The organism is Desulfosarcina ovata subsp. ovata, assembly GCF_009689005.1.
Taxonomy (GTDB): Bacteria; Desulfobacterota; Desulfobacteria; order Desulfobacterales; family Desulfosarcinaceae; genus Desulfosarcina; species Desulfosarcina ovata.
The window spans coordinates 4958065-5015735 of sequence record NZ_AP021879.1 but is presented as its reverse complement, the minus strand read 5'-3'; the positions used below and the strand labels follow the sequence as shown (position 1 = coordinate 5015735).

Below are 57671 nucleotides of genomic sequence, written 5' to 3'. Positions count from 1 at the left end.
CCTCATCGACAAGGCCACCGGAAAAAACGCCTTCAACGATCCCGATGGTGAATACGGCCTGTCGGACCTGGCCAGGCGGTTTCTATCCGGCCTGCTCAAGCACGCCCGCGCCAATACGATCTTCACCGCACCGACGATCAACTGTTACAAACGCTACCGGGTCAACTCCTTTGCCCCCCACAGTGCCACCTGGGGCATGGAAAACCGTACGGTGGGTATCCGCTTAAAGGGGTGCCGCGGAGAAAGCACCCACCTTGAAAACCGGCTGGCCTGCGGTGCCGCCAACCCGTATCTCCTGGCGCTGAGCAGTCTGGCGGCCGGTCTCGAAGGGATCCGTTGCGACCCGACGCTGCCGGCACCGGTAACGGACATCGCCTACGAACGCACGGATATCCCCATGCTCCCCACCAGCCTGGAGCAGGCCATCGCCGAATTCGAAGATGACCATGAATTGCATGCCATGCTCGACCCCGAATTCGTCAAGCTCGTCCTGGCGGTCAAGAAATTCGAAGTCGAAACCGCCAAGAAGCAGTTCGCCAACTACGGCACGCCCGAGTTCAACGACAGCGTCGATCCCTGGGAATGGGATTACTACATGGAACTGTTGTAGGGCCGCGCACACAGCCGGCAAAAACTGGAAACATTTTTTATCGCCCTTACCAACGGAAAATCGATCATGTCTGATGCCATCCCCCTGCTGCACCTTTCGGGAACCCCTTATGAAATCGGCCTGGCCCACGGCACGGCCATGCGCGATTCGATCCGGGCGTTCATCGATTCCGTGACCGCCGTACACCAGGCCAACAACACCTTTCTCGGGGTCGGGCAGCACACCCTGATGGATTACTGCATGCGCAACATCGGTTTTCTGGGGACGTTTTCCGGTGATCTCGTGCAGGAGTTGCGCGGCATTGCCGACGGGGCAGGCGTCGACCTGGAGGCGATTGTTTACCTTAACACATTTCTGGAACTGGAGGATCTTCGCGCGCCCAACCTGGGAGCCAGGGTTCTGCCTGATGCCCTGTGGGGCTGTACCACCGTCAATGTCGGCACCGATGCCAGTGCCGATGGACGGGCATATATTGGCCAGACCTTCGACATGGAGAAGTACTACCAGAAATTTCTGGTTCTCCTTCACATCACCCCGGCCACCGGACCGGCCATGTTGGTGGTAAGCCTGGCCGGCATTCTCGGCCTCGTGGGCCTTAACGCCGTCGGCATCGGCGGGGTAATCAACAAGATCGTGGCCATGGATGCGCGTCCCGGTGTGATCTATCCGTTTCTCATACGCAAGGCGATAGCCGCCGAACGCATCGGCGACGCTTTAGGGACAATCATATTCTCCCCCCGGGCATCGGGAATGAACTACCAACTGACCGGGTCCGGTGTCGCCTTCTGTGCCGAAACATCGGCCAGCCACTACCATCTGCTGCCCGTGGATGGGGCCACGGCGCACACCAATCATTACGTCGGCGAGCCCATGCGCCGTTTCGAAACGCCCAACTGGCTGAGCCACGGCGGGAGCATGGTCCGTAAACAGGTCGCCGACCGCTTCCTTAGGCGTCACCAAGGAAAACTCACCGTCGAACGGCTCATGGAACTGACCTGCGATCACACGAACCATCCCCGCTGCATCTGTGCCCACGGGTTCCCTGGCGAGGCGGAGACCACCGCCTTTCATACCATCTTCGGGGTGGTCATGGTGCCGGCCGACGGCACCATGGACCTGTGCGTGGGCAACCCCTGCCAGAACCGGTATACCCGTTATGCGCTGTAATCCGCACGGATTTTAACGTCATGATCAATCTATTCGTCACCTACCGTTGCAACCTCGCCTGCGGGTACTGCTTTGCCAGGGAACTGGCCGACCTCTACCCGGATGACATGCGAACGGAGACTTTCAACCGCCTGCTGGCCTGGATGCGGCGGGCCAACGTTCCGGCGGCAGCCTTTATCGGCGGAGAACCCACCCTGCACGGCGGACTTGCCGCGATGATCGAGGCGGCCAGCGCCACGGGGATCGCCCCGATTCTTTTCACCAACGGCCTGTTCGGCCCGGACCTGGCCGACCGCCTGACCGGATCGGTGGTCAATTTCGTGGTCAACTACAACAACCCCGCCGGATATGCCCCAGCACAGCGGCGGAAGCTGCAGGCCGCCCTTTCCCGCCTGGCCGCACAGGGCGCGCGGATCACCTTTTCCAAAAACTTCGCACCGGGTGGCCTCGATCACGATTATCTTATCGAGGCCGCCCGGCACTATGGTGTCCGGTCGGTGCGCTATGATATTTCGCGTCCCGGCCGCAACGGCACCAATGCATTTTTCACCTCGGACCAGGTCCGCGATACCCTGGCCCACGTGGTCACCTTTGTCGAGAAATGCGAAGCCCACGGGATACGCACCGGCCTGGACTGCTGCCTGCGACTGTGCGACCTGACGCCGGCGCAGCGCCGCTTTCTTGAACGGGTCTCCATGAAGTTTACCGGCATCTGTCATCCGTCCATCGACATTCATCCGGACCTGTCGGCATCCTATTGCCTGCCGCTGCATGACGTGCGGGTCCCCGATGTCACCGCCTTTGCCGACACCTTCGCGCTGATGCAGCATTTTGCCAATCGGGTGCGCGACAGACGATTTGCCGGTACCGATCCCGGATGTCTGACCTGCGCCGAATTCATGCGGACCTGCCAGGGCGGCTGCATGGCCCTGCGCCCGGAGGCACCGGTAACGAACCTGTGCGCCCCCCAACCCAAACCCGAAACGAGCCCATTTGCCCATGAAAACCTCTGAATGCATATACACCACCTGTACCCGGGACTGCCCCAACACCTGCGGCCTGACAGCCGTGGTCGAAGGGGGCCGGCTGGTCAAACTCAGAGGCGCGACCAAGCACCCGCTGACCCGGGGCCACACCTGTGTCAAGGCCGCCCGTTACATCGACCGGGTCTACAGTCCGGAACGCGTGCGGCACCCGATGATGCGCACCACCCGCAAAAGCGGTGCCTGGCAGCGGGCCACCTGGGACCAGGTTTTCGATCGCATCGCCGAAACCATCACCACCATCGTGGACGCGGACGGACCCGAAGCGATCCTCTACTATCAGGGGTACGGTGAACGGACCGCCCTTAAATTGCTCAACCGTTATTTTTTCAATCTGTTGGGCGGTGTCACCACCCTGCGCGGATCCCTGTGCGGCGGCACCGGGCAGGCGTCCCAGAACCTTGACCTGGGCGACCGGATCTCCCACGACCCCCTGGATCATTACAACAGCAACGCCATGATCCTGTGGGGCCGCAACCCGGTCTCCACCAACATCAGCCTGGTGCCGATCATCCGGGCGATTAAAAAACGGGGCGGCACGATCATCCTCGTGGATCCGTACAAAAACCGCTCCGCGGCCCTGGCTGACCGTCACATTGCGCCGGTGCCGGGCCGGGACGTCTACCTGGCCATGGCCGCGGCCAAACAGGTCTACGCCCAGGGAGCTGAAGCCAGGCCGTTTCTCGAAAACCACTGCCTGGGCGCCGAGCGGTTCAAAGCGCTCCTCGACCGTTTCAGCGTTGAGGAACTCTGCCGCCTGGCCGGCGTCAGCCGGGCGGATGCGCGTTTCTTGGCCGATGTGCTCATCGTCCGCAAACCCGCATCCATTCTTCTGGGCTGGGGCCTGCACCGTCACGAGTACGCCCACTATTCCATCCGCGCCATCGACGCCCTGGCGGCCATCTGCGGCAACATCGGGGTTCCCGGAGGCGGCGTCAGCCAGGGATTCGAAGAGTACGGTCCCTATGATCCGCAGTACTGGGGAGACCATCTCAATCCCCCCCGGCGCACCCTTTTGATGCCGGCCATCGGCGATGAAATCCAAAATGCCGTCAATCCTGAAATCCGCATGATTTTCGTCACCGCGGCCAATCCGGTGTGCATGGCCCCCCGCTCGGACAAGGTGGCCAGAGCGTTCGCCCATACCGAATTCGTGGTCTATTCGGGACACTTTCTCGATGATACCGCCGATCAGGCCCATGTTTTCCTGCCGGCAACTACGTTTCTTGAAGAGCAGGACGTCATGGCCACTTACGGCCACAACTATGTGGGACCGGTCAACCGGGCCATCGCGCCGGTGGGCGAATGCCGGTCGGAATTCGAGATGTTCTGCGGCTTGGCCGACCGGTTTGCCTTTGCCAGGCAGTTCCGACGTAGCGTGGACGACTGGCTGCACGACATCTGCACACCGATCCGTCGGCAGGGCTGCAGCATGGCGCAATTGAAAATCGGCCCCTTTCGTCTGGAGGCCCCCATGGCCCCGTACATGGACGGAATCTTTCCTACCGCCTCGGGCAAGTTCGAGTTCATGACCGAATTTGATCCTGAAGCCCTCAAACCGTCGGTCCCGGACTACCCCCTGACGCTGTTAACCGTCGCTCCCCACCATTTCCTCTGTTCGGAACGAACCCTTGCCGAGCATTCACCTCTGCCCGTGATCCGGATTCACCCGCAGACGGCGGCCGGATGCAGGCTGCGGGACAATGGGTTGGCCATCGTTTCCAGCCCGGCAGGCCAGTTGAAAGCGCGCTTGAAAATCGATCCAGACGTCCGTCCGGACTGTCTGGTGGCCGAGCGCGGCGGCTGGATCAAAGCCGGCCACGGCCTGAACCGTCTGACCCCGGACCGGGTCAGCCGGGTGGGCGACGGAACCCCGTATTACGACACCCGGGTGTCTGTCCACGCATGCATGGAGGAAACCGGTGAGCCTGTTTAGCACATCCCGCAGCCGGGCACGCATCCTGGTGGTCCAGCACAGTGATCAGGCGCCTGGGGGTAATTTCTGCGACAGTCTGCAGCGGCACGGCGCAATGCTGACTACGATCCGTCCGCTGGAAAACGCGGCCCTGCCCGTCGCGCCGGACGCTTTCGATGGGTTGGTCGTTCTCGGCGGACCGCAACACGCTTTCGATGATGCCGCCGGTCCTCACTTCATGGCCCTGATGACGTTGATGCGGCAATTCGACCGGCAGGAAAAACCCGTGGCCGGGATCTGCCTCGGCGCCCAGTTGCTGGCTCGGGCCTATGGGGGACGCACCGAGCCACTCGGCGTTCTGGAGTTTGGTTTCATCCAGCATTGCCTGACCCGCGAGGGGCAACGCGACCCCCTGCTAAGGGGCATCGACCTGCCCCCCTTGATGGCCTTTCACGAGGATACCTTCACGCTCCCCGAAACGGCGGTCCTCTTGATTCAGGGGGATCAATGCCCCCATCAGTGTTTCCGGATCGGCCACCGTGCCTATGGTTTTCAGCCCCACCCGGAAGTCGACGAAAAAACCGTCCGGCAGTGGATCACCATGTTCAGGGATGATGAAATCGGGACTTACGTGGCTTACCGCCGGCAGTTTGACGATGCCTGGATCGACCGGCTTCTGGACGAACTGCCCGAACACATCGCCGCATCCGAGGCGTATTGCCGCGCCATTGCGGAAAACTGGCTGGCACTGGCCTGCCGGCCCCCCATTTTCAGAAACCGGGAGAGATAAGGTTATGGATATCAACCCCACATCACTTGAGGAGGAGGCACCCATGGAACTGAAAAAGCAGAAAATCGAAAACCTGTGCAGTCAATACGATGCCGGGGGTATGAACCGCCGTAACTTTCTGAAAAAAATGACCTTCTTGGGCGTTTCGGCACTGGTGGCCAACGCGGTCAGCCTTTCACCGCTGGGAGCGAGCAAGGCGTTCAGCGCCATTGCCGGACCGGAAGAACGGGCCTGGGCACTGGCCAAGACGGCTGCGGCCAAAGCCACCAAAAAAACCCTGACCCTTTTGATTCCCACCGGTTCCATCGGCAACATGAAACCCTATACCGAAAAATGGAAAAACGAGCTGGGCATTACCCTGGAGTTCATCGAAGAGCCCGATGAGGTGGTCCACACCAAAGGGATGCAGGAGGCTGTCGCCAAGACCGGACGCTACGATGTAATGATGCCCACGGCCATGTCCTACCCGGACTGGATCGATTCGGGGGTCATCTTCGATCTGACCGACTGGGTGGATCAATACGATCCGGAAATTTTCAACAAGGAGTGGGGGGTCGTCTTCCCGGCCAGCCACCATGCTCAGCTTTACAACGGCCGCGTGGCCGGTCTGCTCAACGACGGTGATCAGATCACGCTCCTGTGCCGCGACGACCACCTGAAGAATGCGGACAAGCAGAAGGCGTTCGAGGATAAGTACGGCTATCCCCTTGCCGTCCCCAACACCTGGAAAGAGTACTTCAACCTCGCCCAGTTCATGCACGATCCGGCCAACGGGTTCTATGGTAGCCTGGAGTACCGCTCACCGTATTACGTCAAATGGATGTTCATGCAGCGCCTGGTGTCCAAGGGGCGCCTCTACTTCGACAACGAAATGAACCCCACCTTCAACACCGAGGAAGGCGTGGCTGCCCTGGAAGACATGCTGGCCATGAATCCCTACCTGCATCCCGACGCCTTCAGTTTCACCTGGTCCTCCAACTACAACGCCTTCGGCCGGGGCGAGGGATTCATGAACATCGTCTGGCCCTCGGGTTTCAAGTACTCCAAGGCGCCCTCCACCGGTCCGGCGACCACCGGCAAAATCGCGGCCACGGTCATGCCGGCCGACACCCTCAAGGACGGCCAGCAGCTCTATGCGGGCCTCTTCTGCTGGGGATACGGCTATGCCGTTTCCAAGTACTCGGCCAACCCCGAGCTCTCTTACGCCTACGCCCAGTGGATGACCTCGCCGACCATCTCGGCGGATGCCATCCCCTATCTTGGCGGATACTCCGATCCGTACCGTGTCAACCACATGAAGGCGCCCACCCAGCGGCTGATCGACACCTACTCGCCGGAATACCTGGAAACGCTGTACGACAACATGGTCAACACGGTCCCCGACTTCTGTCTGCCGGGCGGGTTCGAGTACCAGGACGCCCTGGACAAGGAGGTCCACGCCTGCATGACCGGTGCGAAAAAGCCCAAAAAGGCCCTGGACGATGCGGCCCGCAAATTCGACCGCATCACCCGCCGCATCGGCCGCGAGAAGGTGCAAAAATCGTGGCTGGCCCTGGCCCGGAATCTCGCCGAGCCGATCAAAAAGGCCAGCGGCGCCGACAAGTGGTAGCCCCGGTCCCTCTTCCCGCTGGTATACGGCGGCCCCTGCTGTATCTCGACGCCCGCAGGGGCCGCCAAATGGCCGACCGGGTGAACACCGAACCGATCTCAGCGTCTGAAAAATGAGGTGATCGATTGACTGCCTTTTTTACTTCCTGCCCACGGGCACAAACCGCCTCGGCCGCCCAGCCGGCGCCGGCGCCGGCCAGCGCACCGACGGGCCTGGGCCTCAAGGGACTCGTACGGGTGCTGGTCCTGCCCGGACAGATCGTCTCGCTCCTGGTACTCGTCGTTCCGCTCCTGGTGGCGCTGTACATGAGCTTCACCGACTGGTCGCCCACCCGCGGTTCCCTGTTTGATGCCACCTTCGTAGGGTTCGAAAACTACAGCGAATTGCTGATCTACGACACCCGTTTTGTCTATTCGATCCTGCGCACGGCGTTGATTTCAATGGTCTGCCTCAGCCTGGAATTCGTCTTCGGGCTGGGCCTGGCCGTGCTCTTCCTTCGAGAGTTCCGCGGCAAGTCGTTGCTCTTCTCCGCCTTCCTGACCCCCATGATGATTCTTCCGGTAGTCGTGGGCTACACGTTCTGGATGCTCTTCCAGACCAACGGGCCGGTCAACCAGATCATCGAATTTCTCTTCGGTGCCCAAGCCACCATGGAGTGGTTCCGCAATGCCCCCTGCGCGGTGACGGCGGTGATCCTCACCGAGGTCTGGCACTGGACACCGCTCTTCTTCCTGATCCTGCTCTCCGGACTCAACGCCATTCCGGAAAACCCGGTCCGCGCGGCCGTAATTCTGGGTGCCAGCCCCCGGCAGGTGTTCTGGTGCATCATTCTGCCCATGCTCAAACCGGTCATCATCGTCGCCTTCGTGATCCGTTCCATGGAGATCATCAAACTCTTTGACGAGGTATTCATGCTCACCCGCGGCGGCCCCGGATCGGCCACCGAGACCATCAGCCTCTATATCTACAAACTGGCCTTTAACGACTTTCAGCTCGCTTACGGCGCCGCCGCCGCATTCATCGTGCTGCTCGGCTCATTGCTGCTGATCCATCTTCTGCTGGTCCCGGTCCGGGAGCAGATCATGAAAGCAGGTCGCTGATGAACAACCGCAAACTCTCCCTGCCCCTGGCCCTGTTGATGGGGGCGGCCCTGATTGTGGTGCTCTTCCCGGTTTTCTGGATCGTGATGACGGCCATCAAGCCGCCGACCGACTGGAATGCATCACCGGCCATCTGGGTGCCATCGGAGCCCACCCTGATCAATTTTCGCACCCTCTTCGATCCCGAGGCCCTCGGCGCCTACGGTGTCGGCGGCGTCAGCCAGGCGGCCACCAAGGCGGTCTACGGATCCGTGCTGGCCACCGTCAGCGCCACGCTCGCATCGGTGATCATCGGCCTGTTCGCCGCCATCGGCATCTCGCGCTACGGCAACAACAGCAAGGCGACTCCGCTGGTCATCCTCTCCGGCCGCATGTTCCCGCCGGCGGCCATCGCGGTCCCCTTTGTGATCATCTTCTCCAACGTCGGTCTGATCGACAGCTATCTCGGGCTGTTTGCCATTTATGTGGCGGTGACCCTGCCCTTCTCCACCTGGATGCTGAAGAGTTTCGTGGACGACCTGCCCCGTGAAATCGAGGAGGCCGCCATGATCGACGGCAGATCCCGTCTGGCCGCCCACCTGACGGTGACCATCCCATTGATCAAGGGCGGCCTGTTCGCCACCACCATGTTTATTTTCATTCTCAACTGGTCCGAATTCATGTTCGCCCTGGTGCTCTCCTATTCAAATGTCTGCACCATCCCCGTCCAACTGGCCAAATACGTGACCGCGACGGCCGGGACCCTTTATGGCGTGCAGGCGGCCCTGGCAGTTTTCGCCATGGTTCCGCTGGTCTTCGTGGGATATCATATTCAGTCCCATCTGGCTCGGGCCATGACATTTGGAGCGATCAAACAATGACCCGACCCCGACTCGAACTCGTCGCCCTGAAAAAAGAGTACGCCGACGGCAGCGTGGTGGCCGTGGACGGCATCGATCTTTACGTGGCTGCCGGTGAAACCCTTGCTCTGCTGGGCCCCTCGGGCTGCGGGAAATCGACGACCCTGAACATGATTGTCGGCCTGGAGGACCCCTCTTCCGGCGACATCCAGATCAACGGCCAGTCGGTGCTTGGCCTGCCGCCGGGTCGGCGCGACGTGGGACTGGTGTTTCAGGATTATGCGGTCTTCACCGCCATGACGGTACGCCAGAACCTGGCCTTCGGACTCGCCGTACGCAAGGTCCCCCGTCCAGAAATCGACCGGGCCGTGGCCGAGGTGGCCGAACTGCTCGGCATGCGCGACCGGCTGAATGCCCGCGTCAAGGAGCTTGGCGGTTCCGAACTGCAGCGGGTGGCCATCGGGCGAACCCTGGTCACCCGGCCGTCGATCCTTTTGCTCGACGAACCCCTGTCCAATCTCGAGGCCGCCGCCCGGCTGGCCATGCGCCGGGAACTACGGCGCCTGCAGAGCGATATCGGGATCACGATCATCTACGTCACCCATGATCAGATCGAGGCCCTCTCCCTGGCTGACCGGATCGCCGTGATGCGAGCGGGTAAGATCCTGCAGGTCGAGGAGACCGCGTCCATTTACGACCGGCCCGAGCATGTCTTCGTGGCCAGTTTCCTGGGGTCGCCGCCAATGAACCTGATCACCGGGGCGCTGGAGGCCGATGCGGCCGCCATGCGATTCCGTCGCGCTGAATTCAGCCTTCCGGTTTTCCAAACCGGTGTGCCTGAAGGCCGATGCACCCTGGGCATTCGTCCTGAATCACTGCGCGTCGCAGCAGCGCAAACGGCGAACTGGACCGGCCGGGTCGGCCTTGTGGAACCCCGCGGGCCGGAGGCTGTCCTGACCGTGGAAGTCGGCACGATGGCACTGAAAATCGTGGTCGCTTCCACCGACTGTCCCGGGGAAGGCGAAACCATCGGTATCGACGTCGATCCCGACGCCCTGGTCCTGTTCGACGGGGAGACCAATCGACGCATGGACGGCGGTTCAAAAGCAGAGGTGCAATGATGGAAAAACAGCAGCCCGCCCTAAAAAAGAATCAAGCCATCCTGGAAGTCCAGGCTTTGAGCAAATCCTTTCATGGCACAACCGCCCTGGACCGGGCCAGTTTCACGGTACCGGAAGCCTCCCTGACCGTGATTCTCGGTCCGGCCGGTGCCGGGAAAACCACCACTCTGCGCCTGATCGCCGGGCTCGACCGACCGGACAACGGCCGCGTCCTGCTGGCCGGCCGGGACGTGGGAAAATGGGAGCCCAAGGACCGTAATATCGCCATGATCTTCGACACCCTGGCCCTCTACCCCAATAAAACCGGTTATGAAAACATCGCCAGTCCGCTCAAGATCCGTCGTCTACCGAAAGATGAAATCGAAGTCCGGGTCATTGAAATGGCCCGGACCCTCAAGGTGAGCCGTCTTTTGGACCGGCTGCCCAAAACCATGAGCGGTGGGGAACGCCAGCGCATCGCCCTGGGCCGGGCACTGATCCGCACCCCCACCCTTTTTCTGCTCGACGAGCCTCTGTCAAGTCTCGATGCCATGCTGCGAATCGAATTGCGCGCCGAGTTGAAACGGCTGCAACGCGAGCTGGGGTACACATTTTTAATGGCCACCCCGGATTTCAACGAGGCGCTGGCCGTTGCCGACACGGTCATCATGCTGCACAGCGGCCGCGTGGTTCAAATCTCCCGGCCCCAAGAGCTTTACGACCAGCCCCTGGACCGCGACATCGCCAGCTTCGTGGGCGCACCGCAGATCAACCTGATCGATGCCCGTTATGAGCCCAACGCCAGTGGGGGGGTAATGCATGCCGCAGCAGCCGGGTTGCCCGTGCCTGCCCATCTGAAACAGGCCCTGGGCGACGCGCCATGTGATTTTGTGCTCGGCATCCGCCCGGAAAACCTGAAGTTGACCGCCTTGGAGGATGCCCCCATCTCGGCATCGCTGGTCGATATCGAACCGCTGGGGCTCAAATCCGTGCTCACCGTTCAAAATAATGCAGCGCAACTGCGCCTGCATGTGGAAAGCGCCATGGTCCGGAGGTTTGACGCCGGCCGGCCACTCGGCATCGAACCGGTCAACCCGACCCGCCTGCTGGCCTTCGACCGCCAGAGCGGCCAGCTTTTGAACGCCTAAGGATCTGAATCGGCACCTCCCATAGGCACCCTCCGGGCGCAACCGTTTTTTCTTGAGGTTTTTCCTGGCTGCCCTATACTGGCCTGAATGGATGGTTGACAGGTTTACCAGGATTGGACGGGAAGGGCTGCATGCCGACCAGAAAAGAAAAACGCCTGCCGGATCACCGCCCCCGGGTGATGATTCTCGCCACCGGCGGAACCATCGCCGGATCGGCCGCCTCGGCGGCCCAGTCCAGCTACGCTCCGGGGCAAGTGGGCGTGGATGCGATGATCGAGGCACTGCCCGGCATGCGCAGCCTGGCCCGGGTTCGCGGCGAGCAGGTGGCCAGCGTGGGTTCCCAGGATATGACCTTTGCCATCATGCGCCGGCTGGCTGGCCGCATCAACACACTGCTGGCGTCTGACGAGATCAACGGCGTGGTGGTCACACACGGCACCGACACCATGGAGGAGACAGCCTATTTTCTCAATCTGACCGTCCACAGCAAAGCGCCCGTGGTCCTGACCGGGGCCATGCGCCCCTTTACCGCCATCAGTGCCGACGGCCCCCTGAACCTTTACAACGCCGTGGCCGTGGCCGCCGATCCCGAGGCGGCCGGACGCGGCACCCTGGCGGTAATGAACGATCGCATCCACAGCGCCCATTCGCTGACCAAAAGCAATACCACCGCCGTGGAGACCTTCATCTCGCCCATCAACGGCCTGATCGGAACAGTCAACTACGGCCGGAACGAGTACTTCCGCCACCCCTTCCGCCGCCACACCCATCAAAGCGAGTTCTCCATCGATGGCGTCACCGACCTGCCCCGGGTAGATATCCTCTATGCCTGCGCCGACATGCCGGCCGACCTGATCGACTGCTCCGTGGAACGGGGCGCCAAAGGAATCGTGGTGGCTGGCGACGGCAACGGCAACATGAATGCCGCCACCATCGAGCGGGCAGCCCAGGCCGCAAAAAAAGGCGTAGTGATCGTGCGCGGTTCGCGCGTGGCCACCGGCACGGTGGGCCGTAACGTGGAGATCGACGACGACCACCTGGGCTTCATCGCCGCCGACGAACTCAACCCGCCCAAGGCCAGGATCCTGTTGATGCTGGCCCTGTTAAAAAACCGCACCCGCCGGCAGATCCAGAAACTATTTTATACCTATTAGGCCGCTATCCGCTTTAATCAATTTATCTCGCCAAATTTGTCAGTTTGCCGTCCTTTCATCGAAAATTGTCTCACTACATTTTAACCAATTGACATTATTTATATTTTAAGCTAACCGTCATTCTATTCGGCGTTATCCCCATTCTTTTCCGCCATGGTAATTAAAAAAACGCGTTTGAGACCAGTTCAGTAACCAGCCCCAAAGGAAGCCAAACATGAAGAATTATCGCAAAGAACTATGGTTCGAGGTCCCCACCCGCCGGGCATTCATCAACATCACTACTGAGGTGCAGCAGTGCATCAATGAGAGTGGGGTCAAGGAGGGCCTTGTGCTGGTCAACGCCATGCACATCACCGCCAGTGTTTTCATCAATGACGATGAAATCGGCCTGCACCACGACTACGATGTCTGGCTGGAGAAACTGGCGCCCCACGAACCGGTATCCCAGTACCGTCACAATGTCGGCGAGGACAATGCCGACGCCCACATGAAACGCCAGATCATGGGCCGGGAGGTGGTGGTGGCCATCACCGGCGGACGGCTGGATTTCGGCACCTGGGAACGGATTTTTTACGGCGAGTTCGACGGGCGCAGGAAAAAACGGGTGCTGGTCAAGATCGTCGGAGAGTGATCGTTGACGGCCATCCAGTCAATTCAATGCCTTTTGAAGGCCGGAGCAACTTCGGCAGGATCATATTGAGACGGATTACCCGTTCACCCAACCAGGTTCTAATTGAAAGAGAAAAAAACCGGGGCATGCGACGTGCACGCCGCATGCCCCGGTTTTGAATCAGAAGCGTTTATCAGGTAGTCTTTTTTACATTTTTGGCTTCAGGTCCGCGATCGCTCTCCTCCACTTCAAAAATGACCATGTCGCCTTCGGCCAGGGTCTTGAATCCCGGCATATCGATGGCAGAGAAGTGGACAAAAATATCCCGCCCTTGTTCTTCATTAATAAAGCCATACCCCTTCTTGTCATTGAACCATTTTACTGTCCCGTTCGCCAAAACACTGACCTCCTCTTCTCGGTAGTTCCTCCAAAAATTGATCCTTTGCCTTAGCGGACGATAGTCCGGCACGTGGAAGTTTACCGCTCAGGAGATGTCAGAACTAGGAAGGCACTGGCCAAGATATCATCCAGTGATGGATTTAGCGAATCGGATACTCTCTGTCAAGGGAAATCCTATAATGGAAATCGTTTAATATCCGCAGCTTTCCTGAGTTTTTCGATGTAGTTATCAATCTTCTCTTCTTTTTGTTCCTGACGTAATCTTTCCGATATGGTCTCCCTTGCCTCATCGAAGGCGACGGTCGTTTCCGGTTTGCGTTCGGTAACCCGGATCAGGTGGTAGCCGAACCGGGTGGTCACCACATCACTGACCTGCCCCGGCTGAAGGGCAAAGGCGGCTTCTGAAAACGGCTGGACCATCTGCTCACGGCTGAAAAACCCAAGGTCCCCGCCCCTGGCCTTGCTGGGACAATCGGAGTATTCCCGAGCCAAGTCAGCAAAGGGTTCGCCATCGTTGATGCGCTGTTTGAGCCCCTGGATGGAGGCCAGGGCCTCGGCCTTTTTGGCCTCGTCCGCGGTGGTGGGCACCTGCACAAGGATATGGGACGCCTTGACCTGTTCCGGCCGACGGAACAGGTCCGGATGCGCGTCATAAAACCCGCGCACCGTTTCGTCGGCCAGAGAAATGTCCTGGATCACCGTTTGATCGATGAGCGTCTTGATGGTCAGTCCGGTTTTTATCTGCGCTCTGAACTGCCCCTCGTCCACCCCCATTTCACCGAGCGCTTGCCGATAACCCGCCTCATCCGGAAACCGGCCCTTAAAGTCTTCCAGGGCTTTGGCCACCTGGTCGTCCGGAGTGGTGATCTTCATGCCCTTGGCCGCTTGCTCCAGAAGGGTGCGGTTGATCAGGGTATCGCGCACCTTCTCCTCGTACTGTTTCAACTGGGCCTCGTCCAGGCTGCGCCCCTGACGTTTCAGGTTCATGGTGATCAGTTTCATCTCGCGGTCCAGATCCTGGCGCGACAGGATCGTATCATTGACCCGGGCGACCTCCTGTTCCGCGGCCTGCGCGGTCGTGCAGACTGCCGGAAACAGCAGGATACCCACCAGCAGGGCAAGGGCGAGCCGGAAAGGCAGGGGGTATTGGTGAATGGACATCGTTTTCTCCTTATTTGAGTGGTATCAAAAAGTTAGAACCCCAGGGATTGGCCGATCAGAAAAACACTGATGTCGGTCAGCGATGGTTTGCGGTGCAAGATGGTGGTCACGCGGCAGATCCGCTGGGGGGAACGGCAGTCCGAACAGACGCCGCTTTCGGCACAGGGCGTTTTCATATTCAGGCTCCGGGCACGCATCGGTGCCGCCACCTGGCGAATCCGTTTCAAGGCACTTTCCAGGTCCACGGTAACCTTGTTCATTCCGGCCACGATGATCACCTTGCGGGTTCCGAAGGTCATGGCGTTGGTTCGGTTACCGATACCATCCACATTAACGATTTCACCGGTTGCCGAAATGGCATTGGCACTGCAGAAAAAACAGTCGCAACGGCCCTGTGCCAATCGGATCTCCAGATCCTCCGCCTTGGTCAGCCCGGCCTGCCAGTGATCATGAATGGTTTTTCCTTCGTCGCGCAAGGCTTCCAGGACGCCCAGGCGACGCGTGGTGCTGGACCCTCCGAAACCAAAGGAGGCATACGGTTTCACCATCTCAAGAATCCGGTTGGCCGCCGTCTCCACATCCAGGAAATAGTGGGCATCGAAATCATTTTTATTGAGGTTGCTTATACAGCGCTGGGCCGTCTTCTCCCAAAGCCACTGTTCATAGGCCAGATCGTCCATGGCATTCCCCCTCCCGTGTCATTGGGCAGCGGTTGCGGGGGCGGCAGCACCGGTCATACTGACCAGTTCACCGGAAAAACTGCCCACAACCACCTTGCTTTTCAATTTAACCGGCAGCCGTCGGTGGTCTGACGTTACCCACAATTGGATTTTGGCATCGCGGCTCTTCTCAAAAACCCCGCCCACATGGGTCAGGTCGGGTTCGATGAGAAAGGTGTCGAAGGTACCCGCCGGTACGGTGATGCGCGCCCGGTCCACCACATGGGCAAACCCGACGACATGTTTTTTGCCATCCGTTACCGGCCGCTGAATAGGGCTGCCCACCGACAGATCGACCGCCCGGGACCAGTAAAAAATGGCCAGCGGATCGAACGTGCCGGCGGTAATGGGAATGGGGTCGCGTGCATCCCCATGGTTGACGTACTGGGCATGCATCGCCTCCCAGTCGAAGGAAACGGTGATATCCCGCCGGGTACTGCCTTCGTGCTGTTTCTTGCGGTACAGCAGCGATCGCTGCATCTTCGTATCGGCCCAGGCGTCAATGCGGTCACGAACCGTGTAAAACGCGTCCACAAACGCGTTCGACCGGGCCGTAAGAACAAAATGGTAGACATCCTGCCCGGCCATCTGTTCCTGCGGCAAGACTTCGAGCACCGCCTCTCCGGCCGGGATGACCGTCCACTTGAGCACGAAGGTCAGCCGTTCGCCGGGCGAGAATGCGTGGCTTCGGTCCGGGATCTCGCTGGCCCGGCCGAGGCTGGCGGCAAACAGCACCATGACGGCCAGGGCTACGCCGACGCCCCGTCGGCGTGCGCCGGTCCTCCGCAGCCATCGCCACATCCGGTAGGCGTGGACAAATGCGATGGCCACAATCAGACGCGGAATCCATAACCAGAACGGGTGGACGCCCAGGGGCAGAAACAGGGCCGGATCCTCCACCACGGCATGATTGACCCCAATGGAAAAGTGCAGGGCCTTGAGTTTTTCCGGATCGATCTGTCGCCGGTCCACCTCCTCGACGATCACCGCGCCGCCATAGGCGATACCGAACACCGTGGCCGTCAGCCACAGCATGCCCAAGTCGCGATCCAGGCCCAAAAGCCCCATGCACGGTTGGATCATCCGCAGCAGCCTGTCGATCAGCCTATATGCGTTGAGCAGTTCCATCAGGACCATCAGGGCGGTGATGATAAATAAAATTTTCAAGCTGATCCATGCCATGCCGACCGCCCACCCCTCCAGGGCCGGCCAGAAGCCGGCGGCTGCGGCGGTTGGGCGAAGGGCTGTCCCCTGTCGGACAGGATCCGGATCGAGGAACCAACCCGTGACGACTACGGTGAGCACCGCCGCCAGCAGCCGAACAGCGGTTGCCGTCCAGGCCGAGCAGCCGGAGCGATGCTGCACCACGCCTTCCTGAATCAGATTGTGCGCAATCAGCAGGAAAACCGCCAGCAAGGTCATCTGGGACGAGGTAAACGGCAGGACCGCCATGGCGGCGATGGCGCCGTAAATGCCGGTCAGCAGGCCGATGATCATCGGCAGGGCGGCCATCGCCGGCAGACGCAAAACGCCCATCAGTGGCTCGAACAGGCCGTCCATCCGGTGAATCAGGCCGGAAACGTCCAGCAGGAAGGTCACCAAGGAAACCGGCAGGATAATCTTGAGCATCCAGACAAAACCGCGCCAGCCCTTGACGGTCCCCCGGCGCAGGTTGACGCGGAAAGTGGTTGGGTTTGTTTTCACACGCTAAGGCATCAGATAGAATCCCAGGGCGGGATCGTCCAGGTCGTCGGAATGGAACGCCACACCGACATACGGGCCGCTGACATTGCGGACAATGACACGTTTTTCCATGGGGGTTCGCTTGTTATCGTCCAATTGAAATTCCACCCGCAGTTGCATACCGATGGGGAGGGTGCGCGGAACACCCATTTTTAGTTTCAATCCGGTGGTGGAGATATCCACGACACTCATCAGGCCGGTATCCGGGAGGCGCCCCTCTTCCTTGCAAACAAATCGTCCCGGAAGGTTAACTGATTTGCGATACTGTCTGCGTTTTTCCAGCCGGCAGCGAAATCGATGGCCACAGGCGCAAGTACAATTGACCGTAACCTTTTTGTTGGTAGCCACATAACGGCTGACATCCGCTGTTTTGGCCTTGCCGCACTGGGGGCAGCGAAACGTCGCGGTATTGCTGCCGGTTATGAATACGGTCTGCTCCATGCATCACGATTCGGCTTGTGACGGGTTCAACGGCTCGGCCGAAGCCAGGTCGGCGCGTCTGATCTTGATGATCTCGGGTTGGTAACTGGCATTGCCGGAAAGACGCCGATCGGCAAACCGGATAACGAAAAATGCCAGCCCGAAAAAAAGAAAACCGATCAATGCCGCCATGGCAGAGGGATCCATCCCCCGCCATTCGGCCAGCGTCTGTCCGATCAGGGCACCGCCGATCAAGGCCAGGATCGGAAAAACGTAAAGCAGAAAAGTGGCTTTCAACAGCGACGCCGTCTTGATGTTGATGGCGACACGATCCCCCACCCGGGCATTGGCCGTATTGAGCGCCTCCACCTCCATTTCCTGGCCGACGCCCTCCTCCATCTGGCAGGAATCCCGTGAGGAGCAGGACTCGCAAGCACTGGAACGGGTGGTTTTTACCCATGCCGTGCCGGCGCCCGGGGCGCCGGCTTTGAATACAATACCTTCTTCAATGGCCATTATTGTTTTTCCGTTTGCATTATCGTCCATTTGGACGGTCAGGCATTAACACTCTCCCGGATCTGTTCCGGCACCGAATCGTCGGTATGTTGGTAACAGATCAACCCACAGTTGAGACAACGCGCGGCCTCCTTTTTGGCGGTTTGGGTGTCAAATCCCTTTTCCAGTTCCATCAGCTGTTCCAAATCCCGGCGGTCGGCCAGGGGCATGATCTGCCGTGGTCTGGGGGGTACCGCCTCCACATGATCCACGTTCTGTACGACCACGCCGGGCTTGATAATGTTCTGGGGCAGATCGAGCGGAATCGCATACATCAGTTTGTGCATGGCCGCCGCCGCGCGCCGACCGGCCCCGATGGCCTTGATGGCACCACTGAAGTCGGTCAGTTCCTCCCCTTTGGCAAACAATCCCGCCTGGTCGGCAACTGCCGGCTGCTTATACGGGGGAACGGCCATCCATGCCGTGGACGGTGTGTCGTCGTCCTCTTCCTCCGTCGCCGGCCGGGTAAAAATCAGTTCGGGAAAACGCCCTGCGGAAAAAACGAGCGTTTGCGCCGGCACCTGGGTAACGGCACCGCTGGCGGGATCCAGCACCTCAACCGCCGCCAACCGATCGCCGTCACCAGACAGGCGGATGACACCGCCCGTCAGCACCTCGGCACCGGCCTCGGTCAACGCCGCGGCAGCTGCAGCATCGGGCAGGTCGCGGAAAATGAAGGTCACTTTTTCGGCCCCCAGCGAACGGGCTTTGGCCAGGCTCTCACCCGCCAGGCCTTCGCCGCCAATGACCACCGTCGCGCCTCCGCAAGCGACCGACCCGTGGCCGGCGTTGCCCGAACGCAACAGATCCAACAACAGGTACCCACCGGGAAGCGGAGTCTCGACACGCTTCTCGGCACCGCGGGCCAGGCGGCTGTCCCATCCGCCAGTGGCCAGGAAAACCGCCTGAAAGCCTTCATCCAGCAGTCCGGACACACTCACGTCGCTGCCCAACATCTGGCCGGTGCGGGTTTCCACCCCCATCTCCACAATACCGTCAATATCCCACTTGAGGATCTCTTCGGGCAAGCGGTATTTGGCGATCGCCGTATTCAGCAGGCCCCCCAGCCGGTCAGTGGCTTCGAACACCGTGGCGCCATGCCCCAGCCGGGCAGCGAAAAAGGCCGCCGAAAGCCCCTGGACCCCGCCGCCGATCACGGCAACGCGGCGGCCGGTATCGGGCGCCTTGAACGGCTGAATACGCTCATTCTGGGTGCGCTCGTAGTCGGCGGCAAACCGTTTGAGAAAATTGATCGCCACCGGTTCGTCCACATACTTGCGCCGGCAGTCGTTTTCACAAGGACGTGGGCAGATCCGTCCAATGACAGTGGGAAACGGGTTGCGTTCCTTGATCGTCTGAACCGCACCGTGGTAGTCGTCTCCGGCAATCTGCTCGATATAACGGCTGATGTTGATCCCCGCCGGACAGGCCCGTTGGCAGGGCGTCGTACAGTCCTCGGTGGTGTACTCCTTGAGGATTCGACGGGTCACCGATGAAAGGGTAATAATGTGCTTGGGGCAGACCCGCTCACAGGTTCCGCAACCGGTGCACTTGACTTCGTCCACGACCGGCAGCCCTTTGGGCCCCATGGTGATGGCCCCGAAGGGACAGGCGGCCGCACAGGTCCCCAACCCCAGGCAACCGATGTTGCATACCTTCATGCCGCCGGAAAGCAGGGCCGCCGCCCGGCAGTCGTTCAATCCGTCGTAGGTGTATTTGACCGCGGCATCAGCAACCCCGTAAGTGCAGCCCGGCAGGGCGATATCCGGCTCCTTGGCCTCCACACTGACGCCCAGGATAACGGCGATGGCCTCGGCCACCTCCTCGCCGGCCGCCACACAGGAATTGGGCGCTGCCTTGCCGGCCACAATGGCCTCGGCATTGGCACTGCAGCCGGGCATACCGCAGCCGCCGCAGTTGGCTCCGGGCAGAACCCCCTCAATGGCCTCGATCTTGGGATCCACATAAACGTAAAAAATTTTGGAGGCCGCCGCAAGGCCGATCCCCACGATGAGCCCCAATCCCCCCATGAGAATAATCGCAATGGTCATGTCACTACTCCTCTTAAAGTATGGCGTCGAATCTGCACTTGTCGTAATAAGTCAGACACTGGATGCACTTTTCCTTATCGATCCGGGCCAGTTCCTTCTCGATCACCTGGACCTTGTCAGCCAGCCCTTTTTCTTCAATTTCCCCCACCAGGGCATCTTTCACCCGGATGGAACCGGTGGCGTGACAACCGGTTCCACCGCAAATGAAAAGATAAGTCCTGTCCTTGAAAGCCATTCGATCTTTTTGTGCCTCACGGATGCGATCTAAATCCGCAATGGTCCGTTTTGCCATATCCTGTCTCCAGCCGCGTTACCAGGAACCGTCCAAGCCCCGAATACCATTCATGTACAGCCGACCGCAGGCCACAAACAACGAGTACTCGGTCACCATCAAGGGAATCTTGAAAGACTTTGCCATTTTAATAAAATCTGTCGGTGGTTTTTTTCCCCTGACGATAACGATGGCACCGACACCGACAATTTTGGCGGTGCGGATCACATGATCCGTGGTGACCCCTGTCAACAGGGCAGAACCTTTGGCAGCGGCAGAGAGGACATCGTCCATCAGGTCCGCCGCTCCACCGGCAACGATCACCGTATCCAGTTGATCTTCACCAACCAGAATGTCGCCTTTGAGGATATCTTTGACTTCGCTAATTTTCATGGTCATTCGATCATTAAAGAGACAAAAAAGTTAAGAAAAAAATGGAATTGTCGAACAACGGTCGTGGCGGTATGCTCAATGGCCTCTTTGATGCCTTTGACGTAACAGTCAGAATCGCCTTCAATCTCTGAATCGAACGACTCGAGCAATTGTAGGAAGAGGCCACAGATAACCGCGTGGGAACATATTCATAATAACTTGAAAATGTCAACGATATGATCCCCACCCGACAGGGCAATCGCATGTAGATTTCCGGATTGCTTTTCTTCCCAAAATTAGAGCGTCCATGAATGTCAAAGACCAAATGAAAAATGCCAAATGATGGTATTCTATCTATTTTAAAATCGATTTCATCCTTCATTTGACATTTGGGCGTTGGCATTTGGCATTTTCCCACTTTCGGGAATGGTGCGTGTTCAGGAACGGCCGGTTTTTGATTTTACTCGCGATTGCCCTGCCCCGGCCGCCACTTCGCAGGGTAACCGCATTTGGTAACCTCCATGGAAAACAGTTGTCGCAGGCATGGCCAGCTCTTACAACGCAACCCATTAAACAGCCATATCGTAAGCACGTGTAGGAGCGGTCCTTGACCGCGAAAAATAGGAAACAGTCCAAATGCGGTTACCCTGCGCCACCTCGGGAGAGCGCTTGACGCCACCGCGCCAGCTGGTCTATAACTCAGTCGACCCCATGGCCGTGCCCATAGTGGGCCCACCCGCACAAAAAGCCCCAACCCATCGTGGTTAAAAACATTGGAGGCCATCCGTGAACCCCCTGATTGAAAACATCCGCGAAGCCGTATCATTTGTGCAATCAAAGCTCAGTTTCGCTCCCCTGACCGGCATCATCACCGGCACCGGGCTGGGCGATGCCGTCGGTCCGCTGGAGGGTGCCGTCACCCTGGACTATGGCGATATCCCCCATTTTCCCGTATCGACCGTGGTGAGCCATTCGGGCCGTCTGATGGCCGGCACGCTGGCCGGGCACCCGCTGGTCGTGATGCAGGGCCGCTTCCACCTGTACGAGGGCTACACCCCTGTCCAGGTCACCTTCCCCGTACGGGTGATGCAGGCTCTGGGGGTACGGGACCTGATTCTCTCCAATGCGGCCGGCGGCATGAACCCTGCCTTCAGCCAGGGAGACCTGATGGTGATCCGCGACCATATCAACCTGACCGGTGAAAACCCGCTCATCGGACCTAACCCGGATACGTGGGGCCCCCGCTTCCCGGACATGACAGCCGCCTACGACCTGTCGCTGATCAAACGCTGCCGCCGGGCGGCCGACCGTCTGGGGATTGTTTTGAAAAGCGGTGTCTATGCCGGCCTGAAAGGGCCTTCCCTGGAAACCCCGGCCGAAATCCGCTTCCTGAAAACCATCGGTGCCGATGCGGTGGGACTCTCCACGGTGATGGAGACCATCGCCGCCGTACACGCCGGCATGCGGGTGCTGGGGATCTCCACCATCACCAACATCAACGATCCGGACCGGCCGCAGCCGGCCTCCGTCGAGGCGATCGTCGCCGTGGCAAACCAGGCCGCCCCTCATCTCAAACGCCTCATCGAAAGGGTGGTCGCCGAGATTCACGGGGGCGCGGCCCTATGACCGGCAGCGTTGACCTTCTGATCACCAACGGCATCGTCATGACCATGGGCGCCGATAACCGCATCGTCGACAACGGTGCCGTGGCGGTGTGTGGCGATGCCATCACTGCCGTGGGCCCGGCCGGCGAGTTTGCCGCCCTCACGGCCCGGGAGACCATCGATGCCGGCGGCGGCATCATTATGCCCGGACTGGTCAACACCCACACCCACGCAGCCATGACCCTGTTCCGTGGGCTGGCCGACGACCTGCCCCTGATGACCTGGTTGAACGATCACATTTTTCCGGCCGAAGCCCTGCTCGACCCGCAAAAAGTGCAGGCCGGCACCCTGCTCGGCTGCGCGGAGATGATTCTTTCGGGCACCACCTGCTTCTGCGACATGTACCTGTTCGAGGGGGCGGTGGCCGAGGCGGCCCGGACGGCCGGCCTGCGCGCGGTGGTGGGCGAGGTGCTCTACGATTTCCCCTCGCCCAACTACGGACCCATCGAAAACGGGTTTGCCTACACCTGCGAGTTGATCGACCGCTGGCGGGACGACCCGCTGGTCAGCATTGCCGTGGAACCGCACTCGCCCTACCTGTGTGCACCGGATCTGTTGACCACGGCTGCCGGAATCGCCCGCGACAACCGGGTTCCCATGGTCATCCACCTCTCGGAGACCCGCAGCGAAGTGGCCGACATCCGAAAAAAATACGGCCTCACCCCCGTTCAGCACCTGGCCGATCTGGGGGTGCTGGGCGAAAACCTGTTGGCCTGTCACTGCGTGATTCTCGATGAAAACGACATGGATCTGTTGCAGCGGCACGGGGTCAAGGTGGCCCACAACCCGGAAAGCAACATGAAGCTGGCCTCGGGCATCGCCCCGGTGGCCGAACTGCTGGCACGGGGTGTTTGTGTGGGGCTGGGCACCGACGGCTGCTCCAGCAACAACAACCTCGACCTGTTCGCCGAAATGGACATGGCCGCCAAACTGCACAAGGCCAGCCGCCTCGATCCCACGGTATTGGATGCCACCACCGTGCTGCGCATGGCCACCATCGAAGGCGCCCGCGCCCTGGGCCTGGACGGCATCACGGGCAGCATCGAGACCGGCAAGAAGGCCGACATCATCGTCATCGATACCCGCAAGCCCCACCTGACCCCCATGTACCACCCGGCCTCCCACCTGGTTTATGCCGTGGGCGGCAGCGACGTGTCCGCCACGGTGGTGGGCGGCCGGGTGCTGATGAAGGATCGCCAACTGCTGCATCTGGACCTTGAAAAGATCATGGCCGACGCCCGGCAGATCGCCGACGAAATCCGGAGGCACCAAGATGGCCTTTGATGTGGTGATCCGTAACGGCACCCTGCTGACCATGGACGACGGCATGCGCACGATCCCCTCAGGGTGGATCGGCGTCCGTGGTGGACACATCCGCGCGCTCGAAGCCGGCAACGGATCACCGCCATCGGCAACACTGACCATCGATGCCGACGGCGGCATCGTCATGCCCGGCCTGGTCAACACCCACACCCACCTGCCCATGACGCTCTTCCGGGGCCTGGCCGACGACCTGCCCCTGTTGACCTGGCTGAACGAGCATATCTTTCCCGCCGAGGCCCGCTTCATCGAACCGCAGGCCGTGCACTGGGCAACCCTTTTGGCCTGCGCCGAACTGCTCCTTTCGGGCACCACCTGCTGCTGCGACGGCTATTTTCACGAAGCTGCCGTGGCCGGCGCCGTGGCCGACACCGGCCTGCGCGCCGTCCTGGGCCAGGGGGTCATCGACTTTCCCGCTCCCGGCGTGCCCGACCCGGCCGAAAACGTTGCCCATGCGGCCGAGTATGTCCGACATTGGCAGGCCCAAAGCCCCTTGATCCAGCCATCGATCTTCTGCCACGCCCCGTATACCTGCAGCGACCGGACACTGACCGCCGCCAAGGCAATGGCCGGCGAACTGGGCGCATTGTTCCAGGTGCATGCGGCCGAGACCCGTTTCGAACGCGACCAGTCCATCCAGGATAAGGGCGTGAGCCCCGTGGCCCATCTGGACCGCCTGGGGATACTCGATCCCAAGACCCTTCTGGCCCACTGCGTCTGGGTGGACGCGGCCGACATGGATGCAATGGCCCGTTCGGGCTGCGGCGTGGCGCACTGCCCGGAAAGCAACATGAAGCTGGCCTCGGGCATCGCCCCGGTGGCCAGCCTGCGGGAAAAGGGTATCCCCGTCGGCCTGGGCACCGACGGCAGCGCCAGCAACAACAACCTGGACCTGTTCGCTGAAATGGCCACGGCGGCCAAGCTGCACAAGGTGGCCAGCGGCGATCCCACCGCCCTGAACGCGGCCAGCGCCCTCAGGATGGCCACCATCGAGGGTGCCCGGGCCATTGGCATGGCCGAACGCATCGGCTCCCTGGAAATCGGCAAACAGGCCGACATTATTGTCGTGGACACCCGCGCCCCCCACCTGACCCCGCTCTACCATCCGGATTCTCATCTTATCTATGCCGCCGCCGGCGCCGATGTGCGCCATGTGCTGGTCGACGGAACGCTGCGGGTGAGAGATCGCCAGTTGCTCGGCATCGACGTGAATACGATCATGGAGCGGGTCAACGCCATCGCCCGGAAAATTCAGCGCAAACCGGTTGGCTGAACCGCAACCCCCAAACCTGAAATTTGAAATCGAATCCGAAAGGAAATCAGGATGGATTTGAAAACGATCATCGGCGCCGCCCGGGGCGACCTGCCGGTGGACCTGCTGCTGACCGGCGCCCGGATCGTCAACGTCTTTTCCGGCCGCATCAACCGCGGCAGCATCGCAATAAAGGACGGGTATATCGTTGGAATCGGCAACGACTACCAGGCCGGTGAAACCCTGGACCTGGAGGGACGCTACGTGGCGCCCGGGTTTATCGACGCCCATGTGCACATCGAAAGTGCCATGACCAGCGTCACCGAATTCGCCCACGCCGTGGCCCCTTGCGGCACCACCACGGTGGTCGCCGATCCCCACGAAATCGCCAATGTGCTCGGCACGGCGGGCATCGATTACATGCTGCGTTCGGCCGACGGGCAGCCCATGGACTGCCTCTTCGCCCTGCCCTCCTGCGTGCCGGCCACGGACATGGAAACCGCCGGCGCCCGGCTGACGGCGACCGACCTGGAACCCTTCTTCGACCATCCGCGCGTCGTGGCCCTGGCCGAAATGATGAACTATCCCGGCGTAATCCATACCGATCCCGAGGTGATGGCCAAACTGACCCTGGCACGCAACCGCCACCGGGCCATGGACGGCCACGCACCGGGTGTTTCCGGGTCGCATCTGGCCGCCTACGCTGCCGCCGGGATCGCCTCGGACCACGAATGCACCCGGGCCGAAGAGGCCCTGGAAAAGCTGGAACTGGGGATTCACATCATGGTGCGCGAGGGCACCTGTGCGCGCAACCTGGACGCCCTTTTCCCGGTCATCGACACCCACACCTGGCCGCGCATGATGTGGTGCACCGATGATCGCCATCCCCACGACATCCTCACCGAGGGGCATGTGGACGCCATAATCCGCAAGGCCGTGGACAAGGGCCTGGACCCGGTGACGGCCATCCGCATGGGGACCATCAACCCGGCCGACTACTTTGGCATCCGCGATGCCGGGGCCATCGCCCCGGGCCGCAAGGCCAACCTGGTGGTGTTCTCCAATCTGACCGGCATCCGGGCCGAAACGGTTTTCTTCATGGGCCGGCCGGTGGCGGAAAACGGGCGCCTGCGATCATCGATCCCCCGTCCGGCCACGGTTGCCGTACCGCCATCCATGCACCTGGACCCCGTCCATCTCGATTTTTCCATCCCTGCCGCTGGCAGCCGCATCCGCGTGATCCGGGTCATTGCCGACCAAGTCGTCACCGGCTGCGAAATCATGGAACCCACGCTGCAGGACGGCCTGGCAATCAGCGACACCGGCCGCGACCTGATCAAACTGGCCGTGGTGGACCGCCATACGGGCAAGGCCGGCATGGGCAAGGGGTTTGTCACCGGGCTGGGCCTCCGGCGCGGGGCCATCGCCTCCAGTGTGGCCCACGATTCCCACAACATCATCGTCGCCGGCGTCAGCGATGCGGAGATGAAGGCCGCCGTATCGGCGGTGGTGGAAATGGGCGGCGGGCTCAGCGTTGTGGATGGCAGCCGCGCCCTGGCCGACCTGCCCCTGCCCGTGGCCGGGCTGATGTCCGACCAGCCGCTGGATACGGTCCGCCGGCAGATGGAGGCCATCATCGCCGCCGCCGGAACGCTTGGCGCCGAACTTGCCGATCCCTTCATGGCCCTGGGGTTTCTGGCCCTGCCGGTGATCCCCGAATTGAAGCTGACCGACCGGGGACTGGTGGATGTGACCCGCTTTGAAATCGTGCCGCTGTTTGTTTAAAAAGCCGTAATCAAAATTGGAATGCCCCTTGTCGGGGCGTTGTGCCAAAAACCCCAATGTGAAACCGTAAATTTCTGTTCAAATGCACCGCTGGTCGATTAGGTGTACACATATCCGCCGGGTTTTAGTCTTGACCAAATAGATATGTCATTGTAGACACAACGCAAGGGAATTAGTAATTGAGTTCCAATTTTTTTTGACTCATTCATAACTCAACGAAAGAGGGCTGACGTGTCATTGAATTATAAAAGGGTTCCGGCAATTGATAAATGCTTTTCGATATTATCGCTCATGGCGGAAGCACAGCGCCCTTTCATGTTTTTTGAAATCGTAAAGCGGTTGAATTTGAACAAGAGTACGGTATTTAACATCTTGCACACGTTGAACGACCTGAATGTACTCCAACGGGGGTCGGATGGGCTTTTCCGATTGGGGCCTCAATTGGTCGTTTTAGGAAAAGCCGCTGCCGAATGGATCGCGTCAAATGAGACAGCCCCATTACCAGAGGAAATCAATAATTCAGCCATTTCAGACGGTCTGAATCCGGGAAAACCAGAACCGCGGGATAACGCTTTTAACCTGCGAAAAAGATCCGTTGCCTACGATCAGGACACAATCCGAATGCTGGTTGAACACAGCGAAATTTTTAGAAATATTATTTGGAATATTCATCTGCTCGCTACTGCTGGAAACAGAAAGCCATTAAATAGTTTTGATAGAAATAAAGCAAACAATGATGACCCTGTAAGGGATAGGTGCTAATGTGCAGTGAATAAATGGACACTCTGCTGACCATGACATGGAATAAAAGCGTCCGAACTTTTAAATGATCTCTTCATTTTTCCTCTCCTATTCGCTGGGCTGCCTTTGGGTGGCCTGGTTTCTCTTGGCTCCATGCAATCCCGTTTTTTGATTTGTCCGGATCGCTGTGCTAAGGTTGCCGGAAATAAATAATTCCTCCATCCTGCTTGTCTTTGCGCCCGTCTACCGCGTTGCCGCCACCCGCACATATTCCCTGATATGCACGGGTGACGGCGCCTTGTAGACGACCCCAAATCCGGCGCGATCTGGGGGAATTATTTATTTCCGGCAACCTAATCAACTTTTCAAAATCGGGTCGCAAGCATGAAAAAAACTTGAACCCATTCTCCAAAATTGATAAAAAAGACACAGTGTTCCGATTCGTTCGATCTTTGCCGCCCTTTGCATTAAGGCGGATTTCCACTGCCGGTCCAACGCCAAATTCGAGGATACCGATCCATGGCACAGGCCGCTGGTTACGAACACGATATCTTCATCAGCTACGCCCACGACGACAACCACGCCCCGGGCGGCCAGCCGGGCTGGGTGGCTCACTTCCACGAATGGCTGGAGAGCTGGCTGGTCCGGCGACGGGGGCTATCGCAGCTCACCGTCTGGCGTGACAAGCGACACATGGGCGGCAACACGCTGTTCAACGAGGCCATCCAAGCCGCCGTCGACCACACTGCCCTCTTCTTCGCGCTGGTTTCGCGCAATTACCTGCGGTCCGATTACTGCCGGGATGAATTGAACTGGTTTTACCAACGCAACGGTGCTACACCCGCCGGTTTGAAAGTGGGCGACCGATACCGTATTTTCACCATCCTGCTGAACAACATCCCCCACGACCGATACGAAAAATGGTCACCGGCCCTGAGCGGCACCACCGGTTTTGCCTTTCATGATGCCGAATCGGATCAGGAACTGGGCGATTTTACCCCCATCCATGACGACCGTTTCGAAAAACAGCTGCGCCCTCTGGTGGACGCCGTCGAGGCAATTCTGCCATCCATGGCCGCAACCGGAACACCGTCAGCCGGAACACACGCAGAATCCGCGACCGCCACCGTCTTCATGGCCGATGCGGCTGAACCCCTGCAACCTTTTCGAGAGCGAATCATCGCCGAAATCAAGGGACAACAGGGAACGATCCTGCCCGCCGTTCCCCCACCTTGGGAAAATGCCCCCCACGACACCTACGTTCGCCAGGTGCTGAGCGAGGCCCGATTCTCCATCCATCTTTTCGATCAGTGGCGGGGCCGCCGTATCATCGACCGGCCGGAAACCAGCTACCCCTGGGAGCAGTTCGCCATTGCCAGGCAGAGCCAGGCGCTGCCCCTGGTCTGGGTTCCACCCGAGCTTGACATGGCAAACATTGAAAATGAAGGTCAGCGCCGCTTTCTGCTGGACTGCGCCCACAGCCATCGCGAAGCCGGCCACTGGGAGTTTGTGCGTACGCCCCAGAGCGAATTCATCAATCTGGTGATCGAGAAACTGGCTCAGCCCCTTGCTGCCGCTGCACCGGCCACAAGCGAACCGTCATTTCTGGTGGATACCCATCAGAAGGATCAGCGCTACGCCTTCAAGCTGGCCGACTACCTGGCGGAATCGGGCGTGGAGGTCGATTTCAACCAGGAATCAGGGGATCCGCTGTTAAGCCTGAACAAATTCGAAAGTTCCATCCGGCATGTCAAAAATCTGATCATCATGTTCGGCAAGGTGGCTCCGGACTGGCTCCATGCCCGCATCAAGCTGGCCCTCAAAGCCATCTGTGAACAGTTCCAATGCGAAGCGCGCTGCAGCTTAGAAAACATCTGGGTCTACCGGGTACCTGCCAGCCGGGACGATGTCAGCCTGCCCGCCCTACCGCCGATAATCAATATCAGGGTTCTGGACAACAGCCACTCTCCCGCCATCGACCCCAGGGTGGCCGCACAATTGATGGTGGCCGGCACTGCCTCCGGAGGTGGCCTTTGAGTGAACCAGCGGCCAACCCGTTCGTGGGCCTGCGCCCCTTCGAGAGCCGGGACAGCCTTTATTACTTCGGCCGGGGCGAACAGACCAAGGCCCTGCTTCGGCAACTGAACCACAGCCGGTTTTTAAGCGTGGTGGGAAGTTCCGGTTCCGGCAAATCGTCACTGGTGCGGGCGGGGCTGATCCCCAACCTGGAGGCCGGCTTCCTGATTCAGGATCGGGATTTATGGAAGATCGCCACGATGAAGCCGGGTGATACACCGCTGGAGAATCTGGCCGCGGCCTTGATCACCGCCCTGGACAGTGATTGCATGACCTCGAAAATCGACGATCTGGTCCGGGTGATGCGCACCCAGGGCGCCCTGGGACTCTCCGATTGGCTCCAACCGCCCCTAATCAACGCAGACGCCAATTTACTGCTACTGGTGGATCAATTCGAAGAACTCTTCCGGGAGGGCCGCAGCCGGGACAGCGCATCCTTGGAAAAAGCCGCTGATTTCGTCGGCATCATGCTGCGACTGGCCGAACAGAAACGGGTGCCCGTCTACGTCTGCCTGACCATGCGGTCCGATTTTCTGGGGGACTGCGACCGGTTTGCCGGCCTGCCCGAAGCCATGAACCGCAGCCAGTACCTGGTGCCGCGACTGACCCGCGACCAGCGCCGGGAAGCCATTGGCGGTCCCATCCGGCTGTCGGGCGCCACCATTACCCCACGCCTGATGGACCACCTGCTCAACGAGAATGCTGGCACCCGCGATGATTTGCCCATATTGCAGCACGCGCTCATGCGCACCTGGGATCAGTGGTCGCGCAGCCGGTCCGGGCCCATTGATGAGGCCCACTACGAAGCCATCGGCACCATCCGGAAGGCCATCCGCCGGCATGCCGACGAGGCCATCGCCGAATTGTCTGAAAGTGACCGCGAACTGACCGGACGGATCTTTCAGGCAATCACCGAAACCGATGCCGGCAACCGCCAGGTGCGGTGCCAAGCCCATTTGCATGCGATCGCCGAGGTCTGCGGCTGCATCGATACACCCGAGCGGGTGCTCTGCGTCCTGGACGGATTCCGGCGAGGCAACCGCAACTTCGTGGTTTTCTCCTCGGAAAAGGCGGAAGACAACCCGCTCATCGACATCTCCCACGAGAGCCTGATCCGCCAATGGCCCACCCTGCACCAATGGGTGGCGGACGAGGCCGAATCCGCCGGAATCTACCGGCGCCTGGCCGACACCGCCCGCCGGTTCGGCCGGCACCCGGATAGCCTCTACCGCGGGACGCAGCTGGACGTCACCCTGCAGTGGCAGGAAAAGCAACACCCCACGGTGGCGTGGGCCCGTCGATATCATCCGGATTTCGAAGCGGCCATGGCCTTTCTGAATCAAAGTCGCCGGGCAAGGGATGAAGCCATCGAAGGGGAAAAACGACGCCAGAGAAAAAGGCTTCGCCAGGTCTGGCTGTTCACTTCCGTTTTGTTCCTGATCACCGTTGCCGCCTGCTTCTTCGGCTGGCAGGCCTACGAGCGGAAAAGACAGGCCCTGGAACACTCCAGGATCGCCAGGGCCAATGAATTGGAAGCCAACTACAACCTGGCCAAGGTTTTCGAGGAGAAGGCCCTAAGCGCACTGGCCAGAGCCCGCATGGAGAATGCCACCGACGCCTATCAGGACGCGTTTCTGTATACTGCGGAAGCCTACGCCCAGGAAATCGCTCCGGACCGCGATGCGCTCGAGTGGTCGTCCATCGGCCCCTTGCTGGCGCCGGACAATATTCAGCAGGCCCTGGCATGCCGATGGTTCTCGCCGGTCCTCTGCTCCGCTCAGGAAGCTTTGACCGCCGTCTCTTTCAGTCCGGCCGGCGACACCCTGGCCAGCGGTTCGGACGACACCACCATCACGATCTGGAGTACTGCCTCCGGCAAACGGCTCAAGGTCCTCAACGGGCACCAGGGCACCATCTTCAGTCTGGTTTTCAGCAGCGACGGAAAGATTCTCGCCAGCAGTTCTGACGATCGAACAATCCGCCTCTGGGACACGGCCACCGGTCGCCAGCTAAAAGTGATCGAGGGAAATCAATGCGGAATTTTCAGTGTAGCAATCAGCAGCGACGACAAGATGCTGGCCGGCGCGCTTTGGGACAATACGATCCGGCTCTGGAACCTGGTCACCGGGCGCCAGCTGAAGGTACTTGAAGGACATACGGGCGGAGTCTTCAGCGTGGCATTCAGCGGTGACGACAAGATGCTGGCCAGCGGATCCTGGGACAAGACCGTCCGGATCTGGGATGTCGCCTCGGGTCGGCAGTCGAAGGTGCTCAGTGGGCACGACAACGGGGTCTACTCTGTCGCCTTCAGTCCCGACGGCAAAACCCTGGCCAGTGCGTCGATCGACCGTTCCATCCGGATCTGGGAGATCGCCTCCGGACGACAGATAAAGAAACTCGAGGGGCACAGGGATGGCATTTCCAGCATCGCATTCAGCCCGGATGGCAAAACCCTGGCCAGCGCGTCGGACGACAGGACGGTCCGGCTCTGGGATACCGCCTCCGGGCAACCGGCCGGCGTGTTCTTCGGTCACACCGACGAAGTCTACAGCGTCGCCTTCAGTCCGGATGGCATGACTGTGGTCAGCGGTGCCAACGACAAGACCGTTCGAATATGGGATGTCGCTCCGGCCCGGCCGCCCAGGGTACTCGAAGGCCATACCAAAGGACTGTTCTGCGTCGCCTTCAGCCCGGATAACCGCACCCTGGCCAGCGCGTCATGGGACAGGACCGTCCGGCTTTGGGATGTCGCTTCGGGAAAACCGTTGAAGGTCCTCAAGGGGCACGACGACGGCGTCTACAACGTCGCCTTCAGCCCGGACAACCGCACCCTGGCCAGCGCGTCATGGGACAGGACCGTCCGGCTCTGGGATGTCACCTCGGGAAAACCGTTGACGGTCCTCAAGGGGCACACCAACGGCGTTTACTGCGTCGCCTTCAGTCCTGACGCCCGCACCCTGGCCAGCGCATCCTGGGACAAGACCGTCCGGCTTTGGGATGTCGCCTCGGGAAAACCGTTGACGGTCCTCAAGGGGCACACCAACGGCATTTCCAACGTCGCCTTCAGCCCCGACGCCCGCACCCTGGCCAGCGCATCCTGGGACAAGACCGTCCGGCTCTGGGATGCAGTCTCGGGAGAATCGTTGCGAGTCCTGCGAGAGCATACGGATGGGGTCCTGAGCGTGGCCATCGGTCCGGATGCCCGCACCCTGGCCAGCGCGTCGTGGGACAACACCATAAGAGTATGGGACATGGAATCCGGGCGGGAGTTGAACGTACTCAGGGGGCACACGGATTTCGTCCACAGCGTCGCCTTCAGCCCCGATGGCAGGATGCTGGCCAGTACGTCGGCGGACGACACCGTCCGCCTCTGGGATACCGCCACCGGCCATCGCATCAGAATATTGGCAGGGCACACGGACGACGCTTTCAGCGCGACCTTCAGCGCCGATGGCCATACGCTGGCCAGCGGCGCCTTCGACAAAACCGTCAGAATCTGGGATATCTCGACCTATTCCCGATTTTTGGACGCCAATCGCCCCACCCCCATGCTGCGGGCCTTTGCCAGGGGGGCGCGTTTTCTTTGGCGGGTCGAACGTGATGGGCTGGGCTTCAGGCGCAAGACGATGCGTTCCCCCTCGAGCCCGCAGGATGATGACGGCTCTGCCGGCGAACAGGAATTCCGCCCTCTGCTGGAACCACCGCCCGCCGGACAGACCAAGTACGATCAACTGATGGCCTGGGCTCGCAACCGGGTCAAGACACCCCCGCCGTAAGGTTGCCGGAAATAAATCATTCCCTCAGATCGCGCCGGATTTGGTTCGCGTTGCGTCGACCGTTACCCGCCGCCGGGCCGCCGTGTATCGCCGTATCACCGCTTCGGGCCCTATTGCTCGGTGATCGCGACGATCTCGATCATCTCTCCCACCATATGGATGCTCCCGACATCGTCTCTGACGCGGGCGGTGACCGTTACCTTCAGGCCGTTCTTTTTGAAGGCGTCCGGAAGATTGTGATAAAGTCATCGAAGCGGCCGGCCCCGTTTCTACCGTCCGGACGCCTGCCGGATCGCCGCATCAAAAGCCACACGCACCCGTTCGGGAAACGGCGCCGCCATGGCCCGGCCCTGGTGATCCCGCTTCACCCACACGGCGCGGTGCATGCCATAGGCGATTTTGATCCGGCTGCCGTCGGGCTCCAGGCGGAAGTAATCCACATGAAAGGTCACACTGCAGGTACGAAGTGTCTTGACCGCCAGGGTCAGCACCAGGCGGTCGAAAGGCATGGCCTCGCGCAGGTGGTCCACACGGCTCTCCAGGGCCAGCAGTTCTCCCCGTTCCCCGATGCCGTGAAAGTAGTCGGGAATCAGCTCGTAGAAGAAGCGGTCGCGGATCTGCCCCTGCCACTCGTAGTAGTTGGCGTAGTAGATGTTGCCCACCAGGTTGGCATGGGCCAGGCTGGTTTCAAATGTCTGCTCGCGCACGATGGGCAGCACCACCGGTCCGGCGGGGGCCTCGTAAACCAGACGATCCCCTTCGCTGTCAAACAGATGGGCCAGTGACTCTTCCATGGGTTCGGGCGTATCCGGCGCGTCGAAACGTGGGCACATATCCTCGATGAACTGGCCGTAGTAGGGCGGATAGGGGGCCACCCGGGCCACGCCGGGCCCCAGGATCTCGACCCAGGTGGTCTGCAGGCGGCAGAAGGCCAGGCGCTGGTATCCGCCGCCCCGCAGCATGCGGCGGAAGTCGTAGGAGAGGGTCATGGTGGAGTTTTCCGGCCCGCTGTTGTCACTCACCCACATGAGAATTTCAACCTGGTCGCTGGTGCCGCCCTCGCCGAGGATTTTCAGGTGGCCGTAGTTGGTCACCCCACCCCAGCGGCCGCTGGCGAACTGCTCGGACATGCGCGCCAGTACCGGCCAGGCCGATGCCTCGCGGGTGTTGCCCATCCATTTGATGAAATTTGAGAAGTAAATCGTCCGGCTCAGGTTGGCGCTGGGCTGGAAAGTCACCGGCAGCCGCTGGACGAAAACCAGCTGCCCCTGGGGCCCGCCTTCGATCATCTCGAAAGGCCGGGTCTCGTAAAGCGGTTCGTACCCCGGATAGTCCGCGGTGAGCAGGAATTCCGGCACCCGCGGCACCACCTCGCCGCCTACCGTAAAAGCCACGATCTGCGGCGCACCCCAGGTCAGGCGGATGACCAGGGTCAGAATCCGTATCGATTCATCGGCCGCAAAAAGCACCGCGTCGCCCTTACGGTCGACCACGCTGAGGGGTGCGCCGGGCGGGCAGCCGCACTTGGTGCAAACCTCCGCTGCGGCCCAGATGCGCGTGCCGGCCCGGTCCAAGGCGTCACCGTCGGCCATCAACCGGTCCAGCAGCACCGAACGGCCGCTTCCCAGCAGGCCGGCCCAGCCCTCCCGGTCCCTTTTGGTAATGGCGGCCAGGTCACAGCCCACCGGACCGGGACCGCCGATACAAAGCAGGTAACGGTCCTCATGGGAAAGGGAAATATCCAGAACCGTGCGCTCCACATCGGCAACCACGGGTCGGCCATTTTCCTGCCATCGGATGCCGGAGGATGGCGCGTCAAGGCCGACCTGTTCGGCAGCCGCCGAAATGGTCTGATTCAAAATCGGGATTTCCATCTCCTGGCGAACCACTTTGGACCGGTCGTGAAGTCCGGGAACACAGGCCAGGATCAGGCATGGGACCCCGACTGAAAAATGCTGGCAGGCATCGGCAACCACCTCTTCCAGCAAACGGCGGTCGCGCGCTTCGGGAGAGACCAGGTCGGCCACCAACGGGTATTCCGGATGGTGGGTGAGGATCCGCAGCCGGTAGTCGTCAAGCAGCGCCATCACCCCACCGTGTTCATCAATGGCGGTCACCCGGAACACCAGGTCCTGGGCCTCGCGTTTGATCAGCTGCGTCCGGACCGTTGCCGGCGCCTTAGCCGTGAAAAAAGCGGGAAAAAGGTCCAGGCGGCCGATTGAAATTGGCAGGCTGACATCCTGGGGAACCAGAAGGGCGGCGCTTTGCAGCAGGGTATCGGTAAAAAAGGCGTCTCCCAGGCTGAGGTCGTTCGCGAGTCCGGGCGCGAAGGCGGCCGCGGACCGCTCTGACGGCGTTCTCACCCGGGTGGTGAAGAGGGTCTGACCGGCGTCTTCGCCCTCTTCACGGATCTCCCGGACGGTCTGGATGCCCTGGAAGCGGACCCCCTGAAAAAGCAGGCTCGGTCGGTAAAGATCGGTCGCCGGAACCAGCGGCAGGGGCGACGGCAATGCCGGCCAATCGATCCGGGGCGCCTCCGCCGGAGGATCCAGGATCAGGGTCGCCGAAAAAAAATCGGTCTGCACACCGGTTCCCGGCTTCATGATACCGGCCTGTACCACCTGCAATCCGTCGGCATCCTTTTCTGCCAGAATCGCCCGTACAATAATTTCGGTACCGCTTTCCGGATCAACGGTAATGGGTCTTGAAAGCCGGACATCACGGAACTGCACCCGCGAAAGCGCACTCAGGCCACACAAATAGCCAGTGGCCTGGGTCATGGCCTCGAGGCCGAAAACCGTCGGGAAAAGGTAGGACCCCTGAAAATGATGGTCCTTGAGATAGGGATCGGATTCCAGGGAAAGGTGCGCGGAAAAAGCCGCCTCCACACCGGGTGTCAGGTGGATGCGCCGCTCCAGAAAACGCAGCCCGTGGGGATCGTCGGGAAGATCCCGGTGCCAGGTATCCAGCCCCCCCATGCGGGCGCTCACCACGACCTGCCGGTGACCGGGATCGTGGGTGAAAAGCTTCAGAAACCGGCTGACCCCTTCATCGGTGGGAATCGCGTCAATGCCTTTCTCCCGAAGGGCCGTCACGCTGCCCATGCGGGCCCCCATCCCTTCGTCGCGCCAGATGCTGTAGGCCACGTTGACCGTCTCGGTCTGCGGATGGTCGTCAACGAAGCTGCGCAGGGCAAGGTCCATTGCCTCGTTGGAGAAACCATACCAGCCGTTGCCAGGCATGCCGGTAATGCCGATGATGGACCCCATGGCCATGATCAGCTTGGGCGGTGTGGCTTCCAGGGCATCCAGCAAATGCAGAATACCCAGAACCTTGGGTGCGGTTTCGGCAAAGGCCTGTTCCGGCTTGACCTGCCCGGTGAGCCGGGGACGGTTGAGGCCGGCACCGTGAATGATCCCGGTCACCGGTCCCAGGCGGTCGGTCACCTTGCCAAGCATGTCATCCACAGCATCCCGGTCGCCCATGTCACAGGCAAAATACTCAGCAACCAGCCCCAGATCGGCATATCGCTCCAGGATGTCGGCAATCTCCCGGGTACCGGGGGTGCTTTCCGCCTGGCCGGGATGCGGGGTGCGGCCCACCAGGGCCATGCGCACACCGGTCTCCCGGGCCACGGCCAGGGCACAGGCAGCCGTAATGCCCTTGCCCCCCCCGGTCGCCAGGATCACATCGTCCCCTGACCAGCTGATGCCGCGCCGTTTGAAATCCACTGGCTGTACCTGCCGCGGCACCAGTATCCGGCGCGTCCGGTCCAGATCATAGCCCACGGCGGCAAAGCTCTCCTGGGTAAGGATCTCGGCGATGGTTTCCCAGGCGATCACCTCGGCATCCAGGGCCGGGCAGACATCCACGACACGAACCTTCAGATCGGGCCGTTCCAGGTGCAGACTGGCCCCCAGGGCCATGGCCGCGCCACGGTCCAGCCTGGCAAACCGCGGGTCCCGGCCAAAAACACCACCGCCGAACTGCACCCAGGTCACGGACGTGGTTCGACGCGGAGCATTGGCCGCCGGCGGCACGGTGGTGAGGCTGGCACGCATGCGGATCATGCGATCGAGCAACGCCGCGCGATCGTTTTCCCGATGACCATTTTTGGGCAGCAGGGCCACCAGATGGGAAAACACCGCATTCTGCAAAGCGGTCGGAGTCTCATCATCATCAAAAGCGAGGGTCTGGGTGGCGGCACCGCGATAGAACAGGTTTTGGGCCAGCACGTCGGCCAGTTCGGCAGTGTCGGGACTGCTGAGAATCAGAACACGAGCCTTCTGCCAGTCGTTCTCCGACCGTTTTCGCCAGTTCTCGGAAAACGGCGGATAGGGCGCGTCAACCAGTTCCATCACATAGTTGCGTACCCAGCTGGGTTGACCGGGAGCGGCCGCCGGGGCAGCGGCGCCCACGGGTTGCTGTTGCGCAACCATCCGGTTGAGAATCTCACCGATCTGGCTCAGACTGCGCTGGAAAAGCGGTTCGAGATCCAGGTGGGCATCGATCGCCAGTTCCCCCGCAGTCCGTTCGATCAGGGTTTTGAGTTTGTCCGGCCCCACGGCCAGTTCCTGGTCCACGGGCCGGTCCAGATTCAGGGAGTCGCCGGCAAAGCCGGTGATCCGGGCCGCCTGGCGCAGCAGGATGGTCAAGGCATCCGGTGCGGTCGGTAAGGTCGGTGCATGCGGTGCGGGCGCCGGTTCCGCGACGGCGTTCAGGGTCCCGGTAATCGTCTCCACCACATGGGCCAGGCTGGCGTTGGCCAGGGCCTGCGCATCGACCCGGCCGGTGAGGTCCACTTCGCTGGCCAGTCGGGCAACCAGATCCGCCGCTTTGATGGAATCCAGATTCAAATCATCCAGAAGCCGCATGGAAAGGTCCAGGCGCTCAATCGGGAACCCGGTCACCTCGGCCACCATGCCCAGCAAACGCCGGCCCAGGGCGTCGGTGTCATCGGGTGGACCGTCATCACCCGGCTGAGCATCGCCACGCAGCCGCCCGGCGGCATCGATCAGTTCGCCCAGGGCCGCATTGGCCAGCAGGGCCGGATCGGGGAAAGTGATGCCACAATCCCTGGCAAAACGGGCAATCAGGTCGCCAGCCTTGATGGAATCCAGGTTAAGGTCGTCCAGAAGCCGCGATTCGGCAGACAGGCTCTCGGCGGCAAACCCGGTCACCTCGGCCACCAGCCGGAATAGAATCGTCTTCGCCGCCGTATCGGCGGTTTTTCCACGCACGCCGGCAGTCTCGCCGGAAGACGTAGCCGTCGGGTTCCAGAACTCCAGGTCAGCCTGCACCAACCGGTTGAGAAAGGCCCCCCGGCTCTCCAGATAACGGCTCACCAGGCCATCCGGCACACCGTTGAACGCGTCGGCCAGGACCGCCTGAATGCCATCGGGAATCCTGCGATCAGGCGCCTCATCCGGGCCGCCGGCAACGCCAAGCCCCTCCAGGGGGTTGACCACGAAGCGTTTCTGCGCCGCCGGCACAAAGGACCGGATCAGCCGGTTTTCGAAAAGCAGCTCCCAGTTGAGCGAAACCCCGTGGGCAAACAGCGCCGCCAGGGTCCGATTCACGTCGCCGGCACCGCCGGCAACACCTTCCACCGGCAGGCACGGCAGGCTGTCGCTGCCCAGGATATCCCGAACCAGGCCGGTAAGAATGCGGCCCGGGCCCAACTCGACCATCAGATCGCACGAGGAGGCCATGTTGCGGGTCATGCGGATAAAATCCACCTGGGACAAAATCTGCTGGGCAAAGTGCTCACTCAAGGGGCGCTGCAATGGCAGCGGCTCGCCATCGGTGCTGGACAGAATCCGGCAATCGACTGTCCCTAGGGGTGAATCGAGAAAGGTCATGGCCGCCACCTGACGGGCCGCGTCGTCACATAATCGGCTGTGAAAGGCACCGGAAACCGGCAGCAACCGGGCATTGATGCCACGTTCCTGGGCAATCCGGGCCACGGTTTCGACCGCCTTCAAATCACCGGAAAGCACGGTCTGGTGCGGGCTGTTAAGATTGGCCAGGGTGACATACCCGTCCACTGCGGAGATCAATTCGCTGGCGGCGGACGCATCACAGCGCAGGCTGACCATGGCCCCCCGGGCATCTTCCCGCGTCGTCATGGCCTGACCGCGACGGGTGGCAAATTCAAGCAGGGTCCCCGCATCAAGGCCCCCAACGGCATAACAGGCCGTGAGTTCACCCAGGCTGTGGCCACCGACCACGTGGGGACGAACGCCCAGCTGCTTGAAGAAAGCCAGCCACAGCATCGATGCCAGGCAGATGGCCGGCTGGGCGTTTTCCGTTCGGGAAAGCGCGGCAAGCCAGCGGTCCCGCTCTTCCGGTCCGGGCGCACGATCCGGGTCTCGGAAAACCAGTCCGCTAACCGGAATGCCCAGAAGGTCGCTGGTAATCTGATCGGCCTGCCGGACCAGTGCCTGGGCCCATGGGTAGCGCTGGGTAAGTATGCGCCCCATGTTGAGCTGCTGGGCGCCCTGCCCGGGAAAAAGAAAACCGATCCGCGGTGTGTTGCTTCCCCATCCCAGCCAGATGTCAGGGGTCACGGCCGTGCAGGTGGCGTCAGCGCTGCGGGGCACTGCCTGATCAAGCGCGTCTTTCAACTGATTCAACCGGGCCGCCAACTCATCGGGGTGACCCGCCAGAAGGGCCGCCCGGATGACCGCTGCGTCGGGCAGCCGCCGGCTCAGATGGGCGGACAGATCGGCCAGTTCGGCAATGCTGATGCCATCGGCCATTTTCTCCAGATCGATGATCTGCGCGGCCATAGCGGCCTGGCTGTCGGCCCCCAGCATGAAGATTTCACTATCCTGGGCATGGGCCAGGAGGGCTTTTTCAGAAAGGGGCGGTTTGAGGCGATCGTCGGGCGCGTCGCCGGAGACCAGGGTAATGTGACAGTTGATCCCCCCGAATCCCATGGAAGAAACGCCGGCTGTCAACCGTTTGGCGCTGTCTTCGGTTCGTCCCTGGCGGATGGGATAGAGCCGCCTGGCGGCCCCGTCGAATGCCTGATGCGGGTCGCTGCAGGCAGCCGTGGCCGGGACCACCCGTCGGTTGACCGCCATGACCGCTTTGATCAGACCGCCGATGCCCGACGCGGCCTTGGCGTGACCGATAATTGATTTGAGCGAAGTGATTCCACAGGGACGCAGCTGACCGCGCGGCACCGGCGTCCGGCCGAGCAACCGGGCAATGGATTCCAGTTCGGTCCGGTCCCCCACCGTGGTGCCGGTACCATGGCCTTCGACAAAATCCAGATCTTTGAACCCGTGAGGCGCATGCAGGTACGCCCGTTCCAGGGCCAGGGCCTGACCGGTGGCATTGGGGGCCGTGATTCCGGAGCCCCCACCATCGGATGAAATCCCCCACCCATGAATCACGGCATACACCGGATTTCCGTCCCGCCGGGCGTCGGCAAGGGGTTTGAGCACTATGAATCCGCACCCCTCACCGGGGATAAACCCCTTGCCGCCACGATCGTAGACCGTCATATCGCCATCGCTGAGCGCCCCGGTTTTGGCAAACCCGACCAACTCGAATGGATCCAGGCTGATATCCACGCCACCGACAATGGCCAGGTCAAGATCGCCATTCATCATCCGCGAAGCGGCATTGGCTACGGCGAGAAGGGATGAGGAACAGGCGCCGTCGATGGTGAACCCACCACCTAATAGGTTGAGGTAGTTGCAAATTCTTCCGGCAATGGTGTTGGACAGCCCCCCGGCGAGGGTGTCCTCATCCACTGGCGGAAAAACCGCCAGATAACGTTGTTTCAGTGCCCGGGTCAACTGACGGAGCTGCCCGTCGTCCATTCCCTGGGCCTGGGCGGCACGGTATAGGGTCCGGCGGACGAACGGCCAGCGCAAGCGCATGGTATTGGCCCGGGTCTGTTCCCCGGTCAGGGTGTTGCCGATGATCACACCGGTGCGCTCACCCGGCAGGGTTTCCCGGCTGTATCCGGCATCGGCAACCGCGGAGAGGCTGGTTTCCAGGGCCAGCCAGTGCACGATGTCGGTGGTGCGTACGGTGGAAAGGGGAATTCGCCGCCCGGCCCAATCAAAGTCGAAACCGTCAATTAACGCGGCCTGACGGCCATAGGTCTTATCGGCAACGGTTTTGTCGGCATCAAAATAATCAGCCAGTGGCAAGCGGCAGTCGGGCAGTCGCCGAAACTGGCGCCGCCGGGCAAGGACATTCTCCCAGAGCTTGCGTGGTGTCGGCGCGTCAGGATATCGACATGCCAGTCCAATCACAGCAATTGCCGCAGGCGAATTCCGGTGCGTCATGATCGGCATCCTTTCCTACTCAGCGCGTATTCGCAGACGTTTTCCAGAGTGAGATGTCTTTTCCGGCATCGCAAACAAAAGTAAGCGTTAAGCGGTACATGTAATTTTCATGCCAAATAAATAGTTTTCCCTTAAAAATATTTTTTTCCTCTCTCCGGAAACAATCAAATCTGTCATCAGGCGATTGGCGGATAAGAAAAGACAAGCAGGCGAGTCTATTCTTTGACAGAAATCGCCTCAAGGCTCGCCAAACCTGCCGCGCTGTGAGATAAACCCACCAACATGCATTCAGTCACCGGCTTCGCTTCGGTGACCGCCCGCTCATCCTGGACAAATAAAAAGGGAAGGCACTCATGAGACCACACACCTGCGTTTCACCGGAAGGACGGTTTGTTTACGGCATCCACCAGCCACATTTCACTGCGCGCAATTTTCGCGCAACAGACCAACGGTCCGCGCTGGGCACGCTTGCCGATGGCACGCACCATCTCAATGAAGCCAATTTCCCAGCCGGATCGGTCCACGAACCATCGGCCACCCCGATCTATGAAATCCCCAACGCCTTTCCCTTCCGGGGGACCACCTACATCGGTAAAGGCTGGGCCGATGCCCGTGCACGGAATCCCGAAGCCATCCGGCTGCCCCGGCCGCCCGAGGTCTCTTTTTTTAAGATCCATCCCGACGAACCGTCCGCCCGAAAGGCCATTGCCGGCCTTCCCCGGCCCCTGCAACTGGCCCTGGCGGCCACATCCACCGACGCCCGGGATCTTTGCGCCCTGGCCCATCTGGCGACCGCATTCTGCATGGATACACAGAGCCATCTGCCCTGGGGTCTGGAATACGAACAGCGTGCCGACGGCCGGATCAAGGCACGGATTGCAGATGAAGCGCTTTTCGAGGCCGTGGCCAACAACGTCCATCTGCCCGATGCCTATAAACAGGCCATGGTGCTTCGCCCCGGTGCCCAGGGAAACAGTGAGATCGTCGGTGAATGGCATCCGCAGAAGGAAAGCCACGTATTCGAATATTTGCGGCGCAACTCCTACATCCCCTGGGGGCACTATGCGGCCAACATGGCCAATGATGCTGTGCGTTACCAGGCGCTGACGATCACGCCAGCAGACATGGCCGGTATGCGCCATCTCTACTATCAGCGGACCTACACCCGCCTGGCCGAAATGCTGAGCCTGCCGGCGGTGCCCGACCGGCGCCCGCTGACCGAAACGGAGTTGGAATCGCTGAGGCAACGGATCCAGGGGCAATTGGCCAAGACCGCGGGCCTGGACGTTAACCGAACCCTGTGGGGCTGGAATTACGGATTCGACTATGCGCCCTCCGGGTACCGCCTGCACGCCTCCCACCAGCAGATCCATCAGCAGTATGCACTGATTCCGGCGACGGTTCCCCTGGCTGATGGAGCAGGCCATCTGCCGGCATACGCCTGCGGCGACCGGGTCGCTGATTTTGTTCGCGCCTTTCGCCGGGAGACCGGAAAGGGCTTTTTTGAATGTTATATGCAGGCCATCGGGGAAAATCGACGGACGGACGGTAACCCCCGGGGGGAACGGCGCCTTGTGGTTTTTGAAGATGATCGGGTGATCCTCTTCGTACCCAAGGCCCAGACTTCCCAATGGGAACTGCAGTTGATGCCCAAAACCGCTGTCGGCAACGTCACCGAGGCCGACACGGCCACACGCCATGCGCTGGATCGCGCCATCCTGGTCGCCGTCAAGGTGCTGGCAGGCATGGGGGCCCGCATGATCACCACCATCGAATATTCCAAAGCCATTGATGACCCGGGCACGGATCAGCGCCTGCTGATGGCGTTCATGCCCAGACTGCCCGAATCACCGGGCGCCTTCAGCGAGGCCCAGTTGCGCTGGATCAACGGGCACTACCCGGAAGATTTCGCCCTGGCCTGCCGCTGTCATCTGCCCATGGAAGCGAAAACGGGAGATCCGGCCAATCAGCCGGGAGCCGGTGAACGGGATTGAACGCCTCAGGAGAACGACCGGAATCGGCCGAGATGTTTTAGAAATGTAGCCGCTTATGACATTTTGGTCAAGTCTCGTCACCATTTTCCGAACGGGAGCATCATGAGGAGCAAACTGACCCTACATTATCAGGAACGGCCGCCAGGCACTTCCGGCTTGACATTGCCGCTTGGCGGGCTTAGTTATCTTGGTTACCCGATAGTGGTGACGATCCTATTTTAATTTTAAGCAAACGCATAAAGGAGCAACACTTGCCGCCAGTTCTTTCCATCGTGGGCAAGTCGGAATCCGGCAAAACCACACTTCTCGAAAAACTCATTCCTGTTCTGAAACGCCGGGGGTTGCGCATCGGCATCGTCAAGCATGCCCACCACGGCTTCGATATGGATCGCAAGGGCAAGGACAGCCACCGGCACCGGCAAGCCGGGGCCGACGCAGTGATGATCGCCTCACCCGGGCAGATTGCCATGATCAAGGATGTTCCTAGTGAATCGCTAAATGATCTGGTTCCGTTCTTCAGTGATATGGACTTATTGATATCGGAGGGATTCAAACGGGACCGGGCACCCAAAATTGAGATATTCAGACCCGAACGGCATCGACAGCCCGCCTGCCTTGACGATGAAAACCTGATGGCCATGATCTGCGACACGCCCATGGCGGTTGGCGTCCCTCAATTTTCGACATCCGACGTCGAGGCCATCGCCGACTTCATCATCGATCGGTTTCTGCCGGGCCGGTAGGATTACGGCCACAAGGCCGATAGAAAACACCTGCCGCCACCGCCGGAAGAAACCGGCGGGAACCCCCGATTCAGTGTAACGACCGATTGCCGGTTACGTTTATTGCGCGCCAGGGTTACGTTTTCTGCACATGCCTGAGCCATTTGCTTTGCCGATATGAGTTGTGTTAACGGATACGGCATCCTTTTCCACCGCGCAGATCCTTCGGCCACGTGGCAGAACCGGTTCAGGTGGAAGGGATGGAGCACAGCGCGTCCCCTCTCAAGAAAGTCGAACCACCCATGAACCTCCGATTCGGTATCACCGGAAAACTGATCGTATGGTTTCTTGTTGTCATCGTTATCTTTTACGGGACCATTTTTGTCCTCTACATCAATGTTCAGCAGGTGGTCCGGCTGTCCGGCTCCATTGTGGCCAAAAACTACGCCATCGCGTCGGCCACGAAAAAGATGACCGAATCCCTTTTAAGCATGGAAGAAAACCGGCAGAAATTCCTGCTGCTGAAAAAAGATGATTATCTCAACTTTTACAATGACGCCCAACGCACCTTCGAAGACAATCTGACCCAGGTCATTCGTTTGACGGCCATGGGCCACAAAATTTCCGAAGTGTGGCAGCAGATCGGCAGGGCGTATAAAAACTATCCCGGTTCTGCCACGGTTTCCGCTTACCTGACGGCTGGGCTCCGCCCCCCCGATGCGGTGGATGGATTCTGGATCCCCGAAACCGTCATCAATAACTGGATCAATCAAATATCCGCTGAGCGGTTGAATAATGAACAGGAAATCGAGGTGGCCAACCGCGAACTCAACCGCAAGGGACGCCTCTCGGCAAAAAATGGGCTTATCGGCATCGCTGTCTCCAGTCTGGTTGGCCTTTTGGGCATTTTCTACCTGGCGTACTCCATGGTCCGCCCCTTGCGGGAACTGATGGAGGGAATCCGGGCCATCTCCTCGGACCGCCTCAACACGCCTCTGAAAATTCGCAGCCAGGATGAATTCGGGGAACTGGCCCATGCCTTTAACGAAATGTCCCAGCGCCTGCGCAAGGAAGAGCGCATGCGGTCCGATTTCATCTCCATGCTGAGCCATGAAATCCGAACGCCGCTCACCTCCATCCGTGAATCGGTCAATATGATCAGGGAAGAGGTGATGGGCCCGATCAACAACCGCCAGCAGAAATTTCTCGAAATCGCCGGATCGGAAATCACCCGCATCAGCGATCTGCTCAGCCATCTGATGCAGGCCTCACGGCTAGAACCCGGTCTGCTCAACATGCGGTTAGAGCCCATCGACCCGCACACCTTCGTTACCGAATGTACCGACAGTATCAAACTGGCCGCCGAAGCCAAGCATATCGGTCTGGCCGTTCAGGTACCGGCCCAGCTTCCACCGATCGTCGGAGACCCCAAGCAGCTTCAGCAGGCCATGCTGAACTACCTGTCCAATGCCGTAAAATTTTCCGAACCCGACACCCAGGTGACCGTGGGGGTTCGCTACAACCGCAATCAAAAACGGATCTCCTTTTTTGTCAGTGACCAAGGCCCCGGGATTCTGGAGGGAGACCAGGCATTTCTGTTCAACAAATACTATCGCGGACAACGGGAGCGGGAACGTCTGGAAGGCGTCGGCCTGGGGCTGAGCATCGTTAAAAACATTGTCGAATCCCACCATGGTACGGTGTGGGTCAACAGTCAGGTGGGCCACGGCAGCACCTTTGGATTCACCCTGCCCTGCGCACCGGAATAATCCTTGTGCCAGACCAAACGGGTAACAATTTTTGAATTTTCTTGAATTGTCACCCAGGGGTGATTAAAAAGGAGGATTGAATCTGATCATCCATGTGCATGGCGGCAGACGCCGCCCGGCTCAGACAGGATATCGTAAGGCCTTTATCGGAACGGAAACCCAATGACGACCCCATCGCGCACATACCATTTGCCGCTGCTCATCCTGTTGATCCTTGTTGCCATGCTGACGGGCTGCGCATCTGTTTTTCAGGATCTTGACGACCAAATACACCGCCGTCAGTTCCGAGCCGACCATGAGGCCTTTGATCAAATCTTGGCCATTTACGACAGCGGCGACGTTGAAACCGCCCTGGCCCGTTTTGAAACCCTGGCAAGCACCAGCGCCAGTCCGAGAATTGCCCGCAAAGCGAGACTGGGGGAAATCTGCTGCCGCCTGATCCTGGCTGAAACCCCGGCAGAATACACTGCTGAGATCGGTCATTGGCAGCAGTTTATCGACTCGATGTCCGAAACGCGGGAAGCGTTGGATCCAGTCCTCATCGACGCTTTGGTATTGCGCATGATCCCCAAACACCTTCTGCAAGCCCTTATGATCCCACCATCCAAGGCATCCACCACCGCCCCGACGAGTGCTGAAAGCTGCATGGAAATAGAAAAGCTCAAGGCCGAACTTGCGGTTTTAAAGAAAAAAGCGGAACAGACCGCCGAATTGCAGCGCCAGCTGGATGACGTTATGGTCGAAAACCAATCGCTCAAGGAAAAAATCAAGGCACTGGAAGCCATCGATCAGAATATTCAGAAAAAAAAGACGGAAATCTCGGCACCAAGTGAGTAACCATGAAAGATAATATTTCCTCCCAATCCGTCCTGGTTGTTGACGACGATCGCAATGTCCTTGAAGTTATAGATGCACGCTTGTCCAGTTGCGGGCTTTCCGTTCACAAAGCCGACAACGGCCGCCAGGCCCTTCAGATCCTGAAGTCGCATCAAATCGACCTGGTGGTTTCCGATATCAAAATGCCCGAGATGGACGGCATGACCCTGCTATCCGAAATCATCCAGACGCAGCCCGGTCTTCCGGTGATTTTCCTGACGGCTTACGCCAACGTCCCCGATGCCGTTAATGCCGTGAAATCAGGGGCTGTCGATTACGTGGAAAAGCCTTTTGATGGAAAAACACTGACCGAAAAGATCCAGACCATTCTGAAGGAGTTCCAGATTCCGGGAGCCCCTCCGCCGGTGGATATGGCAGCCGACATGGAGGAAGAAGATCCGGTGAAAAGCCCGGCGATGAAGAACCTGCACGGGTTGGTTAAGAAAGTGGCCAACAGCAGTGTCAATGTGCTGCTCCTGGGGGAAAGTGGCGTTGGAAAGGAACGTATTGCCAATCGGATTCATCGGCTGGGCCCCCGGCGAAAAAAACCGTTTGTGGTTGTCGATTGCGGAGCGACACCCGCCGGACTGCTGGAAAGCGAACTCTTTGGTCATGTCAAGGGATCGTTTACCCATGCCGTAAGCGATAAGAAAGGGCTGATCGAGACCGCGGATACGGGCACCCTTTTTCTGGACGAAATTGGCAATATCTCTCACGAAATGCAAATCCGGCTGCTCCGTTTTATCGAGGACCGGACCATCCGCAGAATCGGCGGACTCAAGGGAACCGCCGTGGACTGCCGGATTATCGCGGCCACCAATGCGGATCTGGGCGAAGCCATCAAGGCCGGTCGGTTCAGGGAGGATCTTTTTTTTCGCCTCCGGGTGGTGACCCTCACCATCCCTCCCCTGAGGGAACGCAAGGCCGACATTCCCTCTCTGGTAGACCATTTTGCCCGGCATTACTGCCAGCAGCACAACGTGCCCGCCGTCGACATCCCCACGGAAACGATGGATTGGCTGTGCGACTACCCATGGCCGGGCAATGTCCGGGAGCTGAAAAATGCCATCGAAGGGGGGATCGTCCTGTGCCGGGACAGGACCCTGCTACCTGACGATTTTCACCTCATGGGCATCGAGGACACCTGCAGCGCCGTGGTGGCCGATGAGGACTGCCTCTCTTTGGAAGAGAGTGAAAAAAACACCATTCTTCGGGCGCTCGAACAGACCGGCGGCATCCAGAAAGAAGCCGCAGAGGTACTGGGCATCAGCCGGCGGGCGATCCATTACAAAATAAAAAAATACGGCATCGATGCCGGCAGCATCAAGGCCCGACATTAACCCTGTTCTATAGACGTTTTGCCGCAACCCCGTTCGCGGCATCGGGTTGTAACCCCATCCCCCTGCCCGTCTCATTACGGCTTAGCAACACCGATATCGGGCAATGGGTCATCTGTGGACGAACACGATCTGACGGGAGGGGCAACAATGAAAGAGATACTGACACTTCTGGCAGTCCTGGGCATCTGGGTACTGCTCCAGGCCTACATTCTACCGAAACTGGGCATCACCACATGAATGCGCGATGCCTGTCAGGTGACAAGCAAAAAAAACAATGCCGAATCCGTCGGACCCACCAAAAAACAACGATAATGACGCAGAGCTGATTCGATCGATCAACGACGGACGCCAGGAGCTGTTTTTTGAACTGGTCAGGCGTTACGAAAAAAGCCTGTACAATTTTGGTCTGCGAATGTGCGGCAACCCCAGTGATGCCGAAGACATGGTCCAGGATACCTTCTTAAATGTCTTTCGGTATCTGAAGGGATTTCGTTACGAGACCAAATTCAAGAACTGGTTGTACCGGGTCGCCACCAGCGCCTGCCTGAAAAAAAAACGCCGATCCAAGTTTGCCCCTGAAAGAGAACTCTCGCTGGATGAATTTTTGCCGGCAGACGAAAGCGCCGTGAGTAAGGAGGTTCCCAGTTGGGCATCGCAACCGTTGACCCAGGTACTTGATGAAGAGCTGGGCGGAATCATCCGCAACGCCTTGCTGGAGCTTCCTGAAAAATATCGACTGGTCATCGTTTTACGGGATGTGGAAGGATTCAGCACCCAGGAAGCAGCGGAGATACTGGACCTGACGCCCAGCAACATCAAGGTGAGGTTGCATCGGGCACGACTTTTTCTAAGAGAAGCATTGAGGACCTATTATGAAACGTAATAATCCGAAGCATGCCCATCAGGGCTGCATCGCACTCTTTGAACGTCTTTCCGAGTATATTGACAGGGAACTGGACCCTCCCACCTGCCGCGATATCGAAGCTCACATCGAATCGTGCAAACCCTGCCAGGTGTGCCTGGAAACCCTGAAACAGACCGTGGACCTGTGCCGCCATCTGCAGCGCCAGCAGGTTCCCGAAACCTTTTCTCTCAAGTTGAGGGAAGTCATCTTCGACCTGGTTGAAAAAAAACCGGGCTGACCCCGCAAAGCTTCCCTCTTTCTATCCACTTCTTTTGTCCACCGTGGACGATCCACACCGGGTTGACCATCCGAAACCGGCCATGATTGCTGGTCCATCGCCATCGGCAGTTGACAAGATGGCCAGATAAACATAGACTTACGCCAGTTACACCTGCAGTATACCTGACAAAATCGGAACGAAACTGGCTGTTGCCGTGCAGATTGCTACTGAATTACTTCGCAGGGTATCAAGTGGATGCATTCCAATATGCATACCGGTTCCTTTCACTGATCAATATTGCCCTGTCCCTCGTACAACTCGTACGGGCGGCCAATCGACCGGCCGGCCTCGCTCATTCGTTATCGGAAACCTGTCGGTGCGTTACCAAACGATTAGGAATGACGGTAGGTATACCGGAGAAACAGTTGGCGATGGCGGCCCATGAAGCCATACCAGTCGCGGATGCTCCCGTTCCACAGGCCTCGATCAATTTTCCAACAGGTCCATCCAAAAAGGATGTCAAGGCCATAACGAAAACGCCGATGGAATAGATTTGAATGCTGCTGGAAACTGAATCTTCAAACGTCAAACCCGTTGAAAAAAATGCCACTGTTCTGGAGTTAACCCCATAAAAGCGAGCGTTGCATGGAGTCCCAACCCCGAATATTGATCTGCGACGATGATCTCCTGATGGCCGAAAGCATCAAAGCCATACTGGGCGCCGGCAGCTACCAGATCCAGACCACGACCAATTCCCGGCATGCCCTTACATTGATCCATGCCGACCTGCCTGATCTGGTTATCCTGGATGTGATCATGCCCGAAATGACCGGCTTTGAAATTCTCGATTCCGTCGACCGGGAACGCTGTGACGCAGCCTTTATCATGGTCACCGGTGAGGCCTCCGTGGATTCGGCCATCAAGGCCATTCGCAAAGGGGCCAGCGATTACGTACGAAAACCGTTCGAACCCGAAGAGCTGATGATCCGAGTTGAAAACGTATTGAAGCAGAGGCAGATGCAGCGTGAAAACATCTGTTTTGAGATCGAAAAACGCAAACTGAAGAATCAACTGCGCCAGTCCCAGAAAATGGAAGCCATCGGCACCCTGGCCGGCGGCATCGCTCATGATTTCAACAATGTCCTGAGCATCATTCTGGGCAACACGGAACTGGCCCTGGCCGATATGCCCTGCGGTGAGCCGACGCGGCTCAATCTGGAACGGATCGTTACGGCCAGCCTGCGCGCCCGCGAAATGATCCAGCAGCTGCTCAGCTTCAGCCGCAAGGAGGAATCCGGATGCAAACCCATACGGCTCAATACGGTCATCACGGAGTCCCTGAAACTGATGCGGGCATCCCTGCCCACCAATATTTCCATTGAACGGAACGTCTGTGACACCCAATGCACCACCATCGCCGATGCCACACAGATTCATCAGGTCATGCTCAACCTGTGCACCAATGCCGCCCATGCCATGGAACCCGACGGCGGTGTACTCTCGGTTCGCCTTGAACCGGTGACGCTGGACAGCCTATCCGCCGCCGATTTGGATAACCTCATTCCCGGCAACTACGCCAGACTGGTGGTCGCCGACACCGGCCACGGAATCGAAAAAGAAATCATCGACCGGATTTTCGACCCCTATTTCACCACCAAAGAGACCGGCAAAGGCACCGGCATGGGACTTTCCGTCGTCCATGGCATCATCAAGAGCAGCGGAGGGACGATCCGTGCATTCAGCCGCCCGGGTCGTTTCACCGAGTTTCAACTCTATCTGCCGGTCGCCGACATGCCGGCAAGCATCGATCCGTCAACATTCGATCAGCAGGGACTGCCGGGAGGCCATGAGCACATCATGATCGTCGATGACGAAGAGATGCTCGTGGACATGATGCGGCAAATACTGGAACAACTGGGCTACACCGTCACGGCGTACACCAGCAGCAACACGGCATTGGATGCCTTTCTGGCCGATCCGGGCCGTTTCGACCTGCTCATTACCGACATGACCATGCCGGGAATAACGGGAACCGGCCTGAGCAAAGCGGTCAAACGGACACGCACCGATCTTCCGATTATTCTCTGCACCGGATACAACGAGCAAATCAGCGAAGACAATGCCCAATCACTGGGAATCCAGGCCCTGATCATGAAACCGGTGGGAATGCAGCATTTGGCGGAAACCATCCGCCGTGTATTAACCACACCCGCATCCACAGAACGCCGCCGGTCCCCTCGCTATGCCGCACCGGCGGGCGCGTTTGTGGTTTCCCAGACGTACCCTTACGAGCGTTGCAGCCTGATCGATATCAGCGCGGGGGGGTTGGCCTACGGACACGAGATGGATTCCCGCTCGGGTCATCTTCCGGACTGGCTCTCCATCATGACACCGGATGGGGAAATTTTCATGGATGGGCTACACTGCCGAACCATCGCGGACATTGCTGCCGACAGCGGCATCGGGATGCCCGGGAAATTCCATACCCGGCGCAGTGTCTGCTTCGAAAATGTCACCACGCACCAGATGGACCGGATTAATCAGTTTATCCACCATTTTGCTACGCAAAAGGACCACTGATCCTCCCTCAAGTACCATCCTCAGGCCACACGCCGGGAATCGGCGTCCCGCAGAATCGGCAGTGGCCGGCCTTGATGTTCAGGGTCGGGATACGGTAGCCCTGCCGCTCCACAAGCAACCGTTTGCACTGGTGGCAGTAGGTATGGTTGCCCGCATGTCCCGGCACGTTTCCCAAATAGACATAATGCAGCCCCTCGGCCAGGGCCTGTTCACGGAAATGGATCAGGGTCGCCACCGGGGTGGGTGACAACCGATCCAGCCGGTAGCGGGGAAAAAATCGCAGCAGGTGAAGGGGGTGGTCAGGCCCCAAATTCTCCAAAATCCAGGCGCACATGCGCTGGATCATCTCAATGGTGTCCCCATATCCCGGAACCACCAGGTGGGTCATTTCAAAATGAACCCCCTGCCGGTGTAAGGTAACGAAGGTATCCAGCACCGGTTGCAAGCGTCCACCGTTCAGTCGCCGATAAATTGCATCGCTGATGGACTTGAGGTTCACGTTGGCTCCGTCCAGGACGTTACAAAGGGCCAGCAGCGGCTCCCGATTGATGTAACCGTTTGACACCCAGACGTTTTTCAACCCCTTGGCACGAGCCAGGCGCGCCGTGTCGATCATGTACTCGTAAAAGGTGGTCGGTTCGCTGTAGGTATAGGCAATGGCGGTGCTGGCGCTTTGTTCGGCCGCCGCAACAACGGCCTCGGGAAACAGCTCCATGTGGCGCACATCTTCCGGCCGGGACTGGGAGATCTCCCAATTCTGGCAATTGAGGCAACGGAAATTGCACCCGGCAGCAGCGATGGAAAACACCCACGTAGCCGGCAGAAAATGATACAGCGGCTTCTTTTCGATGGGATCGAGATTGGCCGAGCAGGCATTGCCGTAAGCCAGGCTGTACAGGGTGCCCCCCAGGTTCACCCGACTGCGGCAGACGCTACGGTCACCCGGCGATAACCGGCAACGGTTGGGGCACAGGGTGCACATAACGGCATCTTTATCCAACCGCTTGAAATAGAGGGCGGTGGTCGACCATTTCCACAACGCTGCCGGTGCGTCCTGTTTGAAGATGTGCCCCCGGATATCATCGACGGAATTGCCGCCACCGGAAAAGGGCCATCCGGCATGGCCGGTCGCCGCGCTGCACAATCCCGCCGCAGCGGTCAGCATGAACTGTCGTCGGTTAAGCGGTTTCATCGATCGTTCCCGCCACCACCAGGCTGATCATTTTGATGCCAGCCAGGCAAAAGGTCGCCCCAATGAGTCCCAGAAAGGGAATCAGCATCAGGCTGACCAGTAAAACGCCACCGGCTGCGCCCAACAGGTCCGCGGAAAAGCTTCGCGCGGCAGCAACGGTACCATCTCCGGCAACCCGTAGCGCCAGGGGAAACTGGAACCCACAAAAAAAGGAGATCAGCAGTCCGAAAAAATATAGGAGCGGGACGGACAGGGCCTGCCGGGCGAAAATGAGAAGCAGGGCAAACAGCACCAGCAGCACGCCTAAAAGCAGATCCGCCATCATCAATGCGCGGCGCCGGTCTCCGCCGAACCGGCCCCCGGTCCAGGCACCCGGCAACAGGCCGGCCAGGAAAACGGTCACCAGCATTCCGAGCTCAAGATAAATATAACCGTAAAGGACCTGAAAGGTAAAGATGGCCACCATTTCCGCACCAATATTGATGCCGCCGGAGGTGAGCAGCACCCATTGGGGGCGAGAAATGCGGGTCAGGTAGAACAGTGTCGCCAGGGCCAGGGCCACCCCGAACCAGAGCGGTGATTCACCGTGGCGCACCAGCCAGCCGACAAAGGCCATCCGCATCAGATAGGGATTGAAATCCAGATTGAGCGGTGTGGCGGTGTTCACCAGGGCATTGATCTGACGAATCCGCGCATCGGTCAGGTCGCCGCTGAAGTAGCGCTGGATATACGCAGTGGGGATGGATTTCGCTTTCAGAAGCAACGGAATGTCCGTTCGAACCGGGCCATCCCGGCAAAGGAAGATCAGACGCTGCCCCGGCATGAGTGTGACCTGGCTGAAAAATCGAGCGGCCGTATTGGCCAGGCAGGAGAGTTGGCGCTGCCGCGTCGGGGAGACGTAATCGGCCACCCCCTCGGCGGCAAAGCTCAACACGCCGCCCGGCACGAGATGGGCCTTGGCCAGGGCAAAGAAACCGGCGGTGAAAAAACGGTTTACCTGGTAGGTGTCCGGCTCCGACAAATTCACCAGGATGGCATCGTAGGCCACCGATGTCTTCATCAGGTAGGCCCGGGCGTCATCGGCAATGATCTTCAGACCGGGAATGGATGCCACCAGCCCATATTCGTGTTGCAGCCGGGCGGCAAGGGGATCCAGCTCCACATAATCGATCATTTCGGGATGGTATTTGATCACCTCGGCCATCATGCCCCCCACCGTGGAGACCAGCAGCAGCCGTCGGGGGTGGGCAACCTGGGCCAGCGGGAAGTGAACCAGTTCTTCCGCCAGGGCCGGATCCTGGGACGAAATGCCCGGCTGGCCGTCGTTGAAGAGAGTGATTTCACCTTCGTTATCGACCACTTCGATGCGACCGTAACGGCTCTCGGCATAAAACACCCGCCGGCCGTTCCGGTCGGGCAGCGTCTCCCGTTCCCAGGCCACCCCGGCCCCCAGGGTCAGCATGGCCACGAGGATGCCGGCGATGGTTCGGCGGCGCATGCTTCCCTGCAACCGGAAAAGCGCGGCCAGAAGCGGCAGATGCACGGCAAGAATCACCTGCAGTGGCGTCAGCCAAAAAACCAGGCCAATCGAAAAAATCGCCCCACCGGCCACATCTCCGGCATTATCGGCCATGTAGATGCGGTTGCCGGGATAGTCGGCGGTTTGCTGTCGGGCAACCCGCAGGCTGTATGGCAGGACAAACCCCACCAGAACCGCATAGGGCCAGAGGGTCAGCCCAACGAAACCCAGGGTGGAGTAGAACCCCACCGACACCCCATGCAGAAAAATCAGGTCGCGCAACCATCGGATGGCCACGACCTGCCCCACCGCCAACACGGCCAAAAGGGATGAGAGCATGGCCAGGGTGGTTGGGGAGGCCGAAGGGGTTGGGTTGCCCCATCCCCGGGCCAGGGCCGTCCCCACACCGCCGAACATCAGCCAGCAGAAGAAGATCAGAGCAATGACGATCTCATTGCCCTGAAACTGGGCCAGGTATTCCCGGACAAAAACCAGCTGGGCGGGCACCGACGCAATGCCCGTGGTCACCACCACGCCACGGACACCGCCGTCAGCGTGTCTCTTCGAAGTATTGAACCTGATAGGTCTGAACCTCCAGATCCCCCTGGCGCCACTGGCCGGCCGGCAGTCCGGCTTTCATGCAGAGGTTGGAAAGAAACTGGTCCGGGCGCGGCAACTGCTCCCACACCTGGGGCAAAAAGGTGGCACTGGCGTACCCTCGGCGAATGATCACCCCGTCGATCCCCGGCCGCAGCTTGACCAGAAGATCATCTCCATCGCTGTAATCCAGCGGCACCGGATCGGTAAGCACGCTCACCTCGATGTGCACCTGATCCAGCTCCTTTCTGCTCAAGGGCGGAAAGCGGGGATCGTGAAAGGCCGCATTCAGGGCGTTGTCACGGACCCCGTCGACAATCGATCCCCGAGCAGAGAGGCTGCCGATGCAGCCGCGCAACTGGTTATCGATTTTCAGGGTCACAAAGGTGCCGCTTTTTGCCTTGAGGGCCGCATCGTCAAGCAGCGAGGCCAGGATCTGTTCGTCGGTCGCATCGATGGGATCGTTGAAATGGCGCAGCAAGGTCTGCCGGGCCAGGGTTACCAGGGCGACGCCCTGCCGGGAATCCAGCAGGGGGCGGGATTCGGACTGAGTCTGCATGGTCTCTTCTCCATAAAAAGCAACCGCCGCGTAGCCCACAACGGCATCTTTGGTGCCGGCAGTGTCGCCACTGTTGGCGTAGTGCAGCAGTTCCGGCCGCCAGTGACGCTCACGGGCCAGGGTCAGCAGCACGCCGATTGGATAACGGCCGCAGGTTCGATTTTCCTGATCCGACAGCCAGTCCGGATCCAGCGCCAAGATCCGGTCCAACGTCGCGTGGTCGCGCTTCACGGCGGCGTCATCGGGCAGGTAATGGGACAGATCGGCACTGATCACCAGCAACGTACGCGGGCCGTTGATCAGCGACGCGATGGCGCGGGCCATCCGGTTGGCATCACAGGGCCCCATCACCACGGGAATCAGTTCGAATGTCGACAGGCGGACCTGCAGAAATGGCAGGATCACCTCCAAGCTGTGTTCCCGCCGGTCCGATGCCGGGATCGTGGTGAACAGCGCCGGCCAACGCTGGCGCAACGTATGGCTGCCCACCGGCACGTCGCCAAGGGGCGTGCGCCAGTGGGAGGCTTCGGTCAATGCCGCATTGGAGAATCCCACACGGTGATCCGGCCCCATCAGAATCACACGATCAAAGGCATCCCGCTGGATGGCCGCAGCGGCATGGGCCGCCGTAAGGCCGGAATAGGCATACCCGGCGTGGGGCATGATCAGCGCCCGCAGACCGCGCCGCGGGTGGCCGCTTTTCTCCGCCAAGCCGGCCCGGGTCAGCAGGCGGTCCAGTTGTCGGCTCAGTTCCAGGCGGGTTTTCGGGTAAAAGGAGCCGGCCCAGGCCGGCTCGCGCACCCCGGCACCGGCGATGGCCGGCAGAAGCATGACCCATCCCAGACAAAACCAGCCAATCACAAAAAACAGATCGCGGTGGGTGAACACGCGGCCCCCTTCGTTTCAGCGAAACGATAGCGGTTGGTTGCGCGGGCAAACGGGAACAGACCCCATTTGATTCATGGACAGGAGTACAATGGGGCAAAACGGTGTGTCAAGGGATTACGGCAAGCTGTGATCGATGGGCAACGCCGTTGGTTCGGCGACATCATCAAGGGATGTGCCGGTATCAAGCTCCGAGACGCCGGAGGGCTGCGGCCAGTATCCGAGCAACACCCGCGATTCCGGGTCGATCCCGAAGTAATATCCTGCCGGGGCCAACCGTTTCATCAGCGGGAGAATACGCAACCGGAAAAGGTTTTCCTTGAACTCGCAACCGGCCGGCGTACGGCCCAGGTAGACCATGTCGTACAGTTCCGATTCGATCTGGCCGATCTCCCGGCGCATCTCGTGCATCAGGTTCATGGAATAGAGAAACCCCAGGCAGTTGTCGATCACAACGCCGATATCGCGATCCAGCCTGCTGATCAATTTGAAACCGTTGGCGATAAATGATCCCACGGCGGATTCTCCATATGGACATGGGGATAAATCGTTTTCGTTCCGGCAGTTACAAAGTATATCGGCCAGTTACAGAAAATGCTTTAGGGTGACGGAAAAAAAAGGCGCGGCATCGTCAGCGTGGTCCCATCACCAGAACCTTGGCTCCGCGGATTTTGCGGTTCTTCAACTCCAGCAGAGCCCGGTTGGCCTCGGACAGGTCGAAGGTCTCCACCTCGGGAATGATGGGGATCCGGTCGGCCAGATCCAGAAAACGGGAGACATCCGTCCGGGCCACGTTGGCGACACTCTTGATCTCC

At 59.8% G+C, this 57671-nt stretch carries 43 protein-coding genes (2 of these 43 only partly in view); 27 read left to right on the top strand and 16 right to left on the bottom strand.

The features are described from left to right. From GN112_RS22070 to GN112_RS22015, 12 genes are all read left to right on the top strand, one after another. A protein-coding gene (locus GN112_RS22070) for a glutamine synthetase family protein (RefSeq protein WP_155312195.1) crosses the window boundary here: on the top strand, nucleotides 1-610 show its end. It extends 770 nt beyond the left edge of the window; 610 of the gene's 1380 nt are visible here — the last part of the coding sequence; its start codon lies beyond the left edge, outside the window; its stop codon occupies nucleotides 608-610. A gap of 66 nt (nucleotides 611-676) precedes the next feature. Continuing rightward, the gene (locus GN112_RS22065) at nucleotides 677-1777 is read left to right on the top strand and encodes a C45 family autoproteolytic acyltransferase/hydrolase (RefSeq protein WP_155312194.1); all 1101 of its coding nucleotides are present in this window, start codon (nucleotides 677-679) and stop codon (nucleotides 1775-1777) included. Nucleotides 1778-1797: 20 nt separating this feature from the next. Further along, the gene (locus GN112_RS22060; RefSeq protein WP_155312193.1) at nucleotides 1798-2790 is read left to right on the top strand and encodes a radical SAM protein; all 993 of its coding nucleotides are present in this window, start codon (nucleotides 1798-1800) and stop codon (nucleotides 2788-2790) included. Continuing rightward, nucleotides 2777-4756, top strand: a complete 1980-nt coding sequence (locus GN112_RS22055) for a molybdopterin-containing oxidoreductase family protein (RefSeq protein WP_155312192.1) — start codon at nucleotides 2777-2779, stop codon at nucleotides 4754-4756. Before GN112_RS22060 ends, GN112_RS22055 begins: the two co-directional genes overlap by 14 nt. Then, nucleotides 4743-5525 (top strand): type 1 glutamine amidotransferase, encoded by a 783-nt coding sequence (locus GN112_RS22050; RefSeq protein WP_155312191.1) that lies wholly within the window; start codon nucleotides 4743-4745, stop codon nucleotides 5523-5525. The genes GN112_RS22055 and GN112_RS22050 overlap by 14 nt, the downstream gene beginning before the upstream one ends. A gap of 4 nt (nucleotides 5526-5529) precedes the next feature. Continuing rightward, on the top strand, nucleotides 5530-7134 hold the full coding sequence (locus GN112_RS22045) for an ABC transporter substrate-binding protein (protein ID WP_197743370.1): 1605 nt from the start codon (nucleotides 5530-5532) through the stop codon (nucleotides 7132-7134). A 125-nt stretch (nucleotides 7135-7259) separates the two neighbouring features. Beyond that, nucleotides 7260-8234 carry a carbohydrate ABC transporter permease gene (locus GN112_RS22040; protein WP_197743369.1) on the top strand — a complete coding sequence of 325 codons (975 nt, stop codon included), beginning with the start codon at nucleotides 7260-7262 and terminating at the stop codon, nucleotides 8232-8234. Then, entirely contained in the window at nucleotides 8234-9094 is an 861-nt protein-coding gene (locus tag GN112_RS22035) for a carbohydrate ABC transporter permease (protein WP_155312190.1), read from the top strand. Before GN112_RS22040 ends, GN112_RS22035 begins: the two co-directional genes overlap by 1 nt. Then, on the top strand, nucleotides 9091-10194 hold the full coding sequence (locus GN112_RS22030) for an ABC transporter ATP-binding protein (protein WP_155312189.1): 1104 nt from the start codon (nucleotides 9091-9093) through the stop codon (nucleotides 10192-10194). The genes GN112_RS22035 and GN112_RS22030 overlap by 4 nt, the downstream gene beginning before the upstream one ends. Then, a complete protein-coding gene (locus GN112_RS22025) occupies nucleotides 10191-11321 on the top strand; it encodes an ABC transporter ATP-binding protein (protein WP_197743368.1) in 1131 nt (376 codons plus the stop codon). Before GN112_RS22030 ends, GN112_RS22025 begins: the two co-directional genes overlap by 4 nt. Before the next feature lie 131 nt (nucleotides 11322-11452). Beyond that, complete coding sequence (locus tag GN112_RS22020; protein WP_155312188.1) at nucleotides 11453-12475, top strand: type II asparaginase; 1023 nt, start codon at nucleotides 11453-11455, stop codon at nucleotides 12473-12475. A 214-nt stretch (nucleotides 12476-12689) separates the two neighbouring features. Next, a complete protein-coding gene (locus GN112_RS22015; RefSeq protein WP_155312187.1) occupies nucleotides 12690-13106 on the top strand; it encodes a secondary thiamine-phosphate synthase enzyme YjbQ in 417 nt (138 codons plus the stop codon). Nucleotides 13107-13278: 172 nt separating this feature from the next. On the opposite strand, the gene GN112_RS22010 is transcribed toward GN112_RS22015, so the two are convergent. From GN112_RS22010 to GN112_RS21970, 9 genes are all read right to left on the bottom strand, one after another. Continuing rightward, entirely contained in the window at nucleotides 13279-13482 is a 204-nt protein-coding gene (locus tag GN112_RS22010) for a cold-shock protein (RefSeq protein ID WP_155312186.1), read from the bottom strand. Nucleotides 13483-13658: 176 nt separating this feature from the next. Further along, nucleotides 13659-14645 carry a peptidylprolyl isomerase gene (locus GN112_RS34480; protein ID WP_155312185.1) on the bottom strand — a complete coding sequence of 329 codons (987 nt, stop codon included), beginning with the start codon at nucleotides 14643-14645 and terminating at the stop codon, nucleotides 13659-13661. A gap of 32 nt (nucleotides 14646-14677) precedes the next feature. Beyond that, nucleotides 14678-15325, bottom strand: coding sequence for a lactate utilization protein (locus tag GN112_RS22000; RefSeq protein WP_155312184.1), 648 nt, complete (start codon nucleotides 15323-15325; stop codon nucleotides 14678-14680). Nucleotides 15326-15343: 18 nt separating this feature from the next. After that, entirely contained in the window at nucleotides 15344-17068 is a 1725-nt protein-coding gene (locus GN112_RS21995) for a DUF3108 domain-containing protein (RefSeq protein ID WP_155312183.1), read from the bottom strand. A 3-nt stretch (nucleotides 17069-17071) separates the two neighbouring features. Next, nucleotides 17072-17548: a PilZ domain-containing protein gene (locus GN112_RS21990; protein WP_155312182.1), complete on the bottom strand. Its 477-nt coding sequence runs from the start codon at nucleotides 17546-17548 to the stop codon at nucleotides 17072-17074. A 3-nt stretch (nucleotides 17549-17551) separates the two neighbouring features. Then, entirely contained in the window at nucleotides 17552-18043 is a 492-nt protein-coding gene (locus GN112_RS21985; RefSeq protein WP_162459066.1) for a SoxR reducing system RseC family protein, read from the bottom strand. A 38-nt stretch (nucleotides 18044-18081) separates the two neighbouring features. Beyond that, a complete protein-coding gene (locus GN112_RS21980; RefSeq protein ID WP_155312180.1) occupies nucleotides 18082-20133 on the bottom strand; it encodes a (Fe-S)-binding protein in 2052 nt (683 codons plus the stop codon). A gap of 13 nt (nucleotides 20134-20146) precedes the next feature. Then, entirely contained in the window at nucleotides 20147-20425 is a 279-nt protein-coding gene (locus tag GN112_RS21975) for a (2Fe-2S) ferredoxin domain-containing protein (RefSeq protein ID WP_155312179.1), read from the bottom strand. Nucleotides 20426-20443: 18 nt separating this feature from the next. Next, nucleotides 20444-20797, bottom strand: a complete 354-nt coding sequence (locus tag GN112_RS21970; protein ID WP_155312178.1) for a DRTGG domain-containing protein — start codon at nucleotides 20795-20797, stop codon at nucleotides 20444-20446. Between the two features lie 765 nt (nucleotides 20798-21562). Between GN112_RS21970 and GN112_RS21965 the strand changes: the two genes are divergently transcribed. The 7 genes from GN112_RS21965 (at nucleotide 21563) to GN112_RS21935 (ending at nucleotide 33390) form a co-directional block, all read left to right on the top strand. Next, nucleotides 21563-22402: a purine-nucleoside phosphorylase gene (locus GN112_RS21965; protein WP_155312177.1), complete on the top strand. Its 840-nt coding sequence runs from the start codon at nucleotides 21563-21565 to the stop codon at nucleotides 22400-22402. Next, the gene (locus GN112_RS21960; protein ID WP_155312176.1) at nucleotides 22399-23724 is read left to right on the top strand and encodes an amidohydrolase; all 1326 of its coding nucleotides are present in this window, start codon (nucleotides 22399-22401) and stop codon (nucleotides 23722-23724) included. Before GN112_RS21965 ends, GN112_RS21960 begins: the two co-directional genes overlap by 4 nt. Next, nucleotides 23714-25033: an amidohydrolase gene (locus GN112_RS21955; RefSeq protein ID WP_155312175.1), complete on the top strand. Its 1320-nt coding sequence runs from the start codon at nucleotides 23714-23716 to the stop codon at nucleotides 25031-25033. Before GN112_RS21960 ends, GN112_RS21955 begins: the two co-directional genes overlap by 11 nt. A 51-nt stretch (nucleotides 25034-25084) precedes the next feature. Then, the gene (ade, locus tag GN112_RS21950) at nucleotides 25085-26797 is read left to right on the top strand and encodes an adenine deaminase (protein WP_155312174.1); all 1713 of its coding nucleotides are present in this window, start codon (nucleotides 25085-25087) and stop codon (nucleotides 26795-26797) included. 231 nt (nucleotides 26798-27028) lie between these two features. Beyond that, entirely contained in the window at nucleotides 27029-27559 is a 531-nt protein-coding gene (locus tag GN112_RS21945; RefSeq protein WP_155312173.1) for a helix-turn-helix domain-containing protein, read from the top strand. A gap of 498 nt (nucleotides 27560-28057) precedes the next feature. Next, entirely contained in the window at nucleotides 28058-29575 is a 1518-nt protein-coding gene (locus GN112_RS21940) for a toll/interleukin-1 receptor domain-containing protein (RefSeq protein ID WP_155312172.1), read from the top strand. Next, the gene (locus GN112_RS21935; protein ID WP_162459065.1) at nucleotides 29572-33390 is read left to right on the top strand and encodes a WD40 repeat domain-containing protein; all 3819 of its coding nucleotides are present in this window, start codon (nucleotides 29572-29574) and stop codon (nucleotides 33388-33390) included. Before GN112_RS21940 ends, GN112_RS21935 begins: the two co-directional genes overlap by 4 nt. Nucleotides 33391-33659: 269 nt before the next feature. Here the strand turns inward: GN112_RS21935 and GN112_RS21930 are convergent, their stop codons facing one another. After that, nucleotides 33660-41699 (bottom strand): type I polyketide synthase, encoded by an 8040-nt coding sequence (locus GN112_RS21930; RefSeq protein WP_197743367.1) that lies wholly within the window; start codon nucleotides 41697-41699, stop codon nucleotides 33660-33662. A 353-nt stretch (nucleotides 41700-42052) separates the two neighbouring features. Between GN112_RS21930 and GN112_RS21925 the strand changes: the two genes are divergently transcribed. The 3 genes from GN112_RS21925 (at nucleotide 42053) to GN112_RS21915 (ending at nucleotide 46184) form a co-directional block, all read left to right on the top strand. Continuing rightward, a complete protein-coding gene (locus tag GN112_RS21925) occupies nucleotides 42053-43693 on the top strand; it encodes a hypothetical protein (protein WP_231713931.1) in 1641 nt (546 codons plus the stop codon). Nucleotides 43694-43944: 251 nt separating this feature from the next. Continuing rightward, complete coding sequence (gene mobB / locus GN112_RS21920; RefSeq protein ID WP_155312169.1) at nucleotides 43945-44436, top strand: molybdopterin-guanine dinucleotide biosynthesis protein B; 492 nt, start codon at nucleotides 43945-43947, stop codon at nucleotides 44434-44436. Nucleotides 44437-44675: 239 nt separating this feature from the next. Then, nucleotides 44676-46184, top strand: coding sequence for a sensor histidine kinase (locus GN112_RS21915; protein WP_155312168.1), 1509 nt, complete (start codon nucleotides 44676-44678; stop codon nucleotides 46182-46184). Between the two features lie 120 nt (nucleotides 46185-46304). On the opposite strand, the gene GN112_RS35365 is transcribed toward GN112_RS21915, so the two are convergent. Continuing rightward, the gene (locus GN112_RS35365; protein ID WP_414736129.1) at nucleotides 46305-46667 is read right to left on the bottom strand and encodes a hypothetical protein; all 363 of its coding nucleotides are present in this window, start codon (nucleotides 46665-46667) and stop codon (nucleotides 46305-46307) included. Nucleotides 46668-46829: 162 nt separating this feature from the next. Here GN112_RS35365 and GN112_RS35360 point away from each other — a divergent pair, with 162 nt between their 5' ends. From GN112_RS35360 to GN112_RS21890, 5 genes are all read left to right on the top strand, one after another. Then, nucleotides 46830-47021, top strand: a complete 192-nt coding sequence (locus GN112_RS35360) for a hypothetical protein (RefSeq protein WP_414736128.1) — start codon at nucleotides 46830-46832, stop codon at nucleotides 47019-47021. Between the two features lie 2 nt (nucleotides 47022-47023). Next, the gene (locus GN112_RS21905) at nucleotides 47024-48400 is read left to right on the top strand and encodes a sigma-54-dependent transcriptional regulator (RefSeq protein ID WP_155312166.1); all 1377 of its coding nucleotides are present in this window, start codon (nucleotides 47024-47026) and stop codon (nucleotides 48398-48400) included. A gap of 274 nt (nucleotides 48401-48674) precedes the next feature. Beyond that, nucleotides 48675-49283, top strand: a complete 609-nt coding sequence (locus GN112_RS21900; RefSeq protein ID WP_155312165.1) for an RNA polymerase sigma factor — start codon at nucleotides 48675-48677, stop codon at nucleotides 49281-49283. After that, nucleotides 49273-49542 carry an anti-sigma factor family protein gene (locus tag GN112_RS21895; RefSeq protein ID WP_155312164.1) on the top strand — a complete coding sequence of 90 codons (270 nt, stop codon included), beginning with the start codon at nucleotides 49273-49275 and terminating at the stop codon, nucleotides 49540-49542. Before GN112_RS21900 ends, GN112_RS21895 begins: the two co-directional genes overlap by 11 nt. Before the next feature lie 627 nt (nucleotides 49543-50169). Next, on the top strand, nucleotides 50170-52104 hold the full coding sequence (locus GN112_RS21890; RefSeq protein WP_155312163.1) for a response regulator: 1935 nt from the start codon (nucleotides 50170-50172) through the stop codon (nucleotides 52102-52104). A 7-nt stretch (nucleotides 52105-52111) separates the two neighbouring features. On the opposite strand, the gene amrS is transcribed toward GN112_RS21890, so the two are convergent. The 5 genes from amrS to GN112_RS21865 all read right to left on the bottom strand — a co-directional run. Next, nucleotides 52112-53296, bottom strand: coding sequence for an AmmeMemoRadiSam system radical SAM enzyme (gene amrS, locus GN112_RS21885; RefSeq protein WP_155312162.1), 1185 nt, complete (start codon nucleotides 53294-53296; stop codon nucleotides 52112-52114). After that, a complete protein-coding gene (locus GN112_RS21880) occupies nucleotides 53283-55343 on the bottom strand; it encodes a spermine/spermidine synthase domain-containing protein (protein WP_155312161.1) in 2061 nt (686 codons plus the stop codon). The genes amrS and GN112_RS21880 overlap by 14 nt, the downstream gene beginning before the upstream one ends. A 22-nt stretch (nucleotides 55344-55365) precedes the next feature. Then, nucleotides 55366-56859 carry an AmmeMemoRadiSam system protein B gene (gene amrB, locus GN112_RS21875; RefSeq protein WP_155312160.1) on the bottom strand — a complete coding sequence of 498 codons (1494 nt, stop codon included), beginning with the start codon at nucleotides 56857-56859 and terminating at the stop codon, nucleotides 55366-55368. Between the two features lie 114 nt (nucleotides 56860-56973). After that, nucleotides 56974-57372, bottom strand: coding sequence for a hypothetical protein (locus GN112_RS21870; RefSeq protein ID WP_155312159.1), 399 nt, complete (start codon nucleotides 57370-57372; stop codon nucleotides 56974-56976). Between the two features lie 115 nt (nucleotides 57373-57487). Beyond that, nucleotides 57488-57671: the 3' portion of a zinc-dependent alcohol dehydrogenase family protein gene (locus tag GN112_RS21865; RefSeq protein ID WP_231717091.1), read on the bottom strand. It continues 860 nt past the right edge of the window; only the last 184 of its 1044 coding nucleotides appear in the window; its start codon lies off the right edge, out of view; the stop codon is at nucleotides 57488-57490.

What these genes read in the sequence shown, in the direction of transcription:
- GN112_RS34480 (WP_155312185.1), bottom strand. Translation starts at nt 14,645, where the DNA reads ATGTCCATTCACCAATACCCCCTGCCTTTCCGGCTCGCCCTTGCCCTG.
- GN112_RS22030 (WP_155312189.1), top strand. Translation starts at nt 9,091, where the DNA reads ATGACCCGACCCCGACTCGAACTCGTCGCCCTGAAAAAAGAGTACGCC.
- GN112_RS21925 (WP_231713931.1), top strand. Translation starts at nt 42,053, where the DNA reads ATGAGACCACACACCTGCGTTTCACCGGAAGGACGGTTTGTTTACGGC.
- GN112_RS35365 (WP_414736129.1), bottom strand. Translation starts at nt 46,667, where the DNA reads ATGACCGATCTCAGCAGTGTATTCTGCCGGGGTTTCAGCCAGGATCAG.
- GN112_RS21890 (WP_155312163.1), top strand. Translation starts at nt 50,170, where the DNA reads ATGGAGTCCCAACCCCGAATATTGATCTGCGACGATGATCTCCTGATG.
- GN112_RS22055 (WP_155312192.1), top strand. Translation starts at nt 2,777, where the DNA reads ATGAAAACCTCTGAATGCATATACACCACCTGTACCCGGGACTGCCCC.
- GN112_RS21955 (WP_155312175.1), top strand. Translation starts at nt 23,714, where the DNA reads ATGGCCTTTGATGTGGTGATCCGTAACGGCACCCTGCTGACCATGGAC.
- GN112_RS22065 (WP_155312194.1), top strand. Translation starts at nt 677, where the DNA reads ATGTCTGATGCCATCCCCCTGCTGCACCTTTCGGGAACCCCTTATGAA.
- GN112_RS22000 (WP_155312184.1), bottom strand. Translation starts at nt 15,325, where the DNA reads ATGGACGATCTGGCCTATGAACAGTGGCTTTGGGAGAAGACGGCCCAG.
- GN112_RS21960 (WP_155312176.1), top strand. Translation starts at nt 22,399, where the DNA reads ATGACCGGCAGCGTTGACCTTCTGATCACCAACGGCATCGTCATGACC.
- GN112_RS21975 (WP_155312179.1), bottom strand. Translation starts at nt 20,425, where the DNA reads ATGGCAAAACGGACCATTGCGGATTTAGATCGCATCCGTGAGGCACAA.
- GN112_RS21940 (WP_155312172.1), top strand. Translation starts at nt 28,058, where the DNA reads ATGGCACAGGCCGCTGGTTACGAACACGATATCTTCATCAGCTACGCC.
- amrS (WP_155312162.1), bottom strand. Translation starts at nt 53,296, where the DNA reads ATGAAACCGCTTAACCGACGACAGTTCATGCTGACCGCTGCGGCGGGA.
- GN112_RS21985 (WP_162459066.1), bottom strand. Translation starts at nt 18,043, where the DNA reads ATGGCCATTGAAGAAGGTATTGTATTCAAAGCCGGCGCCCCGGGCGCC.
- GN112_RS22025 (WP_197743368.1), top strand. Translation starts at nt 10,191, where the DNA reads ATGATGGAAAAACAGCAGCCCGCCCTAAAAAAGAATCAAGCCATCCTG.
- GN112_RS21930 (WP_197743367.1), bottom strand. Translation starts at nt 41,699, where the DNA reads ATGACGCACCGGAATTCGCCTGCGGCAATTGCTGTGATTGGACTGGCA.
- ade (WP_155312174.1), top strand. Translation starts at nt 25,085, where the DNA reads ATGGATTTGAAAACGATCATCGGCGCCGCCCGGGGCGACCTGCCGGTG.
- GN112_RS21980 (WP_155312180.1), bottom strand. Translation starts at nt 20,133, where the DNA reads ATGACCATTGCGATTATTCTCATGGGGGGATTGGGGCTCATCGTGGGG.
- GN112_RS22035 (WP_155312190.1), top strand. Translation starts at nt 8,234, where the DNA reads ATGAACAACCGCAAACTCTCCCTGCCCCTGGCCCTGTTGATGGGGGCG.
- GN112_RS21900 (WP_155312165.1), top strand. Translation starts at nt 48,675, where the DNA reads ATGCCGAATCCGTCGGACCCACCAAAAAACAACGATAATGACGCAGAG.
- GN112_RS21970 (WP_155312178.1), bottom strand. Translation starts at nt 20,797, where the DNA reads ATGAAAATTAGCGAAGTCAAAGATATCCTCAAAGGCGACATTCTGGTT.
- GN112_RS21990 (WP_155312182.1), bottom strand. Translation starts at nt 17,548, where the DNA reads ATGGAGCAGACCGTATTCATAACCGGCAGCAATACCGCGACGTTTCGC.
- GN112_RS35360 (WP_414736128.1), top strand. Translation starts at nt 46,830, where the DNA reads ATGGAAATAGAAAAGCTCAAGGCCGAACTTGCGGTTTTAAAGAAAAAA.
- GN112_RS22020 (WP_155312188.1), top strand. Translation starts at nt 11,453, where the DNA reads ATGCCGACCAGAAAAGAAAAACGCCTGCCGGATCACCGCCCCCGGGTG.
- GN112_RS21905 (WP_155312166.1), top strand. Translation starts at nt 47,024, where the DNA reads ATGAAAGATAATATTTCCTCCCAATCCGTCCTGGTTGTTGACGACGAT.
- GN112_RS21895 (WP_155312164.1), top strand. Translation starts at nt 49,273, where the DNA reads ATGAAACGTAATAATCCGAAGCATGCCCATCAGGGCTGCATCGCACTC.
- GN112_RS22015 (WP_155312187.1), top strand. Translation starts at nt 12,690, where the DNA reads ATGAAGAATTATCGCAAAGAACTATGGTTCGAGGTCCCCACCCGCCGG.
- GN112_RS22060 (WP_155312193.1), top strand. Translation starts at nt 1,798, where the DNA reads ATGATCAATCTATTCGTCACCTACCGTTGCAACCTCGCCTGCGGGTAC.
- GN112_RS22045 (WP_197743370.1), top strand. Translation starts at nt 5,530, where the DNA reads ATGGATATCAACCCCACATCACTTGAGGAGGAGGCACCCATGGAACTG.
- GN112_RS21915 (WP_155312168.1), top strand. Translation starts at nt 44,676, where the DNA reads ATGGAGCACAGCGCGTCCCCTCTCAAGAAAGTCGAACCACCCATGAAC.